Annotated in this window: 57 protein-coding genes, 2 rRNA genes and 1 riboswitch (2 of these 60 running past the window's edge); of the genes, 23 read left to right on the forward strand and 36 right to left on the reverse strand. The window is 37.9% G+C overall.

Going from position 1 to position 57,671, the window contains the following annotated elements:
• The 3 genes from O7776_RS16870 to O7776_RS16880 form a co-directional block, all read right to left on the reverse strand.
• Positions 1 to 1,116: ribosomal RNA gene (locus O7776_RS16870) — 23S ribosomal RNA — on the reverse strand (it extends 1,813 nt beyond the left edge of the window).
• 303 nt (positions 1,117 to 1,419) lie between these two features.
• Positions 1,420 to 2,971: ribosomal RNA gene (locus tag O7776_RS16875) — 16S ribosomal RNA — on the reverse strand.
• The 16S and 23S rRNA genes sit together here, the layout of an rRNA operon.
• Positions 2,972 to 3,311: 340 nt before the next feature.
• Positions 3,312 to 4,205 carry a nucleotidyltransferase-like protein gene (locus tag O7776_RS16880; RefSeq protein WP_241370436.1) on the reverse strand — a complete coding sequence of 298 codons (894 nt, stop codon included), beginning with the start codon at positions 4,203 to 4,205 and terminating at the stop codon, positions 3,312 to 3,314.
• A gap of 305 nt (positions 4,206 to 4,510) precedes the next feature.
• Here O7776_RS16880 and O7776_RS16885 point away from each other — a divergent pair, with 305 nt between their 5' ends.
• The gene (locus O7776_RS16885) at positions 4,511 to 4,852 is read left to right on the forward strand and encodes a YgzB family protein (RefSeq protein WP_241370435.1); all 342 of its coding nucleotides are present in this window, start codon (positions 4,511 to 4,513) and stop codon (positions 4,850 to 4,852) included.
• 88 nt (positions 4,853 to 4,940) lie between these two features.
• On the opposite strand, the gene perR is transcribed toward O7776_RS16885, so the two are convergent.
• From perR to bcp, 3 genes are all read right to left on the reverse strand, one after another.
• Positions 4,941 to 5,387, reverse strand: a complete 447-nt coding sequence (perR, locus tag O7776_RS16890; RefSeq protein WP_241370434.1) for a peroxide-responsive transcriptional repressor PerR — start codon at positions 5,385 to 5,387, stop codon at positions 4,941 to 4,943.
• A 177-nt stretch (positions 5,388 to 5,564) separates the two neighbouring features.
• Positions 5,565 to 6,512: a D-2-hydroxyacid dehydrogenase gene (locus O7776_RS16895; RefSeq protein ID WP_274308103.1), complete on the reverse strand. Its 948-nt coding sequence runs from the start codon at positions 6,510 to 6,512 to the stop codon at positions 5,565 to 5,567.
• 24 nt (positions 6,513 to 6,536) lie between these two features.
• Entirely contained in the window at positions 6,537 to 7,004 is a 468-nt protein-coding gene (gene bcp, locus O7776_RS16900) for a thioredoxin-dependent thiol peroxidase (RefSeq protein ID WP_274308104.1), read from the reverse strand.
• A gap of 133 nt (positions 7,005 to 7,137) precedes the next feature.
• Between bcp and O7776_RS16905 the strand changes: the two genes are divergently transcribed.
• Both O7776_RS16905 and O7776_RS16910 read left to right on the forward strand, forming a co-directional pair.
• On the forward strand, positions 7,138 to 8,424 hold the full coding sequence (locus tag O7776_RS16905) for a glutamate-1-semialdehyde 2,1-aminomutase (RefSeq protein WP_274308105.1): 1,287 nt from the start codon (positions 7,138 to 7,140) through the stop codon (positions 8,422 to 8,424).
• Between the two features lie 217 nt (positions 8,425 to 8,641).
• Positions 8,642 to 9,736, forward strand: a complete 1,095-nt coding sequence (locus tag O7776_RS16910) for an FUSC family protein (protein WP_274308106.1) — start codon at positions 8,642 to 8,644, stop codon at positions 9,734 to 9,736.
• Positions 9,737 to 9,950: 214 nt separating this feature from the next.
• Here the strand turns inward: O7776_RS16910 and O7776_RS16915 are convergent, their stop codons facing one another.
• The 10 genes from O7776_RS16915 to O7776_RS16960 form a co-directional block, all read right to left on the reverse strand.
• Positions 9,951 to 10,844 carry an ABC transporter permease gene (locus O7776_RS16915; RefSeq protein ID WP_274308107.1) on the reverse strand — a complete coding sequence of 298 codons (894 nt, stop codon included), beginning with the start codon at positions 10,842 to 10,844 and terminating at the stop codon, positions 9,951 to 9,953.
• Between the two features lie 16 nt (positions 10,845 to 10,860).
• Positions 10,861 to 11,865 (reverse strand): ABC transporter permease, encoded by a 1,005-nt coding sequence (locus O7776_RS16920; protein WP_274308108.1) that lies wholly within the window; start codon positions 11,863 to 11,865, stop codon positions 10,861 to 10,863.
• 92 nt (positions 11,866 to 11,957) lie between these two features.
• Positions 11,958 to 13,601 carry an ABC transporter substrate-binding protein gene (locus O7776_RS16925; protein WP_274310532.1) on the reverse strand — a complete coding sequence of 548 codons (1,644 nt, stop codon included), beginning with the start codon at positions 13,599 to 13,601 and terminating at the stop codon, positions 11,958 to 11,960.
• Positions 13,602 to 13,645: 44 nt separating this feature from the next.
• Entirely contained in the window at positions 13,646 to 14,617 is a 972-nt protein-coding gene (locus O7776_RS16930; RefSeq protein WP_274308109.1) for an ABC transporter ATP-binding protein, read from the reverse strand.
• Positions 14,592 to 15,608, reverse strand: a complete 1,017-nt coding sequence (locus O7776_RS16935; RefSeq protein ID WP_274308110.1) for an ABC transporter ATP-binding protein — start codon at positions 15,606 to 15,608, stop codon at positions 14,592 to 14,594. The genes O7776_RS16930 and O7776_RS16935 overlap by 26 nt, the downstream gene beginning before the upstream one ends.
• A 195-nt stretch (positions 15,609 to 15,803) precedes the next feature.
• Complete coding sequence (locus O7776_RS16940) at positions 15,804 to 17,528, reverse strand: ABC transporter ATP-binding protein (protein ID WP_274310533.1); 1,725 nt, start codon at positions 17,526 to 17,528, stop codon at positions 15,804 to 15,806.
• Between the two features lie 248 nt (positions 17,529 to 17,776).
• Entirely contained in the window at positions 17,777 to 18,340 is a 564-nt protein-coding gene (gene ntdP, locus O7776_RS16945; protein ID WP_274308111.1) for a nucleoside tri-diphosphate phosphatase, read from the reverse strand.
• A gap of 235 nt (positions 18,341 to 18,575) precedes the next feature.
• On the reverse strand, positions 18,576 to 19,409 hold the full coding sequence (locus tag O7776_RS16950) for a DUF4097 family beta strand repeat-containing protein (protein ID WP_274308112.1): 834 nt from the start codon (positions 19,407 to 19,409) through the stop codon (positions 18,576 to 18,578).
• On the reverse strand, positions 19,406 to 20,008 hold the full coding sequence (locus tag O7776_RS16955) for a DUF1700 domain-containing protein (RefSeq protein WP_274308113.1): 603 nt from the start codon (positions 20,006 to 20,008) through the stop codon (positions 19,406 to 19,408). Before O7776_RS16955 ends, O7776_RS16950 begins: the two co-directional genes overlap by 4 nt.
• Positions 20,001 to 20,321 carry a PadR family transcriptional regulator gene (locus O7776_RS16960; protein ID WP_274308114.1) on the reverse strand — a complete coding sequence of 107 codons (321 nt, stop codon included), beginning with the start codon at positions 20,319 to 20,321 and terminating at the stop codon, positions 20,001 to 20,003. The genes O7776_RS16955 and O7776_RS16960 overlap by 8 nt, the downstream gene beginning before the upstream one ends.
• An 890-nt stretch (positions 20,322 to 21,211) precedes the next feature.
• On the opposite strand from O7776_RS16960, the gene O7776_RS16965 reads away from it, so the two are divergent.
• Positions 21,212 to 21,364 (forward strand): YpzG family protein, encoded by a 153-nt coding sequence (locus O7776_RS16965; RefSeq protein WP_241370421.1) that lies wholly within the window; start codon positions 21,212 to 21,214, stop codon positions 21,362 to 21,364.
• 240 nt (positions 21,365 to 21,604) lie between these two features.
• Here O7776_RS16965 and O7776_RS16970 read toward each other — a convergent pair whose 3' ends face one another.
• A complete protein-coding gene (locus O7776_RS16970) occupies positions 21,605 to 21,790 on the reverse strand; it encodes a hypothetical protein (RefSeq protein ID WP_274308115.1) in 186 nt (61 codons plus the stop codon).
• Between the two features lie 59 nt (positions 21,791 to 21,849).
• The gene (gene mutY, locus O7776_RS16975; protein WP_274308116.1) at positions 21,850 to 22,908 is read right to left on the reverse strand and encodes an A/G-specific adenine glycosylase; all 1,059 of its coding nucleotides are present in this window, start codon (positions 22,906 to 22,908) and stop codon (positions 21,850 to 21,852) included.
• A 116-nt stretch (positions 22,909 to 23,024) separates the two neighbouring features.
• Between mutY and O7776_RS16980 the strand changes: the two genes are divergently transcribed.
• Complete coding sequence (locus O7776_RS16980) at positions 23,025 to 24,014, forward strand: metal-dependent hydrolase (protein ID WP_274308117.1); 990 nt, start codon at positions 23,025 to 23,027, stop codon at positions 24,012 to 24,014.
• A gap of 145 nt (positions 24,015 to 24,159) precedes the next feature.
• Here O7776_RS16980 and O7776_RS16985 read toward each other — a convergent pair whose 3' ends face one another.
• From O7776_RS16985 to recX, 3 genes are read right to left on the reverse strand one after another with little or no spacing between them, the layout of a single operon-like run.
• Positions 24,160 to 24,429: a YfhJ family protein gene (locus tag O7776_RS16985; protein ID WP_274308118.1), complete on the reverse strand. Its 270-nt coding sequence runs from the start codon at positions 24,427 to 24,429 to the stop codon at positions 24,160 to 24,162.
• Position 24,430: 1 nt separating this feature from the next.
• The gene (locus O7776_RS16990) at positions 24,431 to 24,760 is read right to left on the reverse strand and encodes a YfhH family protein (protein ID WP_274308119.1); all 330 of its coding nucleotides are present in this window, start codon (positions 24,758 to 24,760) and stop codon (positions 24,431 to 24,433) included.
• The gene (gene recX, locus O7776_RS16995; protein ID WP_274308120.1) at positions 24,753 to 25,559 is read right to left on the reverse strand and encodes a recombination regulator RecX; all 807 of its coding nucleotides are present in this window, start codon (positions 25,557 to 25,559) and stop codon (positions 24,753 to 24,755) included. The genes O7776_RS16990 and recX overlap by 8 nt, the downstream gene beginning before the upstream one ends.
• Before the next feature lie 109 nt (positions 25,560 to 25,668).
• Between recX and O7776_RS17000 the strand changes: the two genes are divergently transcribed.
• The 7 genes from O7776_RS17000 (at position 25,669) to O7776_RS17030 (ending at position 32,599) form a co-directional block, all read left to right on the forward strand.
• Positions 25,669 to 26,568 (forward strand): TIGR01777 family oxidoreductase, encoded by a 900-nt coding sequence (locus O7776_RS17000; protein ID WP_274308121.1) that lies wholly within the window; start codon positions 25,669 to 25,671, stop codon positions 26,566 to 26,568.
• 85 nt (positions 26,569 to 26,653) lie between these two features.
• Positions 26,654 to 27,418 (forward strand): polysaccharide deacetylase family protein, encoded by a 765-nt coding sequence (locus tag O7776_RS17005; RefSeq protein ID WP_420802189.1) that lies wholly within the window; start codon positions 26,654 to 26,656, stop codon positions 27,416 to 27,418.
• A 134-nt stretch (positions 27,419 to 27,552) separates the two neighbouring features.
• Positions 27,553 to 28,914 (forward strand): 23S rRNA (uracil(1939)-C(5))-methyltransferase RlmD, encoded by a 1,362-nt coding sequence (rlmD, locus tag O7776_RS17010; RefSeq protein WP_274310534.1) that lies wholly within the window; start codon positions 27,553 to 27,555, stop codon positions 28,912 to 28,914.
• 185 nt (positions 28,915 to 29,099) lie between these two features.
• The gene (locus O7776_RS17015; RefSeq protein WP_274308123.1) at positions 29,100 to 29,633 is read left to right on the forward strand and encodes a sigma-70 family RNA polymerase sigma factor; all 534 of its coding nucleotides are present in this window, start codon (positions 29,100 to 29,102) and stop codon (positions 29,631 to 29,633) included.
• Positions 29,634 to 29,638: 5 nt separating this feature from the next.
• Complete coding sequence (locus tag O7776_RS17020) at positions 29,639 to 30,751, forward strand: DUF4179 domain-containing protein (RefSeq protein ID WP_274308124.1); 1,113 nt, start codon at positions 29,639 to 29,641, stop codon at positions 30,749 to 30,751.
• A gap of 295 nt (positions 30,752 to 31,046) precedes the next feature.
• The gene (locus O7776_RS17025; RefSeq protein WP_274308125.1) at positions 31,047 to 32,102 is read left to right on the forward strand and encodes a 2,3-butanediol dehydrogenase; all 1,056 of its coding nucleotides are present in this window, start codon (positions 31,047 to 31,049) and stop codon (positions 32,100 to 32,102) included.
• Between the two features lie 101 nt (positions 32,103 to 32,203).
• The gene (locus O7776_RS17030; RefSeq protein ID WP_274308126.1) at positions 32,204 to 32,599 is read left to right on the forward strand and encodes a VOC family protein; all 396 of its coding nucleotides are present in this window, start codon (positions 32,204 to 32,206) and stop codon (positions 32,597 to 32,599) included.
• Positions 32,600 to 32,644: 45 nt separating this feature from the next.
• Here the strand turns inward: O7776_RS17030 and O7776_RS17035 are convergent, their stop codons facing one another.
• A complete protein-coding gene (locus tag O7776_RS17035) occupies positions 32,645 to 33,331 on the reverse strand; it encodes a zf-HC2 domain-containing protein (protein WP_274308127.1) in 687 nt (228 codons plus the stop codon).
• On the reverse strand, positions 33,331 to 33,807 hold the full coding sequence (locus O7776_RS17040) for an RNA polymerase sigma factor (protein WP_274308128.1): 477 nt from the start codon (positions 33,805 to 33,807) through the stop codon (positions 33,331 to 33,333). The genes O7776_RS17035 and O7776_RS17040 overlap by 1 nt, the downstream gene beginning before the upstream one ends.
• A 129-nt stretch (positions 33,808 to 33,936) precedes the next feature.
• Here O7776_RS17040 and O7776_RS17045 point away from each other — a divergent pair, with 129 nt between their 5' ends.
• Positions 33,937 to 34,164, forward strand: a complete 228-nt coding sequence (locus tag O7776_RS17045) for a carboxypeptidase (protein ID WP_274308129.1) — start codon at positions 33,937 to 33,939, stop codon at positions 34,162 to 34,164.
• 18 nt (positions 34,165 to 34,182) lie between these two features.
• Here O7776_RS17045 and O7776_RS17050 read toward each other — a convergent pair whose 3' ends face one another.
• Entirely contained in the window at positions 34,183 to 35,343 is a 1,161-nt protein-coding gene (locus tag O7776_RS17050) for an MFS transporter (protein ID WP_274308130.1), read from the reverse strand.
• A gap of 459 nt (positions 35,344 to 35,802) precedes the next feature.
• Here O7776_RS17050 and O7776_RS17055 point away from each other — a divergent pair, with 459 nt between their 5' ends.
• From O7776_RS17055 to O7776_RS17065, 3 genes are all read left to right on the forward strand, one after another.
• Entirely contained in the window at positions 35,803 to 35,985 is a 183-nt protein-coding gene (locus O7776_RS17055) for an SE1561 family protein (protein WP_241370404.1), read from the forward strand.
• Positions 35,986 to 36,173: 188 nt separating this feature from the next.
• Positions 36,174 to 37,715, forward strand: coding sequence for a fumarate hydratase (locus O7776_RS17060; RefSeq protein ID WP_274308131.1), 1,542 nt, complete (start codon positions 36,174 to 36,176; stop codon positions 37,713 to 37,715).
• A 114-nt stretch (positions 37,716 to 37,829) separates the two neighbouring features.
• On the forward strand, positions 37,830 to 38,075 hold the full coding sequence (locus O7776_RS17065; protein ID WP_274308132.1) for a hypothetical protein: 246 nt from the start codon (positions 37,830 to 37,832) through the stop codon (positions 38,073 to 38,075).
• 24 nt (positions 38,076 to 38,099) lie between these two features.
• On the opposite strand, the gene O7776_RS17070 is transcribed toward O7776_RS17065, so the two are convergent.
• Positions 38,100 to 39,482 (reverse strand): L-cystine transporter, encoded by a 1,383-nt coding sequence (locus tag O7776_RS17070; RefSeq protein WP_274308133.1) that lies wholly within the window; start codon positions 39,480 to 39,482, stop codon positions 38,100 to 38,102.
• Between the two features lie 209 nt (positions 39,483 to 39,691).
• On the opposite strand from O7776_RS17070, the gene O7776_RS17075 reads away from it, so the two are divergent.
• A complete protein-coding gene (locus O7776_RS17075) occupies positions 39,692 to 41,596 on the forward strand; it encodes a heavy metal translocating P-type ATPase (protein WP_274308134.1) in 1,905 nt (634 codons plus the stop codon).
• A gap of 49 nt (positions 41,597 to 41,645) precedes the next feature.
• Here the strand turns inward: O7776_RS17075 and O7776_RS17080 are convergent, their stop codons facing one another.
• A complete protein-coding gene (locus O7776_RS17080) occupies positions 41,646 to 42,581 on the reverse strand; it encodes a YihY/virulence factor BrkB family protein (RefSeq protein ID WP_274308135.1) in 936 nt (311 codons plus the stop codon).
• 22 nt (positions 42,582 to 42,603) lie between these two features.
• A complete protein-coding gene (locus O7776_RS17085) occupies positions 42,604 to 42,927 on the reverse strand; it encodes a YtxH domain-containing protein (protein ID WP_274308136.1) in 324 nt (107 codons plus the stop codon).
• A 434-nt stretch (positions 42,928 to 43,361) separates the two neighbouring features.
• Between O7776_RS17085 and O7776_RS17090 the strand changes: the two genes are divergently transcribed.
• Positions 43,362 to 43,583, forward strand: coding sequence for a DUF1128 domain-containing protein (locus O7776_RS17090; RefSeq protein ID WP_241370397.1), 222 nt, complete (start codon positions 43,362 to 43,364; stop codon positions 43,581 to 43,583).
• A gap of 63 nt (positions 43,584 to 43,646) precedes the next feature.
• Here the strand turns inward: O7776_RS17090 and O7776_RS17095 are convergent, their stop codons facing one another.
• The 4 genes from O7776_RS17095 to motA all read right to left on the reverse strand — a co-directional run bounded on the left by O7776_RS17095 (position 43,647) and on the right by motA (position 47,444).
• A complete protein-coding gene (locus O7776_RS17095) occupies positions 43,647 to 44,555 on the reverse strand; it encodes a pseudouridine-5'-phosphate glycosidase (protein ID WP_274308137.1) in 909 nt (302 codons plus the stop codon).
• A complete protein-coding gene (locus O7776_RS17100) occupies positions 44,555 to 45,643 on the reverse strand; it encodes a PfkB family carbohydrate kinase (RefSeq protein ID WP_274308138.1) in 1,089 nt (362 codons plus the stop codon). Before O7776_RS17100 ends, O7776_RS17095 begins: the two co-directional genes overlap by 1 nt.
• A gap of 252 nt (positions 45,644 to 45,895) precedes the next feature.
• Positions 45,896 to 46,660: a flagellar motor protein MotB gene (motB, locus tag O7776_RS17105; protein ID WP_274308139.1), complete on the reverse strand. Its 765-nt coding sequence runs from the start codon at positions 46,658 to 46,660 to the stop codon at positions 45,896 to 45,898.
• Positions 46,644 to 47,444, reverse strand: coding sequence for a flagellar motor stator protein MotA (motA, locus tag O7776_RS17110; RefSeq protein ID WP_274308140.1), 801 nt, complete (start codon positions 47,442 to 47,444; stop codon positions 46,644 to 46,646). The genes motB and motA overlap by 17 nt, the downstream gene beginning before the upstream one ends.
• A gap of 199 nt (positions 47,445 to 47,643) precedes the next feature.
• Between motA and O7776_RS17115 the strand changes: the two genes are divergently transcribed.
• The 3 genes from O7776_RS17115 to O7776_RS17125 all read left to right on the forward strand — a co-directional run bounded on the left by O7776_RS17115 (position 47,644) and on the right by O7776_RS17125 (position 49,944).
• A complete protein-coding gene (locus tag O7776_RS17115; protein ID WP_274308141.1) occupies positions 47,644 to 48,879 on the forward strand; it encodes an aminopeptidase in 1,236 nt (411 codons plus the stop codon).
• Between the two features lie 135 nt (positions 48,880 to 49,014).
• Positions 49,015 to 49,218: a hypothetical protein gene (locus O7776_RS17120; protein WP_274308142.1), complete on the forward strand. Its 204-nt coding sequence runs from the start codon at positions 49,015 to 49,017 to the stop codon at positions 49,216 to 49,218.
• A gap of 162 nt (positions 49,219 to 49,380) precedes the next feature.
• Positions 49,381 to 49,944, forward strand: coding sequence for a beta-class carbonic anhydrase (locus tag O7776_RS17125; RefSeq protein WP_274308143.1), 564 nt, complete (start codon positions 49,381 to 49,383; stop codon positions 49,942 to 49,944).
• A 53-nt stretch (positions 49,945 to 49,997) separates the two neighbouring features.
• Here the strand turns inward: O7776_RS17125 and O7776_RS17130 are convergent, their stop codons facing one another.
• From O7776_RS17130 to thiT, 4 genes are all read right to left on the reverse strand, one after another.
• The gene (locus tag O7776_RS17130; RefSeq protein ID WP_274308144.1) at positions 49,998 to 50,570 is read right to left on the reverse strand and encodes a GNAT family N-acetyltransferase; all 573 of its coding nucleotides are present in this window, start codon (positions 50,568 to 50,570) and stop codon (positions 49,998 to 50,000) included.
• A gap of 97 nt (positions 50,571 to 50,667) precedes the next feature.
• Positions 50,668 to 51,522, reverse strand: coding sequence for a polyphosphate kinase 2 family protein (locus tag O7776_RS17135; protein WP_274308145.1), 855 nt, complete (start codon positions 51,520 to 51,522; stop codon positions 50,668 to 50,670).
• A 173-nt stretch (positions 51,523 to 51,695) separates the two neighbouring features.
• Complete coding sequence (gene map, locus O7776_RS17140; RefSeq protein ID WP_274308146.1) at positions 51,696 to 52,448, reverse strand: type I methionyl aminopeptidase; 753 nt, start codon at positions 52,446 to 52,448, stop codon at positions 51,696 to 51,698.
• A 585-nt stretch (positions 52,449 to 53,033) separates the two neighbouring features.
• Positions 53,034 to 53,594, reverse strand: a complete 561-nt coding sequence (gene thiT / locus O7776_RS17145) for an energy-coupled thiamine transporter ThiT (RefSeq protein WP_274308147.1) — start codon at positions 53,592 to 53,594, stop codon at positions 53,034 to 53,036.
• 102 nt (positions 53,595 to 53,696) lie between these two features.
• Positions 53,697 to 53,806, reverse strand: a riboswitch (TPP riboswitch).
• Between the two features lie 117 nt (positions 53,807 to 53,923).
• Here thiT and O7776_RS17150 point away from each other — a divergent pair.
• Positions 53,924 to 54,250 carry a magnetosome magnetite crystal formation protein family gene (locus tag O7776_RS17150; RefSeq protein ID WP_274308148.1) on the forward strand — a complete coding sequence of 109 codons (327 nt, stop codon included), beginning with the start codon at positions 53,924 to 53,926 and terminating at the stop codon, positions 54,248 to 54,250.
• A gap of 68 nt (positions 54,251 to 54,318) precedes the next feature.
• Complete coding sequence (locus O7776_RS17155) at positions 54,319 to 54,447, forward strand: hypothetical protein (RefSeq protein WP_274308149.1); 129 nt, start codon at positions 54,319 to 54,321, stop codon at positions 54,445 to 54,447.
• A 226-nt stretch (positions 54,448 to 54,673) separates the two neighbouring features.
• Here the strand turns inward: O7776_RS17155 and O7776_RS17160 are convergent, their stop codons facing one another.
• A protein-coding gene (locus O7776_RS17160; RefSeq protein ID WP_274308150.1) for an AAA family ATPase crosses the window boundary here: on the reverse strand, positions 54,674 to 57,671 show its 3' portion. It continues 56 nt past the right edge of the window; only the last 2,998 of its 3,054 coding nucleotides appear in the window; its start codon lies beyond the right edge, outside the window; the stop codon is at positions 54,674 to 54,676.

The raw sequence follows: 57,671 nt of genomic DNA on the forward strand, positions 1-57,671 counted from the left end.
CTTCTAAGCCAACATCCTGGTTGTCTAAGCAACGCCACATCCTTTTCCACTTAACGATTACTTTGGGACCTTAGCTGGTGGTCTGGGCTGTTTCCCTTTTGACTACGGATCTTATCACTCGCAGTCTGACTCCCGTGTATAAATATCCGGCATTCGGAGTTTGTCTGAATTCGGTAAAGCGAGATGCCCCCTAGTCCAAACAGTGCTCTACCTCCGGTATTCTCAATCACGAGGCTAGCCCTAAAGCTATTTCGGAGAGAACCAGCTATCTCCAAGTTCGATTGGAATTTCTCCGCTACCCACACCTCATCCCCGCACTTTTCAACGTGCGTGGGTTCGGACCTCCAGTAAGTGTTACCTCACCTTCATCCTGGACATGGGTAGATCACCTGGTTTCGGGTCTACGACCACGTACTAATTCGCCCTATTCAGACTCGCTTTCGCTGCGGCTCCGTCTTATCAACTTAACCTCGCACGTAATCGTAACTCGCCGGTTCATTCTACAAAAGGCACGCTATCACCCATTAACGGGCTCTAACTACTTGTAGGCACACGGTTTCAGGATCTATTTCACTCCCCTTCCGGGGTGCTTTTCACCTTTCCCTCACGGTACTGGTTCACTATCGGTCACTAGGTAGTATTTAGCCTTGGGAGATGGTCCTCCCGGATTCCGACGGAATTTCACGTGTTCCGCCGTACTCAGGATCCACTCTGGAGGGACTGAACTTTTGACTACAGGGCTTTTACCTTGTTTCGCGGACCTTTCCAAGTCGCTTCGTCTAATCCAATCTTTTGTAACTCCGTATAGAGTGTCCTACAACCCCAAAGAGCAAGCTCTTTGGTTTGGGCTCTTCCCGTTTCGCTCGCCGCTACTCAGGGAATCGAATTTTCTTTCTGTTCCTGCAGGTACTTAGATGTTTCAGTTCCCTGCGTCTGTCCTCATCACGTTATGTATTCACGTGTAGATACTATCCGATTAAAGATAGTGGGTTCCCCCATTCGGAAATCCCCGGATCAAAGCTTACTTACAGCTCCCCGAGGCATATCGGTGTTAGTGCCGTCCTTCATCGACTCCTAGTGCCAAGGCATCCACCGTGCGCCCTTATTAACTTAACCAAAAGTTAAACTTACTTAAAAAGTAAGATTTTAAGGATATTGCACGATCAATTACTTGATCTATGTTTGTTTATTACTTATCAATGTCGTTTTATCCAGTTTTCAAAGAACAAGACAGCGAACTTCCATCACATCGTGACTAAGCTTCACTGAATTTGCTTCATGCAGTCTTGCGACGATAGCGCTAGCGGCAGGAGCAAATATTTTTTTGAAGTATTCCATTCAATTAAGAATGAACCTTCAAAACTGAACAGCAACCGTTAATGTTTCATTCCCTAGGAATGAATTCCGAAAAATCCTTAGAAAGGAGGTGATCCAGCCGCACCTTCCGATACGGCTACCTTGTTACGACTTCACCCCAATCATCTATCCCACCTTCGGCGGCTGGCTCCATAAAGGTTACCTCACCGACTTCGGGTGTTACAAACTCTCGTGGTGTGACGGGCGGTGTGTACAAGGCCCGGGAACGTATTCACCGCGGCATGCTGATCCGCGATTACTAGCGATTCCGGCTTCATGTAGGCGAGTTGCAGCCTACAATCCGAACTGAGAACGGTTTTATCGGATTAGCTCCCCCTCACGGGTTGGCAACCGTTTGTACCGTCCATTGTAGCACGTGTGTAGCCCAGGTCATAAGGGGCATGATGATTTGACGTCATCCCCACCTTCCTCCGGTTTATCACCGGCAGTCTCCTTAGAGTGCCCAACTAAATGATGGCAACTAAGAACAAGGGTTGCGCTCGTTGCGGGACTTAACCCAACATCTCACGACACGAGCTGACGACAACCATGCACCACCTGTCACCGTTGTCCCCGAAGGGAAAACTGTATCTCTACAGTGGTCAATGGGATGTCAAGACCTGGTAAGGTTCTTCGCGTTGCTTCGAATTAAACCACATGCTCCACCGCTTGTGCGGGCCCCCGTCAATTCCTTTGAGTTTCAGTCTTGCGACCGTACTCCCCAGGCGGAGTGCTTAATGCGTTAGCTGCAGCACTGAGGGGCGGAAACCCCCAACACTTAGCACTCATCGTTTACGGCGTGGACTACCAGGGTATCTAATCCTGTTTGCTCCCCACGCTTTCGCGCCTCAGTGTCAGTTACAGACCAGAAAGTCGCCTTCGCCACTGGTGTTCCTCCAAATCTCTACGCATTTCACCGCTACACTTGGAATTCCACTTTCCTCTTCTGCACTCAAGTTCCCCAGTTTCCAATGACCCTCCCCGGTTGAGCCGGGGGCTTTCACATCAGACTTAAGGAACCACCTGCGCGCGCTTTACGCCCAATAATTCCGGACAACGCTTGCCACCTACGTATTACCGCGGCTGCTGGCACGTAGTTAGCCGTGGCTTTCTAACAAGGTACCGTCAAGGTAGCGCCAGTTACTACGCTACTTGTTCTTCCCTTGCAACAGAGTTTTACGAACCGAAATCCTTCTTCACTCACGCGGCGTTGCTCCATCAGACTTTCGTCCATTGTGGAAGATTCCCTACTGCTGCCTCCCGTAGGAGTCTGGGCCGTGTCTCAGTCCCAGTGTGGCCGATCACCCTCTCAGGTCGGCTACGCATCGTCGCCTTGGTGAGCCGTTACCTCACCAACTAGCTAATGCGCCGCGGGTCCATCCTATAGTGATAGCCGAAACCATCTTCCAACTTCCAACCATGTGGTTCAAAGTATTATCCGGTATTAGCTCCGGTTTCCCGAAGTTATCCCAGTCTATAGGGTAGGTTACCCACGTGTTACTCACCCGTCCGCCGCTAATGTCATTGGAGCAAGCTCCAAATCCATTCGCTCGACTTGCATGTATTAGGCACGCCGCCAGCGTTCGTCCTGAGCCAGGATCAAACTCTCCATAAAAGTAGTTTGAAAGCTCATTTGCTTTGCTAGCGATTCTAACAATTAAGTTAGAAATCATTTTCGCTTCATTTAAGAAGCTATATTCATTAACGTTGCTTGTTCAGTTTTCAAGGTTCATGTTGTTTCAATGTCGTTTTAGCGACTTCTCTAATTTAACATTTCTATCTTTCACTGTCAATCATTTTTTGTAAAAAGTTTTTCGAGCAGTTTCAAAAGCGATTTTGTTGTTTTTCCGAGTACGTCTTAGCGACATTTAATATACTACAATACTTTCATTCAATACGTCAATACTTTTTTAAAAAAATTTTTCAGAGCGTATTAGACGCTCTGAAAACTATTATTATAAACCATATTCTCTTTCAACAAACTGTGGGTCAACGTAATAATTACGATGGAAGATTGCCTCATTTTTCGCAATTACTTCTTCAACCATAATTAACCCCCGTTCAATTAAATATTCAACAAACACTTCTAAATCCGTTGAGTAGTAGCTTAACTCTGGCTGATCATGTAGCTCTTGAATTGTCCAAGATGGCTGAGTTAGCATCATTTCTAAAATATGCTGTGCACCATCATTCGTTCTTGAATTAATTAAAAATTCACCTGCTAAAAATAGCAGCTCTAAACGTTTTTCTAAGCTTTCATTACTCAAAATTAACTCTTCATATAATTTATAAATAGCTGGATCGTTGCGTTTTACTTGTGCCCATACCGTCACTTCTGGGTAATGACCGCTATCAATAATAGAAAGTCTACCTAAATGATGCAATAATGCTACAACATGATTATAAGCATCTAAATAATGACCATCTTCAAATAGCTCTTCCCCCTCTTGATAACGGCGAATTAGTTTAGCAAATTGAATACCTGTTTTTAACTTACGCCCAAAAAACGGGAACTCTTGCATCTCTGAACGAAGCTTGAACAAAAACTCATTGCGATCAAACATAATTTTACCATGAAATAGCCAGTCTACTAAACGACGGTTCGAACCAATGAAAATCCATTTACGTAAACGTTCTTCTGTAATAATATGCATCACCATTTTTGCATCACCGTATGAATAATGCTTAGAATAAATTGGTGTATCACTTTCTTTTACTATTATAAGAAGAACAGCATCGAATGTATCGGTCATATTTTCAGCGCCTTCACGCTTATTAATCAAAATGACCCCCAAAGTATCAGGCTGACTCGCACGCTCTTGATAAATCGGTCTTAAAATATGTTCCATATCAAATCCCCCTAAAAATTGCGCTACTTCGAAATTGTTTATTAGTTATTGTAAATGCTCTAAGGCAAATTAACTAGTCCATTCCGTCTTATTTTTGTTAATTCAATGAATACCAATATTAAAAAAACATCCATTATGACTTTTGAACTTATTTATTATTGAGTTCGACGTTAATAATTCAAATCCTTTTTTATAATGGTACTCAATAAAAAACGGTGCATCAATGGATTATCCAAATTTTTTCACATCTACAAATTTTAATCCAATATATGTTATAGTATATTTTAGATTAGGAGGCACACGAAATGAAAAAATATAATAGTAAAATTAATAAAATCCGTTCCTTTGCATTATCTCTTGTTTTCATAGGCTTCGTTGTTATGTATGGTGCGATTTTCTTTAAAAACAATCCAATTTTAGTATTAATCTTCATCTCGCTTGGGCTTATTTGTATTATTGGTAGTACGGTTGTTTATCTTTGGATTGGTTTACTATCCACCAAAGCTGTACAAGTTGTGTGTCCTGGATGTGGTAAGTGGACAAAGGTCTTAGGACGCGTTGATATTTGCATGTACTGCAATGAAACGTTGACACTTGACCCTACATTAGAAGGTAAGGAATTCGATCAAGCATACAATAAAAGATAACGACTAAAGTGCATTCCATTTGATGAATGCACTTTTTCCTCACCAAAAAACCCTAGTAACTAACTTAGCTGCTAGGGTTCTGCGTATATTATTCAACTTTCTTTGCACCTGCTGTAAGACAGTCAGGACATGTACCATATACCTCTAAGCGATGCGAATTAACTTCAAAACCTGTTACTTGTGAAGCAAACTGCTCAACTTCATTTAAACCAGGATAGTGAAAATCGACAATTTTACCACAGCATTCACAAATCATATGATAGTGATCACCTGTTACAAAATCAAAACGGCTTGCTGCATCCCCATAGGTAAGTTCTTTTACTAAGCCAACTTCCCGGAAAACACGTAGGTTGTTATATACTGTCGCTACGCTCATATTTGGAAACTTATCACATAGCGCTTTGTAAATATCATCAGCTGTAGGGTGAATCATACTTTGAATTAAATATTCTAAAATCGCATGACGCTGAGGAGTAATTCGTACACCAGTAGTCTTTAACGTGTCTAGCGCATCTTTTAAATGCATTTCAGACATCGTCATGCACCTCTTTTCATACATATTATTAATTTATAATTGTTATAAATAGTGTAGCGAATTTATCAACAGCTTGTCAACAATTGCTTACTCCAATCAGAGTAAAAGTCTATTTTTGATTTAACTAATTGAAAACGACAATCACAAAGCTTTGATTTACGCAGTAGTCATTCTCAATTAGTAGCCTCGTAAAATAACCATTTTGTTTTCTAAATCACGGTCACCAGCTAACCACTTATGTAAACTTGGCTTAAAAATATTTAAGCTACGTTCTACATAGCGTGAAGAATGGCTTGAAAAGTGTGGTGATAATGTAACATTTTCCATCTCCCATAGTGGACTTTCTGCAGGTAACGGTTCGATTTCATAAACATCTAGTACCGCATGGGCAATCAATTTCTCCGTTAGCACCTCAACAAGCGTATCTGTTTTCACTAAATCCCCACGACCGAAATTCATGAACAGCGCTGAATCCTTCATTAATTCAAAATGCTCACGCGTCAATAAATGTTTGGTTTCCGCTGTAGATGGGAGCATTGAAATAACAATATCCGCATTTGGTAGTTGATCCTTTAATACATCTAGTTTATGCGTTTCATTCATGAATGATGCTTGCTCACCCGAACGGTTACAGCCAATTGTATAGACATCAAACGCTTGTAAAATACGCCCTATTTCGCTACCAATAGCACCTGGTCCGATAATAAGTGCAGTACTCCCATTCAACTCCGATAAACGCGCTTTTTTATTCCATTCGTGCTTTTTCTGTTGCTCATAAACGAATGGCAATGCACGTTTGTACGCCAAAATATGCGCTAGGATCGACTCGGTCATTGGTTTTTTATGTATACCGCGCACATTTGATACGAAAATATCTCGTGCTGCAATCGCCTCGGCTGGCATTTTTTCAATTCCTGCTGATGCAACAAAAATCCATTGTAGTTTGTCGGCATTTTGTAAATGCTCGGCCTTTAAATCTTCACCATAAGTAACTAAAATTTCTGCCGCTCTTAGCTTTTCTGTATCTAGCTTCGAATCGAATACAAAATCCACTTGCGGAAATTCTGTGATAAGTGGTTTTCTTAAATCTTCGCGCGGTTCAAATGTAAAATAAACGTTTACCATAATGACTCCCCTTTGTATGCACAATTAATTTGTGCTTGTTTTTAAATAGTTTAACACATCTTCAATATGGTTTTTGACACGTACTTTGCGCCATTCCTTTTCCACAATCCCCAGTTTGTTAATTAAAAATGTCGAACGCTCAATCCCCATATATTCCTTGCCGAAATTTTTCTTCAATGTCCACACACCATACGCTTCCGCTACTTTATGGTCATGGTCTACTAACAATGAAAACGGCAGTCCATGCTTTTCGATAAATCTCGTGTGCTTCGCGGCATTATCCAAGCTCACCCCTAAAATAATCGCATTTAAATCCGAAAAATCCTCATAGCGATCACGGAAATCGCAAGCCTGTGTTGTACAGCCCGGCGTTAAATCTTTCGGGTAAAAGTATAAGATTACGTTTTTACCTTGATAATCTTGTAAGCTTACCTGCTCTCCATTTTCATTTTGTAATGTAAAGTTTGGTGCTTGTAAATTTTCTAACGTCATATGCAATTCCCTCCAAATTTTCTTCTATCGTACAAAACAATGCCCGTTGTTTCAAATTCTTTGGCGTAGAACACTATTACATACTACAATAGAAGAGAATCTTTTAATGTAACCATATTTGGAGGAATAAATGATGAATCATACAAAATCTGAACAACTGCACGAAGAAGCACTACAACATATTGTTGGTGGTGTAAATAGCCCATCACGCTCTTATAAAGCGGTAGGCGGTGGCGCTCCTGTCGTTATGGCACGTGGTAAAGGTGCTTACTTCTGGGACGTAGATGGTAACCGCTATATTGACTATTTAGCAGCATACGGCCCAATCGTAACGGGTCATGGTCACCCACATATTGCAAAAGCAATTGCACACGCGGCTGAAACTGGTGTATTATTCGGTACACCAACGGAGCATGAAATTATATTTGCCAAAATGTTAAAAGAAGCAATTCCTACATTGGATAAAGTACGCTTCAATAACTCTGGTACTGAAGCAGTAATGACTTGTGTACGTGTAGCACGTGCCTTTACGGGTCGCACAAAAATCATGAAATTCGCTGGATGCTATCACGGCCACTTTGACCAAGTATTAGTAGCAGCTGGTTCTGGTCCTGCAACGCTTGGCACACCTGACTCTGCAGGTGTACCTACTTCAGTAGCAACTGAAGTTATAACGGTGCCATTTAACAATGTGGAAGCATTTGACGAAGCCGTAACGGTTTGGGGTGATCAATTAGCTGGAATTTTAATCGAGCCAATCGTTGGAAACTTCGGTATTGTTGAGCCAAATCCTGGTTTCTTAGAGCACGTACATGCAGTAGCAAAAGAAAAAGGCTTCTTAACAATTCATGATGAGGTCATTACAGCATTCCGTTTCCACTACGGTGCCGCACATACAATGCTAGGTTTAACACCAGACTTAGTTGCCATGGGGAAAGTAATCGGTGGCGGTTTACCAATCGGTGCTTATGGTGGTCGCAAAGAAGTTATGGACACGGTTGCGCCACTTGGACCAGCTTACCAAGCAGGTACAATGGCTGGTAACCCTGCAAGTATGCAAGCTGGGATTGCCTGTCTTGAAGTGTTAAAACAACCTGGCATTTACGATGAAATGGATCGATTAGGTGCTTTATTAGAGCAAGGTATATTAGCATCTGCGAAAAAGCATGGTGTGACGATTACTTTAAACCGCCTAAAAGGTGCATTTGCTGTTTACTTCACAGACGAAAAAGTAGAAAACTACGAACAAGCTGAAAATACAGACGGTGAAACATTTGGTCGCTTCTTTAAATTATTGGTTTCTCAAGGTATTAACTTAGCCCCTTCTAAATACGAGGCTTGGTTCTTAACGACAGAACATACCGAAGCAGACGTAGAAGAAACATTAAAAGCCGTTGATTATGCGTTTTCTAAATTATGATCTAAAATCAATTAGACTCCGGTGTAATTGATTCCAGATTACCTGGGTTGCCCCCCCGCTGAATGAATGACTTTCTTGGGCACTATTCCCCCACTTTTAGAAATGGAGGACTTGTGTTGAAGCAAAATAAGTACTTTTAAAATTGTTAAAAGCCGCTATAATGGGATTACCATTTATAGTGGCTTTATTGCATAATTGAGGAGAGGGGGAAACTTTTATGAAACTAGGCGCACGTGTATTAAAAACCGGTGTGGCCATTGTTTTTGCGCTATTTCTAGCTGAGCTTTTAAACGTGCCGTCACCTGTATTCGCAGGCATTGCCGCTGTTTTTGCCATTCAACCTTCCATATACCGCTCTTATCTTACTATTATTGAACAAGTACAGGCGAACTTAATTGGCGCAACGGTTGCTGTTATTTTCGGTTTAATATTTGGTCATCATATTGTTGCTATCGGGATCGCCGCCATTATTGTACTCGGTATTATGATGAAATTAAAGCTCGAAAAATCCATTTCGCTTGCGCTTGTAACAGTAATTGCCATTATGGAAGTGCCAGGTGATGACTTTTTAACATTCGGGTTTATTCGATTTGGTACAGTCATGCTTGGAGTATTTGCAGCATTTATCGTGAACTTATTATTTTTACCACCGAAATATGAGATCAAATTATTCAAAAAAATCAATGTGGTGCAAGATGATATTATTCGTTGGACTCGTCTTGCTGTACGTCAGGCAAGTGAGCATACTTCGACAAAAATAACGATTACAAAATTGCAATCTCGTTTAAATGAACTGGATACGATGTACGATTTTTTCAAAGAGGAACGTAGCTATTTTAAAAATAAAAAATATGTAAAAGCGCGTAAACTTGTTATTTATCGTCAAATGTTAATCACAACTAAGAAAAGCCTAGAGCTCCTTATGCGCCTGCATAAGCATGAAAACGAGCTTGGTAAATTACCAGTACAATTTCAAATTATTATTCAAGAACGTTTGGACTTTCTGTTAACGTACCATGAACAGCTGCTGTTAAAATACACGGGTAAACTTAGACCCGAGCATTCAAAGTGGACTCGTCACGAGGAGTATTTACAGGGCAGCGAATTAATGGAGCAGTTCATTAAGCAAATTGTAACTGCTCAAGAAGAAGCAACAGATGATGAGCAATTTTCAAGCTATCACTTATTGTATATTTTATCGCGGATTTTAGATTACGAGGAAAACTTAGAACATTTAGATACATTAATTGTTTCGTATCGTAGCTATCATAGTGAAGAGAAAAATTTAGATTTAGAATCTGATTTCTATTAATGGAGATAGGGGTGTGCCGAATGTCTAATTGACTTCTAGCATACCCCTTCTTCGTAATATTTTTTAAAGCGCTCTTCTGCGGGGGCGTTAGTAATGAACAGATGCTAATAACGGAACGTCCTGGGAAACGCATTCATGAACAGCTTCGTGCTAGCCTCCATCCTCGGCGCAAAGGAAAAGTCCGAGAATTACTTCTCGGACTTTTCCTTGCTTTCTAACTTTTCATTTTTGGATCGAGTGCATCACGCAATCCGTCACCCATTAAGTTAAAGCCAATTACTGTTAACATAATCGCTAAGCCTGGGAAAATCATTGCCCACGGCGCATTTAATAAAAACATTCGCGCATCTGCCAGCATTTTCCCCCATTCTGGTTGTGGTGCCTCTGCGCCTAATCCTAAAAAGCCTAGTGCTGCCGCTTCAATAATCGCCGTTGCAATTGCCAATGTTCCTTGTACAATTACCGGCGTCATTGAATTTGGTAAAATATGCTTCCATAAGATTCTTGAATTTTTCATGCCAACCGCTCTCGCGGCATGAATATATTCCTCTTCTTTAATACTTAATACGCGTGAACGAATGAGGCGACCAAAGCTCGGAATATTGATAATCGCAATCGCAATAAGTGCATTTTGCAACGAAGGCCCTAAAATCGATACAACTGCAATCGCTAATAATATGCTAGGGAATGCCAACATAATATCAAAAAATCGTGAAATAATTGTATCAACCCAACGACCATAATAACCTGCAATAATCCCTAAAAAGCTCCCCGCAACAGCCGAAATCAGCACAGCTGCTAATCCAACTGTCAATGAAATACGTGCACCATGTAAAATACGAGAAAATACATCGCGTCCTAAGTCATCTGTACCAAACCAAAACTCTGCAGATGGAGGCTGCAAACGAAGACTTAAGTTTTGATCATTAATGCCTTGTGGTGCAAATAACGGCCCAAAAATCGCAATTAGTACAAAGAACAGTACAATTGCACTTCCTACTAACGCCGATTTACTCTTTTTAAAGCTTAACCATGCTTCACGCCAAGGGCCATTTACTTTTTCTTGTGGCTCAATAGCTTGTAGCTGTTTTGAAACAATTTCAGTCATATGTTGCGCCTCCTTCCTAGTTGTATTTAATTCGCGAATCAATCACGGTATAAAGAATATCCACTATTAAATTAATCATGACGAACAAAAAGGCGACAATTAAAATGCCTGATTGAATGACTGGATAATCACGGAATCCAATCGCCTCATAAATATAGCGTCCAATACCTGGCCAACTAAAAATCGTTTCCGTTAATATCGCACCACCTAACAGCATACCGGTTTGTAAACCAACAACCGTCAACACTGGAATCAATGCATTTTTTAATGCGTGCTTATAGACAACGATAAACATTTTTTGCCCTTTTGAACGTGCTGTACGTACGAAATCAGAACGCATGACTTCAAGCATCGAAGCACGTGTCATACGTGCAATAATCGCCGTTGGAATCGTCGCAAGTGCAATGCCCGGTAATAATAAATGCTTTAACACAACGATAAATTGATCAAAGCGACCTTGCAACAACGTATCTATTAAGTAAAAATGCGTAATCGCCGTAATTGGATCCCGTACATTTTCGCGTCCGGATGTTGGCAACCACCCTAAATTAATACTAAAAACCCATTGTTCCATTAAACCTAACCAAAAAATCGGCATCGAAACGCCAATTAACGCAATCACCATTGCTAAATAATCGAACCACGAATTCTGAAACCAAGCAGAAATAATTCCTGCATTTACACCTAAAATAACTGCAATTATAATCGCAAAAAATGCTAATTCAAATGTAGCAGCTAAGTACGGCCACACTTCCGAAATAATAGACTGACGTGTACGTAATGATTCGCCTAAATCCCCCGTAAATACCCCTTTTAAATAATCGAAGTACTGCACATACCAAGCATTGTCTAACCCTAGCTTTTGGCGAAGTGCTGCAATTGCTTCAGCAGTTGCTTGCTGCCCTAAAATTACTTGTGCTGGGTCTCCTGGAATTGCACGAATAATTAAGAACACAATAAAGGTCATCCCTAATAATACAGGAATTAAATGTAGTAGACGTTTGCCAATGTAGTGAAGCATATTCTTCACCCCTTTTGTTGGAATCGTAAGTACTGTTATTAATTGTGTAAAAAGAGAAAAGGAGAGGCAAGTTACCTCCCCTTCACGTTTGACTATTCGATTGACACGTTATCTAATTTATCAGAGCCAGTTGGGTGAGGTAAGAAACCTTTTACACCTGCTTTTGCTGCTAATAATGGTGTTGAGTGCGCTAGAGGTACCCATGGCGCATCTTCATGAATAATTGTTTGTGCTTGCTTGTATAAATCATTTCGTACATTTTCATCTGTTTCTGATTGTGCCTTGATTAATAAATCATGCACTTCATCATTTGAGTAGTACGCATAGTTGTTTGAACCAATATTATCTTTATCTAATAATGTGTAGATAAAGTTATCTGCATCCCCGTTATCACCTGTCCAACCAAGCATGAACGCATCTGCTTCACCGTTTTTCGCTTTTTCTAAATATGTTGCCCATTCAAAAGTAACGATTTTAGATTTGATGCCTACATCTTCTAAATTCTTTTGAATAACTTCAGCAACTTTCGCTCCGTCTGGCATGTATGGACGTGGAACCGGCATTGCCCATAACTCGATTTCCTTACCATCATAGCCTGCTTCCGCTAATAATGATTTTGCCTTTTCAGGATCGTACGGATATGGCTCGATTGCTTCGTTATACCCGCTAATTGATGATGGCATTGGGTTTGCTGCTACTTGTGCACGTCCTTCGAAGAACGCATCTACAATCGCTTGCTTATTAATTGCATAGTTTACTGCTTGACGAACTAACTTGTTGTCAAATGGCGGGCGTGTATTTGTTAAACCTAAATAACCAATGTTCATTGAAGGGCGTTCGATTAATTGTAAATCTGCATTGCCTTCTACAGACTTACCATCAGATGGATTAATACCATCCGCTAAATCGATATCCCCTGCAGTTAATGCATTTAAGCGTGCTGAGTTATCCGGAATTGAACGGAAAATAACTTTGTCTAATTTCGGTAAACCTTCTTGCCAATAGTCTGCATTTTTTTCGATTGTAATCGAGTCATTACGTTTCCACTCTGTAAATTTAAATGGACCTGTACCTACTGGATTGTCACCGAATTTGTCACCCGCTGCTTCAAACGCTGTTGGAGAAGCGATACCAAATGGGCTCATTGCTAAGTTTTTCAGGAACGGTGCCTGTGGACGAGAAAGTGTGAAAACAACTGTATGATCGCCTTCTGCTTTTACGTCTGTAATAATATCTGCACCTTCTGCTTTAAACATTGAGTTGAAGTAGTAAAAGTCTTCTTCCGTTCCAGCTTTCCAACGGTTAATGTTCTTAACTACCGCTTCAGCATTGAAGTCTGTTCCGTCATGGAATTTAACACCCTCCTGTAATTGGAATGTATATGTTAAACCATCGTCCGAAACTTGCCACTCTTTTGCTAAACCAGGGTGGATTGTTGTGTCTTGCTCACCAAAGTTTAGTAATGTTTCAAATAAATTTTGTGTAACTTTAAATGATTCACCGTCTGTTACAATTGCCGGATCTAGTGATACTGAATCGGCACCGCGACCGAATACTAACACTTGAGGTGTTGAAGATGTCGAGTTATCAGTAGTGTTACTATCAGTTGATGGCGTACTAGAATCTGAATTCGAATCCGTTGACGTCGAATCTGAATCACTTGTGTTACACGCTGCTAAAAACACTGTCATCGTTAAAAGCAAAATGAACGCAAGGATATACTTTTTCCCTTTCATCAATAAAATGACCCCCTATATATGCTTGTTAGTTTATATCATTGCTACGCGTCATATAAATGACAGGCAACAGAATGACCTGGCTTTACTTGCTGCAATTTTGGTACTACTGTTTTACAATGCTCCATCGCTTTTGGACAGCGAGTATGGAATGTACAACCAGTAGGCGGATTGGATGGGCTTGGTATATCCCCTTTTAAAATCAATTGCTCACGCTCATATTGTGGATCTGGAATCGGAACAGCCGATAACAGCGCTTGTGAATAGGGATGCAGCGGTTCGTTGTATAAGGATTCACTTTCCGCAAGCTCTACCATTTTCCCTAGGTACATCACACCAACGCGGTCACTAATATGGCGTACTACCCCTAAATCATGGGCAATGAAAATATACGTTAGCTGCAAATCATCTTGTAATTTTTGCATTAAATTTAATACTTGCGCTTGTATCGATACATCTAATGCTGATACCGGTTCATCGGCAATAATGAGCTTAGGATTAGTCATGAGTGCACGTGCAATGCCAATACGCTGACGCTGCCCACCACTAAATTGATGTGGATAACGTTTTGCATGGTAGGCGCTCAATCCAACAATCTCCAAATACTCATGGACTTTCTTTTTGCGTTCTTGTGCATTACCGATTCCATGCACGATAAGCGGTTCTTCTAATATTTTTTCAATTGTATGCCTCGGATTGAGTGAAGCATATGGATCTTGAAACACCATTTGAATATCTCGACGTGCTTTACGCATCGCCTCCTTGTTTAACGCCGTCAGTTCAACATCATCAAATGTAATTGAACCAGCAGTTGGCTCATGCAGTCTCATAATGGCACGACCTGTCGTCGATTTACCACATCCAGACTCACCAACAATCCCCAATGTTTCACCTTCAAATAATTCAAATGACACATCATCGACTGCCTTTACATCACCAATATGACGTGCAAACATTCCATGACGAATCGGGAAATATTTTTTTAAGTTTTCAACTTTCAGCAGCACTTTCGCCATGCAATACGCCTCCTTTTTCGTCTAATAAAAAACATCTCGCCTTATGATAATCGGATGTTTCGTAGAGAATCGGATTTTCTTGCTTGCAACGATCAAAAGCGTATTCACAACGTGCCGCAAATCTGCATCCATTTGCAATCGAACCTGGTTTCGGCACATTTCCAGGAATCGAGTAAAGTGAATCTTTTTTATGACGCATATCTGGTACAGACTGAATTAGGCCTTTTGTATACGGATGTTGTGGATTTTTGAAAATTTCATTAACTGGCGCTTCCTCAACAATTTGCCCTGCATACATAACAATAACGCGCTCACAAGTTTCTGCTACAACACCTAAATCATGTGTAATTAGTAGTACCGCCGTATTCAAACGTTCATTTAAATCGCGCATTAGTTTTAATATTTGCGCTTGAATCGTCACATCTAGAGCCGTAGTAGGTTCATCGGCAATCAGCACCTTTGGATTACAGACAAGCGCCATCGCAATCATCACGCGCTGACGCATCCCGCCTGATAATTGGTGTGGGTATTCTTTAATTAATTGTTCTGCACGAGGTAAACCAACGAGCTTCATCATTTCAATTGCTCGAGCTGTCGCCTGCTTTTTCGACCATTTTGAATTATGTATTAAAATGGCCTCCACAAGCTGATTGCCAATCGTAAATAAAGGATTCAATGACGTCATTGGCTCTTGGAAAATCATTGCAATATCATTGCCTCGAATTTTACGCATCTGCTTATCTGTGTACTTTGAAATCTCCTGCCCATTCAATAAAATCTCACCATTTGTAATTTTTCCTGGTGGACTTGGAACGAGCCCCATAATCGATAACGACGTAACACTTTTACCGCAACCTGATTCGCCTACAATTGCAAGTACCTCACCCTCATGAATAGAAAAGCTAATAAAATCCACTGCCGCTACATTGCCGCTATCAGTAAAAAAGGTTGTTTCAAGCTCTTTTACTTCCAATATGGCCTTCCGATTCATATGACCACCTCAATTTTCAGAAAATTAAAAGTATTTTAACATATGATATTACAACAATTATTAATATTCAATATTATTCTAGAATATACTCAATTTTCATAAAATAGAACAAAACATCATTGTTTACTATATTTATGTGTACAAAAAAACTACCTTCTACCAAAAGACTATGGTAAAAAGTAGTTTTGTTATTTGTTAATCTAATTTTTGAACTTGGAATAAATTATAGTAAGCACCATTCTTGCCCATCAGTTCATCATGTGTTCCTGCTTCTGAAACCTCACCATGTTCAATAACAAAAATTTTATCAGCATGCGTAATCGTTGATAAGCGGTGCGCGATAATAATTGTTGTACGGTCGTGTGCTAAACGGTCCAGTGATTCTTGAATTAACGCTTCACTTTCTAAATCAAGCGCAGAAGTTGCTTCGTCTAATACTAAAATTGGTGGGTTTTTTAGGAATACACGTGCAATGGCAACACGCTGCTTTTGTCCGCCCGATAATTTTACTCCGCGCTCGCCGACTTTAGTGTCATACCCTTCTGGTAAACTCATTATAAAGTCATGTGCATTTGCTGCTTTTGCTGCGGCAATCACTTGATCATCAGTCGCATAAGGGTTACCCATTAAAATATTTTGCTTTACCGAGTCGCTAAACAAAATATTGTCCTGTAATACAATTCCAATTTGCGAACGAAGCGAGTTAAGTGTTACATCTTTTACATCATAATCATCAATTTTCACCGCACCGGCTGATGCATCATAAAAGCGTGGAATTAAGCTGACGACTGTTGACTTACCGCCACCACTCATACCTACGAACGCTACGGTTTGTCCTGGTTCAATCATAAAGTCAACTTCATTTAAAATGGTTTTGCCGTCCACATCATATTGGAATGACACATTTTCAAATTGTAGCTTCCCTTTTGCCTGTGGTAGGTCGATTGCATTTTCTTTATTTTGCACATCATATTTTTCGTCCATAAGTTCAAACATACGATCCATCGAAGCTATTGATTGCGTTAATGTTGTCGATGAACTCACTAGGCGACGTAACGGTCCATATAAACGTTCAATATATGCATAAAACGCGACCATTACCCCGATTGTTAACGCATCATTTAAATATTGATAGCCAGCATAACCAATAACAATAAGCGGAGCCATTTCAGTAATCGTGTTTACAACGGCAAATGATTTAGCATTCCAACGTGAATGGGCAAGCGCTTTGTTTAAAAACTCGCCATTTGTTTCATCGAAAATTTGCTGCTCGTGCTTTTCAAGTGTAAAGCTTTTAATAATGCTCATCCCTGCAACACGTTCATGTAAATAGCTTTGTACACCAGCAAGTGCCTGCGAGCGATCTTTTGTCAAACTACGTAGCTTACCAAAGAAATACTTCACACTAAATGCGTAAAATGGTAGCACAATAAGCGATACGAGTGTAAGCTTCACGTTCATTGAGAGCATAATACCGACCACTATAATAATGGTCACTAGGTCTAGCCACAAATTCATCAGCCCGGTCATGACGAAGTTTTTTGTTTGTTCTACGTCATTAATTACTCGCGAAATGACCTCTCCAGCACGGGTATTCGCGTAATATTTTAAGCTTAGTCTTTGTAAATGACCATACAGTTCTTTACGAATATCAAATAAAATATTGTTACTTAAATTTTGCGCAAAATATTGGCGGTAGTACTCGATGGGTGGTCGTACTACAAAAAATAGTACAAGAGCAATACCAATCCATGTAAATAATAGCTTCGTTTTTTCATCTGTAGAGAGCGTCTCATTTAGTAACACATCATCTAATATCACTTGCAATAGCCACGGTAAAAAAAGTGGAATTGCAAACTTTAAAATCCCAATTATAATTGTTAATACTAATAAAAATTTATATGGCTTCACGAAGCGCATATAACGTTTAATGCTGTCCAATGCAAGCACATCTCCCCTCAGAAATTTTGCAACAGCTAACATCATATCATAAATTTCCACCTTTTTATGAATGAGCGCTTTGTAATGACGAATTTTAGACTAATGCACATAAAGTAATTTACTAAACGTAGCAAAGTGAAACATTTAGTAAAATATACTTTTAACGTGAGTTTCTTTAAAAAAATTATACTTTCTAAGATAAAAAAAGCCTTCGTAAACAAGATTGTTTACTCAGACTCTTCAATACTTTTATTCGCTTGAATTTCGCTTAGTAGCTCATAACGGCTTGTCCATGATTGAATAAAATCCTGAGCAAATGGCCCTCGACGTTGTTCGATCCAGCTAATCAACGTCTTTACATTCCGCTTTAATATTTTATCAATCACTTCAGGATAATTCATTTCCAATTTATGCTGCTCGTATTCGTCTTCGTCCAATAACGCATGACTCATATCTGGAAAAACCTTCACATCTAAATCATAATCAATATACTTTAAGCAGTTATTGTCGAACACAAAGGGAGAACTAATGTTGCAGTAATAATACACACCATCTTCCCGCAACATACAAATAATATTAAACCAATGCTCAGCGTGGAAATAACATATCGATGGTTCACGTGTTAGCCAAGTACGACCATCCGACTCGGTAACTAGCGTCTTTTCGTTTGCACCAATAATTACATTTTTGGTTGCCTTTAATACCATCGTTTCTTGCCAGACACGGTGGATATTACCATTGTGCTTATAACTATGTATTTGGATTGTTTCTCCTTCAACCGGTAATGCCATTTTCAAGCCCACCTTTTCGTCTTAGCTAAAAATTTTAACAGTCTTTATTGTATTATAACAATGCTTTGACAAAACTTGTAGTTAGAATGCTATAATTTTCAATTATTTGCGAAATATTTGCGTATTGCAAGAAAACACACACAAATACTGGTTTTAATTAGACTTGTTATCTATTCAGTTCAGTTATAATAAAAAAGAAGCCACCCATTTTTTTGCGGATAGCCTCCATTTACCATTATTTTAATGTTAACTTAAGGTCACCATGAGAGAGTAAAACTTCTAGTTGATTATCTCCTTCATATAACTCAGCAATTTTGCCATTATATTCTTCACCATTTACTGAAATGTCACCAAAGCTAGTATTCAGTTTATATCCGAAATTTTCCTTGTTGTTTACTAACTTAAGATCTACATCTCCAAAACTAGAAGTGACTTTCGTATTCCCGTTTAATTTACCATCGACTTCAATATCACCATGCTCGCTTTCTACGATTAAACTAGCACTAGTAAATTGTTGTAATGTAATATCCCCAAAGGCGTTTATGATTTCTGTATGTCCCGCTTTAATGTTGTTGAATGAAATATCTCCATGGCGCACATCCAGATTGAGCTGTTCATAATTTAATTGCTGTAAATTTACATCCCCGAAGCTAGATTTTAATGTAATATTTGAGAACAAGGCATCCTTTGGTACATAGATTTTAATTGAAGGCGTTTTAAATGGGCCAACACCAATAGTCATTGCATTGTTTTTTTGGCTGTTAGACTCAACTGTTAATGTATCGCCTTTTACACTATACATCACATCTGTCATTTTATAGGTACTTAATTCTAAAGAATAGCTATCTGACTGTATTATTTCGATATCAGCATGTTTATTTGTAACAATAATATTTTCAAATGCCTCGAGTTCGTATGATTGGGAGATTAAAGATTGTTCGTTTGGTACGTGAAAGCCCGAACTGTCTACTAAAATGAACCATCTTCCGCCAGAGGCAAAACCAATAATGGTAAATACAATGCCGATTGCAATCATACTACCCGCAATCAGTTTAAGACGATTAATCATTGAAGGTCACCCTTTCGTTTTCGTGTAATTTTTCGAAATAATTTAGCTAAATTTTCTACACAAACAACACCTATTTTTTTAATAAGACGTGCTGTTGCAGGGGTAAGCAATATGCCAATGCCCGTAGTAACAAGTCCGAAACCTGTAAATAATAGTGCAGTCGGCCAATGTTCTGTAATAATGAAAAAACCTGAAATTAATGCGACAACGCCACCAAATAAAATACTACCAACGATGGCTATGACCGATATAACAAAGCTGAAAACAATCGCACCCACAGAAATGATGAGTGCCACTGCCACCGCGAGTAGCGGTAAAGAAAGTGGAGCTGATAGTATTGCAAGGATGATGAGCCAAATTGCCGACATATTCTTTTTTGTAGAAGGTGGCGTAGTATCCAAATCTTTTATCGCAAAGTTGGCTAAAATTTGCGCAGCCACTTGCGAGGGAGGGCCTAACTTATCTATAACATCTTGTTCATTTTCTTGTCCTGCTTCATCAAAATATTCTTCATAATAAATAAGTGCGGCATCAATTTCATATGTTGGGAGTCTGTGTAATTTGCTCCTTAGTTTTTTTAAATATCCCGCTTTATCCATCTAATTTCCCTCCTATTAATACACTGTCTACTTTCTGTTTATAAATTTTCCATTCCGTTTGAAGTTCTAATAAGCGCAAGCGTCCTAGTTCTGTAATCTTGTAGTAGCGTCTGTTTCTTCCTTGAAATGGCTGATCGTACGTAATTAAAAAGTCAGCCTTTTGCAAGCGTCGCAATACAGGATAAAGCGTCGATTCCGAAATATCCATGACCGATTGGATCTCCTGTGTCAGAGAATATCCGTAAGCATCTTCCTTTTCTAAAATTGCAAGCACGCACGCATCCAGTAAAGAAGACCCCAGTTGAAACGTCACCGCATTCACCTCACAATCCTATTCCTATAAAAGGTTTTATATTATACGCTGTATAGTATAAGGATATTATATAGTGTATAGTATTGTATTGCAAATAAATTCCAATATATATTTTTATGTAACGAATTTTGGTACATTGAATAGGGAATCAACTGCAGGTTTCTGTACGACAAATTAAAATCGTGGAAATGGCCTTCCAATAAACAAATTATTAATGGATGATGTTTTTTAACACAATCAAAGGGATGTTAATGAATGAACGTTTTACAAAATGTTTGGAGACGATTAAGCAGTATGTAACAGAGGAAGAAACGTCGCATACGGTGGAGCATGATGCTTTAGTACCCTACATAGGCTTTTCACGAGTATAAAATGCGCTAAAAATTGCACAACAGGTGTTTCAAGAAAAGCAGCTAACAGTGCCACAATAATGATTTTGAGTATTTAATGATACTGCTCCAACTGCATGTGCTCCACTAAATTCTTATTTAAAATTGACGAATAGATTCTTATATGCAGTTCATACTTATTTAGGTAACACTTATTAATCTAATTTGATGAGGAGGATGCATCATGAGTAATTCGAATCCAATGGACCAAGAATCTCAGGACAATCCGCCCCAACTGAATAACAAGTAAGCTTCATATATAATAAAAGCATGGTGAAACAGAGATTACTCTGACTAGTTATTGCTTGATTTATGAAGCTGAAGCTAATCAGTTTTGTCAATTGTAGGCAATAAGTGTACTCAGACCCAGAATAATTCTGGGTCTATTTTTTTGTAAAGGAAGAATAAATGGAATTATTAAGAAACGTATAACAATCGCTGAAAAATCCATATTAATAATGATTTCACTTAAGAAATCTATTTTGATGAGGAGGATGCGACATGAGTAGGCCTGAAGAGTTAGACCCAAAATCTCGAAAAATCCGCCGTAACTGGACAAGGATTAAGCACGCGAAATCTCAAGTAAATGGTGAAACAGAAATTACTCTGCATAACCGTATTTTGAGAAGCGAAGCGAAAGCCCGACAGTTTTAGTCAGCTAGAGGCAGTAAGTGTAATCAAGCCCAGAATTTTTTCTGGGCTTTCTTTTTGCATACGCTAATTTATAATGACTTCAAATGCAGTTGAGTGCATTACACAACTCTACATAATGAAAAGCCATTTCGCGCCAAATGATTCTTCTCTTCTAATGTAGATTTAATTGGGAAATTACCTTTAACAATCCACGAACAAAAAGTGTACAGAAAGTTATTAGCTTTCCGTACACTCTTCCATTTAGAAGTTATTGTTCCGTTTTGCAAATTGCGTGTTGCGTTGCTCTTGCTTTTGTTTTTGGCGTTGTTGCTCTACTTTCCCGAAGCTTTCTTCACGCCCAAATTCTTCACGTTTTGCGGGCTCATTGTTTTTTGCTGGATTATTTACGTTTGATTGACGATTGCGATTATTTTCATTACGCTTCATATGTTTGTCACCTCCACGCCCATTATTGTGGACGGATGGTACATAAATTATGCATAGAGCTACTTTATTTTACCCCAAATTTTTAACATTGGGACTGGCATAGGTAATTGCTCAATTTGCTCTTTTGTAAAAAATTTCATATTTTTTGGTAATTGTTCTGGGGCTTTCAAGCAGTCGACTAAATAGCTGTCAATCAGCCACTTTAAATGAGAAAAAACATGCTTAAAGCTGTCAATTGGTACGGCAAGTTTATCGTCTAACACAAGATTATATTGTTGCTGTGCTTGCGCAAATGAGTTTGCATCTTTTACACGTTCAATCATGACAAATTGCCACATATTAGCGAGTAACCCTGTCTCCGCGCGTTTTTCCATTAGAAAACGCCCTGCCGAGTCTCGAATGACCAGTACATCAAAATCGATATTTTTCGTTTTTACTTTTTTAGATTTCACTGGTAGCGTTGTTGGGTCTCCCTCTTGAAACGCTGTGCAGTAATCACGAACTGGACATAACAAGCATTTCGGTGAAGTTGGTGTACAAATGAGCGCTCCAAGTTCCATTAATCCTTGGTTGAATGCCGATGTATTTTCAGGGTCTATTAATTCCATCACCGCATCTTCAAAAATCTTTTTTGTTTTCGGAAGTGCTATATCGGCATCTATGTTTAGCACCCTACTTAACACACGCATCACATTGCCATCGACCGCATGTTCTGGTTTGCCAAAAGCAATACTTAAAATCGCCCCCGCTGTATACGGACCCACTCCTTTTAATTTCGAAATATCATGGCGATTGTCTGGCACTTTACTTCCATATGTTTCAACAACTTCCCTTACACCCGCTTGTAAATTACGTACACGTGAATAATAGCCAAGACCTTCCCACATTTTTAATAGCTCTTCTTCAGCTGCATATGCTAAACTTTCAGAAGTTGGATATTTATCAATAAAGCGATTGTAATAGGGAATTACTGTATCCACCCGCGTTTGCTGTAACATCACCTCTGACACCCAAATTTTATAGGGATTCTTAGTATGACGCCATGGCAAATCACGATGCTCTTTTTTAAACCATTCGACTAATGCCTGCCGAAATTCTGACGTATATTGATAGTTCACATTATCCTCCAAAAATTCGATTTTATTTCACGTAAAAAGGGTATATTATAATGATAAATACTATTGTTAATTAATTCCGTCTATAAACGTTTTTGTCTATGAGAGGATGATTCATTTTGGATTCAGGTACACATTTTGTTATGGGTATTGCTCTTGGTGGTCTTGCGCTTGCTGACCCTGTTGTAGCTAGCCATCCAATGACGTTTGCTGCAGTTATGGCAGGTACAATCATCGGGCAACAGGCACCTGATATTGATACGGTTTTAAAATTGCGCAATAACGCTATTTATATTCGCCATCATCGTGGCATCACGCATTCCATTCCTGCTGTTCTTATATGGCCACTGCTTATTACAGGCGTTTTAGCGCTAGTATTACCTTCCTCAGACATTTTCCATGTTTGGCTTTGGACACAACTTGCTGTGTTTCTACATGTATTTGTCGATATTTTTAATGCTTATGGTACACAGGCTTTACGCCCGTTCTCTAAAAAATGGGTAGCTCTTGCCGTCATCAATACATTCGATCCGTTTATTTTTGGGATTCACTGCCTAGGCATTCTATTATGGATATTTGGTGCAGACCCTGTCGTTACATTTAGTATCATGTACTTTATTATCGTGCTTTACTATATTTTACGCTTTTCTTTACAAAAAGCGGTTAAATCGGCTGTCCACCGTGAAATTAAAGACGAAGAATTTGTTATTGTCGCTCCGACAATGAAATTTTTCCAATGGAAAGTCGCCGCAAAATCAAAAACACATTTCTATGTAGGACGTTCATATCGTCGTACAGTAAATATTTACGATAAATTTAAAATCGAGCCAATTCCTAAAACGGCACTTGTAACAGCTGCATTAAAAGATCCCAATATCGATGCTTTTTTATCATTTTCTCCTATTCATCGTTGGGAAATCGCAGAGATTGAAAATGGATTGTCGGAATTACGATTAATCGATTTGCGTTATCGTAGTAATGACCACTATCCTTTTGTGGCAGTTGCACACTTAGATCAAGATTTAAATATCGTCAACTCATATACTGGCTGGATTTTCAGTGAAGAAAAGTTAATGAAAAAGCTACAAATTGGCGCCGGCAACGAATAGAAATGAGGGTGTGTTAAAAGCCATGAGCTTTTAACACACCCTCTTTTTTCGTGGATAGTTATACATAAGTTCATTAATTACATCCACATAAAAAAAGACACCAACTCGCACTATTTTCATGCTATTTGAGTTTTTCTACTATTATTTAATTTAACGTGTCATCACTGTCATTTAGTAAATCAGCATATTTCGGATTTTTTGCGGCAAATAAATGTAATTTGTCGCCGTAGCTCTCTATTAATTGGCTTACTAATTTCGCTGTATATTCCATTCCACGATAGTCAACACCCGCTTTGGCAGAAGTGGATTCGAAATCACTGCATAATAATTCTACCCACGTACGTGCACGACTTGTTGGTAATTCGGGATTTTTCTCCAATAATTGCTCAGTTAACTTTTGATAGTACGCTTCCATCTTACTTCCCCTCTTTCATCGGACGTAAAAGTGAAACTGGTAATGCTTCTTCAAAACGGTCTGAACCTAAACGGTGCCCCCATGCAAAGCGGCCTTTTAAACGATCTACTTGGAAAAACTCACCTGGTGCACCCGTAAGACGATACATTTCTCCTGGAACAATCGTAGAGAGATCCACTAAATACGCTTCCGCCATTAATGCTTTACGCTCATAAACCGCGTATTCATTGACGATTCCTAACTGCTCAGCTTTACGCGCTTGCTCACGTAAGTTCGCAATTTCTTGACGTAATTCTGCTTCTGACATTTGATTATATGTTAATTCATTCATTTTCTTGCTCCTTTTGTTCGATAAATGCTGTAATGATTTCTGACGGGAAACCTTTTTGATATAATGCCTGCTTCACCTTTTGATGCAGTTCAAAGCCTTCGAATTTATTTGCATATTTGCGCCAAATTTTTTCACCTTGATTTTCAATTAATGTGCTCCATTCGTCTTCTTTCCGCTCTAATGTTAATCGCTCTAACACATCGTTTACTATGCCGTATGAATAGCCTTTACGCAACAGAACATCTTGAATTTTTTGCTTTACTTGAGTGGGTGTTTTATTGTCGTTAGAACGAATCGCCTTTTCTGCTAGTTCCATCGCAAGCTGTAGCTGTTCATCGTGACCATAAGAATTCAATACTTCTTGCTGCAAATCTTTGGCAATCCCTTTTTTCATTAGATCTTGGCGAATCGCAGCTGGTCCTTTTTTGGCCGTACGCTTCCTCGTTTCGAGTAATGCCTTCGAATAGCTTTCATCATTCAAAAAGCCGAGGCGATTTAATTTGTGAATCGCTTCTTGTATTACTGCTTCCCCATGTCCTAATTGCAATAGCTTTTGCTTTACTTCATGCTCACTACGCATTTGGAAACTTAAAAAGCCTATTGCCTTATTAAATGCTTTTGCGATTTCATCTTCATATTGTATTTCATCAATTTCGAATTGCTCAAGTACTTTGCCTTTTTGCAGACCAAATTTAATCAGTGTACCTTCATCGACTGCAAATGCATACTCTTCATTCAAATATATATTGTAACGGTCTTGATTACGCTTTTGGCGACTAATTTTCGTAATAGCTCGCAAAATGTACACCTCGCTTTACTACACATACCTTTTCTTTTAGTATACATCTTTTTACTTTGAGTTTCATTGCACAGTATACTGAATATAAGACATTTAGAGGAGGGATACTATGAAAATTGCAATTGCTGGTGGTACGGGAATGGTTGGTCGAAAATTAACAGAGCTACTTCAAGCCAAAGGACATGAAATTCTAATTTTAACGCGTGGAAATTCTCGAATGGAAAATAATATACGCTATGTACAGTGGCTAACACATAATGCAAAGCCCGAATTACAGCTTGAACATTTAGATGCCTTTATTAATTTGGCTGGAGTGTCATTAAATGAAGGTCGATGGACAGAGCAGCAAAAGCAAAAAATTTATAATAGCCGCATGGATTCAACTACTGAAGCATTGCGTATTATGCAAGCTGTTGTACATAAACCTTCTGTTTACATCAATGCAAGTGCAGTCGGCATTTATCCAGTATCAGAAAATGCTGTTTATACAGAACACTCCTCTGAAAAAGCTGGCGATTTTTTAGGTACAGTTGTGGATCATTGGGAACAAAAAGCTACTCTGGCCGAAAAATTAGGAATCCGTACGTGCTTAACGCGTTTTGGGGTTATTTTAGCAAAAGGTGAAGGTGCATTACCGATGATGGTGTTTCCTTATCAGTTAGGTATTGGTGGAACGATTGGTTCTGGTAGGCAGTGGCTTAGCTGGATTCATATTGATGATGTGGTACGTGCCTTGTTATTCGTTATCGAACATGACAAATTACGTGGGCCAATTAATTTTACGACACCAAATGTTAAACGCATGAAAGCTTTTGGACAAGCAATTAGTAAAGCATTGCATCGCCCACATTGGTTTCCTGTTCCAAGCATTGCACTTAAATTAGCGCTTGGCGAAAAAAGTATCCTCGTATTAAAAGGTCAGCATGTTTTACCTGAAAAATTACTAAATGCAAATTTCACATTTAACTACGCTTCTGTAGAAGATGCGATCCGTGATTTGTATCAGTGAATAAAATTACCGTTTCCACGCAACCTACCTGTAACAAATCTGCCAAAGGAGGTTGCTTTTTTTCGTGAAAAAACATGTTATTGGAATGGCGTTCGTACTCGTCGTCACCCTAATTTCCTATATGACCGTTGCAAAGGCCGAGGAATTCCATTGGGGCTTTAAGCCAAGTCGTAATGCAGAGCCAGTTGAAATTGGCGAACCGTTAGAAAGTTTACTCGATAATTACGGGGCCGTTTACAAAGGGGATGCATCCAAAAAGGTTATTTACTTAACGTTTGATAACGGCTATGAAAACGGCTTTACCGAAAGTATTTTAGACACATTAAAAGCCGAGAAAGCACCAGCGACCTTTTTCTTAACGGGTCATTATTTAACGAGTGCGACCGATTTAGTAAAAAGAATGATTGCGGACGGTCACACAATTGGGAATCACTCAGATGGTCACCCAAATATGGCCAAATTATCAGCTCAGGAAATGAAAGAAGAATGGTTTGGCTTTGATGAAAAGCTCTATGAGTTAACTGGTGTTGATCGTACCTATTATGCCCGACCACCCGAAGGAATATTTAATGAACAAGTATTAAAAGTCGGCAATGAGGTCGGTTATCGTCATATTTTTTGGTCAATTGCCTTTAAAGATTGGCTAAAAGATGAGCGTCGCGGCTATGAATATGCGTATAATGCCCTAATGAATCAGCTACACCCAGGGGCGATTATTTTAATGCATACGGTTGCGCAAGATAATGCCGAAGCGCTGCCAAAATTTATAAAAGAGGCAAAGGCGCAAGGGTATACGTTTGGCTCGCTTGATGATTTAGTGCTCGAATATGAGCAAGTGATGCCATACTAGAACCAAGTGACGTTCCTTTTCTTTCAAGTCGTTGTCCGCTATAATGAAATGATGAAGAAAAACGATTCAACTCGCGCTAACCTTTAGTGCGAGTTGAAGTATTTAAAGGACGTGTAAACTTGAGTGAAGTAAAAATGGAAGTCGGGCAAAAGTTCCCGTTAACGATAAAACGCCTTGGCATTAATGGTGAAGGTGTTGGATTTTATAAACGTAACGTCGTATTCGTAAAAGGTGCGATTCCTGGAGAAGAAGTAACAGTCAAATTAACAAAAGTATCACCTAAATTCGCAGAGGCTGAAATTTTAAACATTCGTAAAGCTAGTGAATTTCGTCAAGAAGCACCATGCTCAGTGTATGCAGATTGCGGTGGCTGTCAATTACAGCATATGACATATGAAGCACAGCTTGCCAATAAACGCGATATCGTCGTACAAGCATTTGAAAAGTACGCAAAAGAAATCGCAGAAACAACGGAAATTCGTCCAACACTTGGTATGGAAAATCCTTGGAACTACCGTAACAAATCACAATTCCAAGTACGAAAAGAAGGCAAACGTGTTTATGCTGGTCTGTTTTCAGAGGGCTCACATCAGCTACTAAACATCAATGATTGCTTAGTTCAGCATCCGTTAACGTCAAAAATTACGGTCGCTGTACGTAAAATTTTACAAAAGTTAAATATTACAATTTATGATGGCAAAACTTTAAACGGATTAGTACGTACAATTGTTGTTCGTACTGGCTTGAAGTCTGGCGAAACACAAGTATGTTTAGTCACTACACGTAACGAATTACCGCATAAAGAAGAATTAATCGAGCGCATTAAAAAGATTGATCCATCGATCGTTTCAATTACACAAAATATCAATCGCGAAAAAACATCATTAATTTTCGGTGAGGAAACAATTGTATTAGATGGGCATGAAGCGATACTTGAAAAACTAGGTGAGTATGCATTTGAATTATCAACACGTGCGTTCTTCCAGCTTAACCCGGGGCAAACAGTTCACTTGTATGATGAAATCAAAAAAGCTGCCGCGCTTACTGGGAAAGAAAATGTTGTCGATGCCTATTGTGGCGTTGGGACAATTGGTATGTGGCTTGCTGATGGTGCTCGTGAAGTGCGCGGCATGGATAATGTCGACGAAGCCATTGCTGATGCAAAAATGAATGCCCGAAATAATGCAAACTTACAACACGTACGCTTTTTCCCGGGTTCAGCTGACAAATGGTTATTCCGCTGGGCACGTGAAGGTTACCGACCAGACGTTATTTCAGTCGACCCTCCACGCACAGGTTTAGAGCCGGGCTTTATTAAAACCGTATTAAAAATTAAACCAAAGCGCGTTGTTTATACATCTTGCAACCCTTCTACATTGGCACGTGATTTAAAAGAGCTTTCAAAAGCCTATCATGTAGAATATATCCAGCCAGTGGATATGTTCCCACAAACAGCTCAAGTTGAATGTGTTGTGAAATTGACGTTAAAGAAATAAATTTAAATTTTCTCATTAAGCATTCCCTTCAATCTGAGCATTTTTCTGCTCTTTTGAAGCGAATGCTTTTATTTTTATTTATTTTAGAAAGTCGATAAAACTATTTTTTTAATTATTGATAGGATTTTAATGGTGGAGCCGTATTAATATTTAGGTACCTAAGTAACTCATAAAGGAGGGCTAAATTGAAGATATCAGATGAAAACGTTGTACGACAAATACAGCTTAAAAACGAAGAAGCACTTGATTATCTCGTGATAACTTATGGTGGCTTACTCAACGGAATTATTCGGAAGTATCTTATTAGTCATAATCAAGACATTGAGGAATGTTTTGCAGATGTGCTAGTTTCTATATGGTTTAACATCAATTCATTTGATCCATCTAAAAATGAGTTTAAACAATGGATAGCTGCAATCGCAAAATACCGCGCAATTGATTATTTCCGAAAGCTCAACCATGTAAAGAAACATATTAGTACTACTGAAATAAATGACCGTCTTCTAAATGAACCTATTAGTATTCACAACTCAGATTTAGCCATTTTGCTAAACGAATTGAACGATACTGAAAAAGCAATATTTAACAAATATTATGTAGAAGGAATCCCTACCGAAGAAATCGCAAATGAATTACAAGTAAAACCTTCATGGATACACAATAAATTATCTAGAGGAAGAAAAAAATTAAAAAACATTTTATTAAAAGGTGAGGTGTAAGGAAGATGTCTATTTTTAATGATTTGAATGATGTTAAATTAGATATAGAGGAGTACGAACAAATTCCCCTTTCAGCTGTTGAACAAAAGCGAATTATTCAGCGTACACAAAAAAGGCTAAAGTCAAAAAAAGCCTTATTCTTTAAAAGAAAAAAACATTTTGTTTCAGCTATTGCTAGTATTTGTGCCATTTCATTCATTACTTTAAATATTGCATTTCCAACCTTTGCAGAAAAACTACCTACTTTCACAAATATTTTTGAGTTTTTCACTGATAATGAACGCAATATTTTTGAAGATTACAGCGAGCATACAACCTATATCGGACAAACTCAAGAAAGTAACGGCATTAGTATTACAGTTACAGATGCAGTTTATGATAAAGAAAATATTACAATTGCCTATACTATTAAGAGTGAGCAGGATTTAGGCGAACGTCCTGTATTATTAGAAGATATCATTGTTGACGAATTTGTGGATCAATATAAGCATTCTGGTTATTCCAAAAATTATCTTGTAAAAAAAATTGATGAACATGAATATGCCGTACTATACGTTTATGAATTAATTACAGGTTCAAAGCCTGAAACAATTAACATTTCCTGGCAAGGCGATAATGTAACGAATTTAAATAATGGAAACCAATTAGTATCAGGACATTGGAATTTCGAATTTTCCTTACAAGCACTTGAAAATAGCGTTACGAGTTTTAAATCTCCTAAGATAAAGTCGTCCGATACAGGTGTTGAAATAACGCTAGTTAAAATAACACAATCACCAATTTCAACAACGATTAAACTCGCCGAAAAAGTTGATGAACGCATCGTCTCTCAAGAACAAGAGGAGCTAAGAACCGTATCAATAGAATATTTAGTATCAGATGATTTGGGAAATGAATATAACATTATTCATTATCGTAATACAGGGCATAGTACAGATTTCAACATAAATCATATTAGCACTCCACGAATTACAATGAATATACCGAATAACAATGCATCTTATATTACTATTACACCTATAGTAACTGCTTATAAGGTAGTAAATAGTGATGGTCTTCTTGAGCAGGTAATCGAACCATATAAAATTGAACCAATTCACGTACCTCTAAATAAATAATGTTTATTTTAAGCTGTCTATAAGTATTGATACAATATTGCTTAGCAGACAGCTTTTTATATGGGACGTTCAGAGTTGAAGAAATTATAAATCCAGCCCAATTTACCCTATATACTTCATTATTGCAAAATGATTTAATATGCCTAAAACGCCTTGTATTTCAAGCAATCCATAATCAAATCTATAAATTATTCACACAAAACTTAACAGTATCTCCATAAAATGCATCAGGAAATTTCGTTATACTAGAGCTAGTACTACTAGTGTAGTAACTATTTTAAATGGAGTGATTATCATGAAAGCAGCACGTTGGTATAAAGCAAAAGATATTCGCGTTGAACAAATTGAAGAACCTCAAGTAACAGCAGGTCGCGTAAAAATTCAAGTTGCATGGACAGGAATTTGCGGTAGTGACCTTCATGAATATATAGCAGGTCCAATTTTCGTTCCAGTTGACGCACCACATGCCGTAAGTAAAGAAGTTGCACCAGTTGTAATGGGTCATGAATTTTCTGGTACAGTCGTTGAAATTGGCGAAGGTGTAACAAGTGTCAGTGTCGGCGATCAAGTTGTCGTAGAACCGATTTTAGCATGTGGTAAATGTCCTGCATGTTTAAAAGGGAAATATAATATTTGTAAACATTTAGGCTTCCATGGATTATCAGGTGGTGGCGGTGGTTTCTCTGAATTCACAGTTGTTGATGAACGTTGGGTACACAAAATGCCTGAAGGATTATCATTAGAGCAAGGTGCTTTAGTTGAACCTGCAGCAGTAGCTCTACACTCCGTTCGTATGAGTAAATTAAAAGCTGGTGACAAAGCCGTTGTTTTCGGTGTAGGTCCAATCGGTTTATTAGTGATTGAAGCATTAAAAGTAGCAGGTGCTGCTGAAATTTATGCCGTGGAATTATCGAAAGAGCGCGGTGCAAAAGCATTAGAACTAGGCGCAACTGCAGTAATAAATCCTGCAGAAGAAGCGGATGTAGTGGCAAAAATTCATGAATTAACAAATGGTGGTGCAGATGTTGCCTATGAAGTAACAGGCGTTCCAGTTGTCTTAAAACAAGCAATCGATTCTACTTCGTTTGAGGGAGAAACAATTATTGTTTCAATATGGGAAAAAGAAGCATCCATTCAACCAAACAATATTGTATTATCAGAGCGTAGCGTAAAAGGAATTATTGCATATCGTGATATTTTCCCTGCAGTTATGCACTTAATGACGCAAGGCTACTTCCCTGCGGATAAATTAGTTACAAAACGCATCACACTTAATGAAGTTGTTACAGAAGGCTTTGAAACATTAGTAAACGACAAAGATCAAATTAAAATTTTAGTTGCTTCGAAATAATTTTCTAGTTTTTCATTACTTCATCACTTTTGTTTAAAGTGGAACATTATTGGGAATGTAGATAATTATGAAATATGAAATATGAAATTGGAGGTTTTCTAATGGGAAGAATGATTCATTTTGAAATTCATGTTGATGATATGGAAAGAGCAAAGAATTTCTATAAAAACGTATTTGATTGGCAATTCGAAGATTATAGTGAATATGCTGGTATGCCTTATTTTGGTGCTATTACTGGTGATGATCAATATCCTGGAATTAACGGTGCACTTATGCAACGTCAATCACCTTCACCTGCTCCCGGTCAAAGTGTAAACTCTGCGGTATGCACGATGGGGATTGCCAATTATGATGAAACAGAAGCTAAAATTTTAGAAAATGGTGGACAAGTTGCGGTAAAAAAATACGCCTTACCCGGTATGGCTTGGCAAGGCTATTACTTAGATACCGAAGGCAATATTTTGGGCATCCACCAACCTGACCAAGAAGCAAAATAATCAATTAAGCGCAGAACCATTCAATTTGATTCTGCGCTTTTTTTATCAGTTTATTTTTAATTGCTTTTTTAGTTCTTCACTTGCTTTTGGCAATTCCATTCCCTCTTTCCATATCAACTGTGCGTTTTCAGGAGAGCCATAATAGAGTGCCTTAATTTTCCCGTCGCGGTCTATCTGTCGACTAGGCAAATTAAAATCCTGATAACCTTCACCTACGACAAAATGAGGTAACGAGCTTTTGCCGATAATTGTTCGTAATGGAATCATATAAAAGTTTCCATCCTCATGAAGCTCATATTTCACACGATAAATATCGATATCATCAAGATAGTCAACATGAAATGCAATGCGACCATCTGCGAGCTGTGCAATCTCTGTAATTACTATATTATCTTGTTTAACTGGCTTAATATCCCACTCGTATAATCCGAAATAGCCTCCATATAAAAGTAACGCCACAAGTGCAGTAATTCCAACCCCTTTTAAAAAGGCCTTTTTCCGAAAACCCTTCCACGAATCAGCCAAAGACATCATCATTTTTTTATCCTGTGCATTTTGCTTTGTTTCCGATTGCTGCACCGGAACGATTGTCGATAGATTTTTCAATTCTATTTGGCACTCTTTACAACTTTGAAGATGCGCCTCCACTAGCTTTTTCGTATCCTGACTGCACACTTCATCATAGTAAAGTGGCAATACATCTTGGACAATATCACATGTAATTTTAGTCATCACTGTTCCTCCTTAGCCATTTGCTGTATTTTCTTTTTTGCTCGATAGAATGTAACCCTTGCCCAGCTTTCCGTTTTTTCAAAGAGCTGGCTAATTTGTAAAAATGAAAGCTCTCCAAATACTCGAAGCGAAAACACCTCTTTATAAGGTTCATCTAATTGATGGACTAATTGATGAAGGTAGAAGGCTTGTTCTTTTTTTAATATCTGTTGTTCGATTTTTAAATCATCTTCTCGGTCCGCTTGTTCTTTTACATAACGCTTTTGCTTTTCTGCATGTGTAAAATAAGTATTTTTTGCAATTTGGCAGAGCCATACCTTCATTTGGCAATTCCCTTTATATTGATCAATATTTTGTAGAGCCTTAAAAAAGGTTTGTTGTGTAATTTCCTCTGCAAGTGTCTCATTGCGACACAATGCGAGCATAAAATGGTAGACGTCTTGAAAATAAAGACGATAGATTTGTTCAAAATTCATCTCCCCCTTCCCTCCTTCCTACATAAGACTAGCGAAATTTAAATTCGTTACAAAAATTATTAATTATTGTTCAACTTTGCCTTATTTTTTTATTTTCATGTAAAATAGAACTTGCTAGGAGGTATAAATATGAAAAACTTTCTTTTTGTAGCAATCACTTTTGCTATTTCTTTTTTCGGCATTTCATGGCTTGGTGGTGTCATTTTTCCAAGCAACGATGAAACTTCTGCAAGCTCTTTACAAGCAGCTGTTACATTTGGCGGAGTTAATTACTTAAATGTCTTTATGTACATAATTTTAGCGTGTATTCTAACTACAATTGTCTTTTTTACAGTAAAAAGCAGACGTTCTCATTAAGAACGCCTGCTTCTTTGCTTAAATGACTACTTTGCTTGTTTTCCCAAATTTCATGACTACAAGGGCGACTAGGAACAAAATCGTAGCTACTAATAGTAAAAAACCTTCATTCGGGAATAACTCTAAATATAAACCTCCTAAAAACGGTCCACTTAAGCTACCTAAACTAAAGAAAATTCCACACAGTAAATTTCCTGTAGGTAAAAGCTCTTTCGGTGTTAAATCAGCCATATAGGTAATGCCTAACGAGAACATAGAACCGACGCTCATCCCTCCTACAAAAAAACTAACTGCGACAAGCATTTGCGAATATTCAACAAAGTTACCAACCAAGAATATACCTGCCCCTAGTAACAATCCTGAAATAATGACTTTACGACGCCCCACTTTATCGCCAAGCGCTCCAAGTGGAAACTGCATTAAAATGGCTCCAACAGAAAAACCAGCAAGCATAATCGAAACAAATGCTAAATCAAATTCTTTACGTAAAGCATAGACCGGGAACAGTGCATTTAATGACGATTCTAAAAAACCATAGACAAATGGCGGTAAAAATGCGACCCAACCATATTTTATTGCTAATTTATATCGTGTAAATCCTGTTTGATTAGCATCTCCAGTTAACGCTTCTGGCTTTTCGTTTTTCACGAAGAACACGAGTGACCATGCTACTAAGCATAAAATAGATGATATGATAAACGGCAACGTCTCTGATATTTCAACAAGTGGCACAAATAATGGACCAACCGCAAAACCTAACCCAAAGGAAATACCGTAAATCGACATGCTTCTTCCTAGTTTATGTGTAGGTGTAGATGACGTAATCCACGTTTGCGTTGAAAAATGAAGTGCATGATCCCCAATGCCAATAAGCATACGTAACGCAAACCAAAACAGCACACTTTTCCACAACGGAAATAAAAATAATGAAACAAATACGAGTGCCCCACCTAAAATAATGATTGGCTTATATCCATATTTACGCAGCGGTTGCTCGATAAATGGTGAAATTAATAATGTACCTATGTATAAACCCGTTGCATTTAGACCATTTATTATTGAAGAAACCCCGTCCCCTTCAAAAATAACGGAAATTAGTGGCAACAGCATCCCTTGTGAAAATCCTGAAATGGATACAATAATGACCAAAATGATAAATCTACGTCGTTCGTAACTCATGTTTCAATCTCCTTTTTCATACGTAACACATCGTATCATAGCTTTCAATCATTTGGGAGAAATTTTACAAACTCAAAAACCCTAGCTAACTTTATCTCTAAAAGTTAACTAGGGTTTTAAATTTCACTTAATTCCATTTGTACTTTACGTAAACAATCTTTGTCGGCAGATTCGCCGAAAAACGTTTAAACGTCCTCCTTTTCTGTGAGTTTGCTAATATATAATTTTTCCAACCATCTCCCTCTTATTTAAGTATGCTTTTACAATATCACAACAAACTAATTATATCAATATTCAAAATACACAGAATTTTAAAATAATTAACAAGTACTATACAATTGGCTATATTTATAAAGTTACTTAATAAAATCCAACTATCTTTGCTATAAGTTGTCCATTAACTTTTATGAAAGAACGTAGTATACTTAACGTAAGCAAACACAAAGGAGAATCTCTCATATGAATCCAATTACAAACAAAGAGCAGCAAGTAACGTATTTAAAAGAACGTTTAGAAATCTTCCTTGAGGTGTTAGATGCTATCGATCCGGAAACAACAGAATTAGAAGATATCGATCGCTTAATTCAAATGATGGACGATTTAGAACAAAAGATGGAACAATTTCAATCACGCGAAGACTAATTTCGAAAAGCAATGCTCTAAATAGGCATTGCTTTTTTCATTGTTTTATTTCATTTTTCTAGCTAAATAACTGATTTTCATAATTTTCATTTACATCGGATGTAAGCGCTCTTTTTTTTCTAGATTAAAAAGGTTATAATGTAAGATGGATTTTAAAACAATACTATTTTTCTGGGGGGAAAAATAAGATGGCATACTTAGAAACTTTAGAAAAAAGTCTTTATTCTTTAGTAACTGAAACATCTACTAACTTACCAAAAGACGTTCGTCGCGCGATTAAAGCTGCCAAAGAAGCTGAAAACGCTGGTACTCGTGCAGCAATGACATTAGACACGATTACAACAAATATCGTAATGGCTGAAGACAATGTATCTCCAATCTGTCAAGATACTGGTCTACCAACATTTAAAGTATATACTCCGGTTGGCGTAAACCAAATTGAAATTAAAAAAGCAATCCAAACTGCAATCGCTGCAGCAACTGGCGATGCAAAATTACGTCCAAACTCAGTTGACTCTTTAACTGGGAAAAACTCAGGTACAAACATTGGGGCTGGTCTTCCAGTTGTGAAGTTTGAACAATGGGAAAACGACTACATCACAGTGAAGTTAATCTTAAAAGGTGGCGGCTGTGAAAACAAAAATATTCAATACTCTTTACCTACAGAATTAGAAGGCTTAGGCCGCGCTGGTCGTGACTTAGACGGTATCCGTAAATGTATTTTACACTCTGTATGGCAAGCACAAGGTCAAGGCTGTTCAGCTGGTTTCATCGGTGTTGGTATCGGTGGTGACCGCTCTTCTGGTTACGATCTTGCAAAAGAGCAATTATTCCGTCACGTTGAAGACGTAAATCCAATCGAAGACTTAGCTAAATTAGAAGACTATATCGTAGAAACTTCTAACACATTTGGCGTTGGTACAATGGGCTTCGGTGGTGAAGCAACATTACTAGGCTGTAAAATTGGCGTAATGGACCGCTTACCAGCATCATTCTTCGTATCAGTAGCGTACAACTGTTGGGCTTACCGTCGTATGGCAATTGATATCGATCCAGCTACTGGAGAAATTACAAACTGGCACTACCAAGAAGGCGAAAAAATCACGTTCAAAGACGAAGAAAAATCAGAAGCTAATGCTAGCAACAAAGTTGTTGAATTAGTTGCTCCAATTTCTGAAGAGCAAATTCGTTCATTAAACGTTGGTGACGTTGTTAAAATCTCTGGTCGTATGTACACTGGCCGTGACGCAATTCACCACCACTTAATCGGTGAAGGCGTTGAAGCTCCAGTAGACTTAGACGGTCAAATCATCTACCACTGTGGTCCAGTAATGGCGAAAGATGAAGCTGACAACTGGGTTGTGAAAGCAGCCGGTCCTACAACTTCTATTCGTGAGGAGCCATACCAAGGCGACATCATGAAAAAATTCGGTATCCGAGCTGTTATGGGTAAAGGCGGCATGGGTCCAAAAACATTAAAAGCTCTTGGCGAACACGGCGGCGTTTACTTAAACGCAATCGGTGGTGCTGCACAGTACTACGCAGACTGCATCAAATCAGTTGATGGCGTTGACTTAATTGAATTCGGTATTCCTGAAGCAATGTGGCACTTATCAGTTCAAGACTTTACAGCAGTAGTAACAATGGACTCTCATGGGAACTCTTTACACGCTGATGTAGAAAAATCTTCATTAGACAAATTAGCAATGCACGGTGAGCGTGTATTCTAATTTAAATAGACAACAGACTCGCTTGCAATTTGCGGCGAGTCTGTTTTTGTATAATGACTTAACACTCCCCTGTCTGCTATACTGAAAAAAATAGTAGTAGACAGGGGGATGTATGTGTTCATATTAAAATTACTAAACCTATTATTTATTGGTACGCAAATTTACTTTAGTTCAAAATACAAGTGGAAACATAGCCTTGCTATTGCACTGTTATTTACGCTTTATGTAACCTTCATTTTCCCTCACGTAACATTTCAATATATTTACCTCTATTTATGCTTATTTTTATGGTTATTGTTTGTTGCTGCGTTTTTTCAACGCGACAAGCTCTATCAATCACCAAAAAGTCGCACAGAATGATTCTGTGCGACTTTTAATTTTCTATTATTGAACTAATGGCGCTTTATCAGCCGATTCATTATAAATCGTTGTATCTAACTCGTTTGTTGCACGGCTTGATACGATACCAGAAACCATTGAACCACTAACGTTAAGCGCTGTACGCCCCATATCGATTAATGGTTCAACCGAAATTAAAATACCTGCTAATGCGATTGGTAAATCCATTGCTGATAAGACGATTATTGCCGCAAATGTCGCACCACCACCAACACCTGCTACACCAAATGAGCTAATGGCAACGATTAATATTAATGTCGTGATAAAGCCCGGTGTTAACGGATCAATCCCAACTGTTGGTGCAATCATCACCGCTAACATTGCAGGATATACTCCAGCACAGCCGTTTTGTCCGATTGATAAACCGAATGAACCTGCAAAGTTTGCAATACCATCCGGAACACCAAACCGTTTTGTTTGCGTTTGAATGTTAAGCGGTAACGCACCTGCACTTGAACGAGAAGTGAAAGCAAATAATAATGTTTCTGCAGATTTTTTTACATACTGTAAAGGACTTAAACCCGTTAATGCGACAATAATTAAGTGAATAATGAACATTGTAATTAACGCTACATATGAAGCTAATACGAACTTCCCTAAGTCCATAATTGCACCTAAGTCACTTGTTGCAACTGTACGTGCCATAATGGCTGCTACCCCGTAAGGAGTTAAACGTAAAATAATTCGAACAACACCCATAATTAAACCGTATAGTGCGTCGATTCCTTTTTTCACGTTATCAGCCGTTTCTTGCTCTTTACGAACAAGTGTTAAATAACTAAATCCTAGGAACGCTGCGAAAATTACAACACCGATTGTTGATGTCGCACGCGCACCAGTTAAATCAGAGAATGGGTTTGCTGGGAACATTGATAAAATTTGATCTGGTAATGTTGTTACTTCCGCAGATTTTTCTACCATCGCTTCACCACGAGCTACTTCTGCATCCCCATGCATTATTTGGTTTGCATCTAAATCAAAGATCACTGTTGAAGCGATACCAATACTGGCTGCCACTGCTGTTGTACCGATTAATACAGATAAAATAATTGCTGCTGATTTACCAAAGTTTTTCCCAATTGTTACTTTCGTAAATGCCGCTAAAATCGAAATAAAAACTAAAGGCATTGAAATCATTTGTAGTAATTTCACATAACCAGAACCAACAATATTGTACCAAGGTATTGTTTCTGTTAGTGTCTCCGATTCAATTCCGTAAGCAAATTGTAAGCCTACACCAAGTAAAACCCCTAAACCTAAAGCGATAAATACACGATTTGAAAATTTAACATGCTTGGTTTTAAGGAAATATAAAAATGCAATGACAATGAGTAACACTGCAACATTAAGTAAAACGAATAAATTCAATTTCTATCCCTCCATTAAGTTTAAATGTACTTCTTATATTAATCTATAATTCCTATAAGTCAAGTATGAATTGTTTTTATTCTTTTTACTTTTTATTTACAAACCCAATTATTTAAATTATAATAATTCTAAATAAAAAATAATTATAAACTAAATGAAATCAATTATCAGTTGTTTTAACAATGATATTCATTATCAAGGAGGTACTTATGGAGAATTCTAATCGAGAAAACTTATCAATAAATGAGAAAATTAATGAACATAAAGAATTAATTGCTGCACTAGTTGCTGGGCTAATCATTTTACTCGCATGGCGAATGGAATCTACTGGTCAAACGACAGCTGCCATTATGGCTTATTTATCTGCCTTTGTCATTGGTGGTTACGCCAAAGCTAAAGAAGGTATTGAAGATACACTTGAAAATAAATCATTGAATGTCGAAATGTTGATGATTTTAGCTGCAATTGGTTCAGCGATTATCGGTTATTGGACAGAAGGAGCTATTTTAATTTTTATTTTTGCCCTTAGTGGTGCACTTGAAACCTATGCCATGAACAAAAGCCATAAAGAAATTTCTTCATTAATGGAATTACAACCTGAAGAGGCTTGGTTAATACGTGGTGGATTTGAACCAATTAAAGTGTCAGTAAAAGAATTAAAAGTAAATGACCATATTTTAGTTAAACCAGGTGAACGTATCCCAGCAGACGGGACGATTTTCAAAGGTATATCTACAGTCGATGAAGCAGCAATTACAGGTGAATCGATGCCCGTTTCAAAAAATATCGGTGATGATGCATTTGCCGGAACAGTAAATTTAAACGGAGTATTAACAATTACTGTAACAAAACCAAATTCAGAAACATTATTCCAAAAAATTATTACGCTTGTGCAATCAGCGCAAAGTGAAAAATCCCCTTCACAGCAATTTATCGAGCGCTTTGAAGGGCTATATGTTAAAGGCGTATTAATTACTGTAGCGTTAATGATGGTACTACCTCACTATTTACTAGATTGGGACTGGACGACAACATTTTACCGTGCCATGGTGTTATTAGTCGTAGCATCTCCATGTGCACTCGTTGCCTCAATTATGCCAGCAACATTATCCGCTATATCTAATGGGGCAAAAAACGGGATTTTAGTAAAAGGTGGCGTGCATTTAGAACATTTAAGTTTACTACGTGTTTTAGCAGTTGATAAAACTGGTACGCTTACACAAGGTACTCCCGCTGTAACGGATTTTATCGTACGTGAAGGGTTACATGAATTAGACACATTAGCATTGTTAGCAGGTATTGAAGCACAATCAAACCATCCACTAGCACGGGCCATTACACAATATGCCAAAAAACAACAGATCGTTATTCCACACAATATCGAAATTGAGGATATTCCTGGTTTTGGATTAAAGGCTGTTTTTGAAGGCAATGCGTATGCAATTGGTAAACCTGAATTTGTTGGGAAAGAGCTGGCGAATAGCTTTCACAACGGGGCATTGCAACAATTAGCTCAAGATGGGAAAACAGTTGTCTTTTTAAAAGATGAACAAGGTATTGCTGCACTAGTCGCACTAAAAGATGTAGTTCGTGAAGAAGCAAAAAAAGCCGTTGCAGCTTTAAAAGAACTTGGCATCGATGTCTTAATGCTAACAGGTGACAATGAAACAACTGCAAAAGCAATCGCAAAAGAAGCTACTGTCACAAGCTATGTAGCCGAATGCCTACCTGAAACAAAAGTAGAGCATATCAAAAAATATAAAGCAGATTTCGAACATGTTGGCATGGTTGGCGACGGAATTAACGACGCTCCTGCTCTAGCAACAGCATCAGTAGGTATTGCAATGGGTGGCGGTACAGATGTTGCCCTTGAAACAGCAGATCTAGTATTAATGAAAAATGACTTATCCAAAATTGCTTATGCGGTAAAGCTTTCACGTAAAATGCAGCGCATCGTTAAGCAAAATATTATCTTCTCACTAGCCGTCATTACCCTACTAATCATCTCAAATTTCTTCCAAGCAATTAGCTTACCATTTGGGGTTATCGGTCATGAAGGAAGTACAATTTTAGTTATTTTAAACGGATTACGCTTATTAAGTAAAAAAGTATAAAGATCAAAAAGAGTGAATTCGATTGAAATTTTCAACCGGATCCACTCTTTTAAAATACTGGAGACTTTACGTCTTCTTTATTCTTTTTGGCAAGTTGGCGTTTTTGAAACGTCGCATTTAGCAGGCCACCAAAAATTAACATCATCCCTGTAAAGTACAGCCACAACATTAAAATAATGACCCCGCCAATACTGCCATAGGTCGCGCTATAGTTACCAAAATTATTAATGTAAAACGAGAATCCGTAAGTGAATACGAGCCATCCTAATGTAGCAAAAAAGGCACCTGGAAATACACTCACAATTGTCAAACGAGGATCCGTATTTGGAACAATCCAATACATAGCCGTTAATAACAAAAAGATTAATGATGGCGGTGTAATCCATCGAATAAATGTCCAAATTGTTTCAAATGATTCCGCAACACCAAAATAACTGAAAATAAGTTTACCAATTTGCTGACCGAATACAGGTAAAATAAGCGCCATTAAAATAACTGCTACTAATGAGATCGTAAAAAATAACGACCAAATTCGATTCATAAAACCTGCTTTACCTTCTACATCATAAGCACGGTTCAATGCCTTCATGAGCGCATCTACACCTTTAGAAGCAGACCATACCGTACCAATAATCCCGATTGAAAGTAATCCACTATTTTGACTGCTTAGTACCTCTATTAATGTCCCCTCAATAAGGCTATACACCTCATCTGGCATAATATCACTTAAAAAATCAAAAACTTGTCCCCGCTCTAAATTTAAATATGGTAAAAGCGTTACCATAAAAATAAGCATTGGAAAAAATGATAATAAGAAAAAGTAAGCTAATTGTGCACCCATTCCCGACATATCACTGTTTTTTGTACGGTGTATTAAATCCTGAAAAAAGCCCTTTGTTGTTAATATATCGATTTGAGTTGGATCAGTTACTACGAAAGATTTAATGAGTGCCAACGTTTCATTTTGTTGTCTTTTGTTTGACATCTAGCCACCACCCTAATGGTTTTTAGCTTAGTTGATCGTCCTTTTTTGAGAACGCACTCATCGTCTCAGAAACCATACTTAGAATTGTTGTCGGCATTTGTTGAAAATCACTTTGTATTAGTGCTTGTACATTGCTATTTACTGCGCCATAAATCGATTGTACCTGTTCTGCTTTTGACTCAACTAATGCTTTAAGTTCTTCATGATTTTCAGCATAATAAGCAACAGTATCCTTTGCTTTTTTTGCTGTTTCTACAGTATGTTCTCGCGTTTGCCTATCTAACATGCTTATTGCTGCTCCAACAACTGCTCCAATCGCGATGAATGGTAACAATTTACTTTTCATTTAAAATCTCTCCTTTATACATGCTGCATACCCCTTACAAATTTCCTGTAAAACTAATTAATTTCATTTTAACGAATGTTACCCAATTTTTAAAGTATTCATGCTACTTTTACTTGATTCAGCGAGGTTTTAAACCTAGCTGAATAGGGGAACACAGGCTAAGAACGCCGCGTCGTGCGGCAACGCCTGAGTGACCAACATCGTGTTGGCCCAAGCCCCCGGCGGATGTCACAGATTTTTTAGATGAAACTTTAAAGAGGAAGTAGCCTAAAGACGTCACATCGTGTGACAACGGCTGACTGACCCACGTCCTGTTGCCCCGAGCTTGAAAAAATCTAGACGCAATTACGCCGAGGCGTAATTGAATAGGTTGACAAGTTGCTCCGTGCATGAAATGATTGTTTGGTATACTTTGAAAGGCAGGGCAACTAATTATGGACTTATCCAATCCAACACAAGAAAACGTCGCTTATATGATCGAACAAATTAAAGACAAGCTTCGTATGGCGAATGGCGATGCAATGCAATCAGAAGCATTCGACGAAAACAAATACGAAGATCTACAATATTTATATGAAATGGTGATGAAACGCGATTCCTTTAGCCCAAGCGAAATGAACGCAATTGTCGCTGAACTAGGTTCACTACGTAAATAATCATCGAAAAAGCTCGTCGAAAAAATTCGACGAGCTTTTATATTATTCCCTAGGAAATAGTAGTTATTTATTTAATTCTACAGCAATTTTCGCGCCAATAACTGCATTGTTTTTCACTAATGCGATATTTGCGTCTAATGATTTACCTTCTGTTAACTCTTTTACCTTACCTAATAAGAAAGGCGTTACATTTTTACCTGCAATACCGTTAGCTTCAGCTTCTTTTAATGCATTTTCGATAATGTTAGTAATAAAGCTTGCTTCTATTGAATCTTCTACTGGAATTGGGTTAGCAATTAATGCACCCCCACGTAAGCCTAAATCCCATTTCGTACGTAAAATTGCCGCTGTTTCTTCTGGTGAATCAGAACGGAAGTTTACATCGAAGTCACTTTCACGTGTGTAGAATGCTGGTAACTTATCAGTGCCATAACCGATTACTGGTACGCCTTTTGTTTCTAAATATTCTAATGTAAGCCCGATATCTAAAATTGATTTTGCCCCAGCACATACAACAGCTACGTTAGTCATTGCTAATTCTTCTAAGTCAGCAGAAATGTCCATTGTTGTTTCTGCACCGCGGTGAACTCCACCAATACCGCCCGTTACGAATAACTCAATTCCTGCTAATTCAGCGCAAATCATTGTAGCTGCTACTGTTGTTGCGCCCATTTTTTTCGTTGCAAGTAAGTATCCGATATCACGACGAGATGCTTTTGCAACACCTTGAGCGTTACCAAACATTTCTAACTCTTCGTCTGATAAACCAATTTTAATTTGGCCATCAATTAATGCGATTGTTGCTGGTACTGCGCCGCCATCACGAATGATTTGCTCTACTTCACGAGCTGTTTTTACGTTTTGTGGGTACGGCATACCATGTGAGATGATTGTTGATTCTAAAGCTACGATTGGTAAGCCTTTCTCTTTTGCTTCTAATACCTCTTGAGAATATGATAAGTACTGTTTCATTATAAATTCCTCCAATTAGTTAAGTTATTTTTAGATAAATCTGTGCGTACAGTTTTGTCGGATTGTAATGTTTTTGATGCATTAATTAATCCTAGCTGAACTGATTCTTCTAATGTTTCATTGTTTAACATGCCATGTAAATATGCACTTACAAATGCATCACCTGCACCAGTTACATCCACAATATCTTCAGTAACAACAGCTTTAAAATGCGTGATGTTATTTGCATGCCCTGCCATTACACCTTGGTCCCCTAATGTAAGCAGCACATACTCTACTCCTTTTTCGAGTAATCCCTGCACTGCTTGCTCGTATTGCTCATATGTCTCTACTTTTTGTTGCAAGTAGGCTTCAGCTTCATCTCGATTACAAATTAGATAATTCACACCTTGCAAATCTTTTGGCATACGTGACATTTTGGGTGATGATACCGGAACAATCGCTAAAATAATATTATGCTGAGTAGCAAAATCTTTTACATATTGCACCGTTTCAAGTGGACAATTCAAATCAATAATGATGCAGCTTGCATTTTGCAAAGTCGCCTCACATTTCTTGAGTACACTTGGTGTTAACTTATCGTAAATAGCCATGTTAGCCATTGCGATAACAAGCTCACCAGTGTGGTCTAAAACTGCTGTATATGAACCAGTAGATTCATCTTTTACCTTTTCCACCAAATCAAAATTAATATAAGCACTACTCGATTGCTCAATTAATAATCCGTCATGGTCTTCACCAAGTGTCGTTAATAGTGATACAAAGTTACCTAGTCGCCCTAAATTTTCTGCAATGTTTCGTGCTACGCCGCCAACACTTTCAGTTACAGATGCTGGATTAGATGTTCCTAACTGTGTGTTGCCTTCAATCGAAAATTTTCGGTCGACATTTGCACCACCAATTGCAATAATTTGATTCTTTTCAGGTAAAACATAAGCACGACCAATTATTTCTCCTCGTTTAATTAACGAGGAAATCGTATTTGCTAGAGCTGGCCTTGACATACCTAATTGCTCTGCCATTTCTTGTTGTGATAAATAAGGATTTTTTTTAATTAGCTGAAACACTAATTTTCCTTTTTCATTCAATAGCCTCACCTCACAATTAAACATTTGTTTGTAATTATAAACTTTTGTTTAAAAGATGTCAAAAAAAAAATTGCACAGAAATTAGTTTCTGTGCAATTTTTTGCGCCGAGTATAGAAGCTACTGATTATAAATGCATTGGCACACATTATTACAGCTCATTCATCTCTCTTCTGACCACTGTCCTTAGCCGATAATTCACACATAAAACAGAAACTGACCAAAAAGTATACACTTTTTGGTCAGTTCTCTCACTATTCAACAATTACTTCTCCAGCTTCGGTTACACGTGGTTGTACGAGTACTTCAACTCGGCGGTTCTTTGCACGCCCTTCTTCTGTGTCATTTGAAGCAATTGGGCTATATTCCCCAAAGCCTTTTACACTGAAGTATTTTGGGTCTAATTCTTTGTTTTCAGCGACAACTTCCTTCATGAAGTTAACCGCACGCATAACAGATAAATCCCAGTTAGAATCAAATTCGTTTGTATTGATTGGTACATTGTCTGTATGCCCTGTAATAACAATATTACGTGGCGGATCGAACATTAATAACTTTGATAATTCATCTGCAATAGAATCGTATTCAGCTTTTACATCTGCTCGACCTGTATCGAACAATACGCTATCACGAATCGTAATTAATAAACCTTCTTCAGTTAATTTTGTTTCGAATTGTTTTTCTAATTCATTAATTGCAATAAACTCATCCACTCGGTTTTGCGATTCTTTTAAACGTTCTTGGTCCTCCATATATTTAGAGGCCCCTGATTGAATATCAGAAGTTGAGCCATTTGGTGTTTGTATAACTGCTGGATTATCCATTACACCTGTGCCACTCGTAAAAATGTCATTGAACACGGCAGACATTTGATTTAACTTATTTTGGTCAACCGTACTCGATGCAAACAGTACGATAAAAAGCGCTAATAGCAGCGTTAAAATATCCGCATAAGGCACTAGCCAGGATTCATCCATGTGCTCCTCATGCTTCTTATGTTTTTTATGCTTCTTTGCCAAGGCCACCCGCCCCGCTTTCCGTAATTTGCTTACGCTCTTCCATTGTTAAGTACGAAGCTAATTTTTGTTCAATTACACGAGGTGCTTCACCTTCAAGTACTGATAAAATTCCTTCAACCATCATATACTTTTGCTTTACCTCAACAGCTGATTTACGCTTTAGTTTGTTTGCAAATGGGTGCCATAGAACGTACCCCGTGAAAATACCGAGTAATGTTGCCACGAACGCTGCTGAAATGGCATGTCCTAGTTTATCAATATCGGACATATCTTTTAAGGCAGCAATAAGGCCAACTACCGCACCTAATACCCCTAGCGTTGGAGCGTATGTACCAGCTTGTGAGAATATCCCCGCCCCTGAAGCATGGCGGTCTTCCATTGCTTCTACTTCTTCTGTTAACACATCGCGAATGTAGTCAGCGTTTTGACCATCGATCGCTAATGTTAAACCATTTTTTAAGAATGGATCTTCAATTTCAGCCGCTTTACTTTCAAGCGCTAATAATCCTTCACGGCGAGCTAAATCTGCCCATTGTGAAAACATTTTAATTAATTCAATATCACTCGCTAATTTTGTTTCTGTAAATAAAATTTTGAAAAGCTTTGGAACTCTTTTTAATTCCTTCATAGGGAATGCGATTGTTACAGCGGCAATTGTACCAAAAATGATGATTAAAATTGCAGCAGGGTTGATTAATACTTCAGGACCTACGCCTTTTAAAAACATCCCTACTAATAGGGCTACAAAGGCAATAATAATCCCAACAAGTGATGAAATATCCATTATGTAGTACCTCCAAATTACTATGTCTTTTCTTATTTCGGTCTATTTAACTTTTTATTAACTTCCTATACACTAGTATAAAGGCAAAAAAATTTTTTTTCGATGCATTATTGGATTTTTCTGTTGTTTTCTGTAATTTTGATTATAATGTATCAAAAAAAACCAATTTTATTATTCAATTATCGGAGGAATGATTCAAATGAACTCAAATTTTGAAAGAAATTTAGCAAATTATGCTGAATTAGCAGTAAAAACAGGCGTTAATATCCAGACGAATCAATATTTATACATTGCTGCTTCTATCGAGGCTGCACCATTTGTTCAAAAAGTTACTAAAATTGCCTATGAAAATGGCGCAAAACAAGTATTTGTCGACTATACAGATGATATTATTGCACGTACTCGTTTTGAACTAGCTCAAGAAGATAGTTTTGATTTCTTCCCTCCTTGGAAAGTTCAGGAACGTGAATGGTTAGCAGAACAAGGTGCAGCATTTATGAGCATTGTTTCTCAAAGCCCTGATTTACTTTCAGGAATTGATTCTAATAAAATTGCAAGCGCTCAAAAAGCGGCTGGTATGGCTTTAAATAAATACCGACAATATGTACAAGCAGATAAAATTAGTTGGACTGTTATCGCAGCACCATCAGAACAATGGGCTAGCAAGGTATTCCCAGATTTACCTAAAGAAGAACAAGTCGATGCACTATGGGATGCGATTTTCAAAGCGACTCGTTCTGACTTAGAAAACCCTGTAAAAGCATGGGCAATTCACAACGATAACTTACACGAAAAAGTAGATTACTTAAACGAAAAAAACTATGCAAAATTACATTACACAGCACCAGGCACAGATTTAACAATTGAGCTTCCTAAAGGTCATTTATGGTGTGGAGCTGGCAGCGTGAATGAAAAAGGTGAAGAATTCATGGCAAATATGCCAACAGAAGAAGTGTTCACAGTACCTCATAAAGACGGTGTAAACGGGTATGTATCAAGCACAAAACCACTTAGCTACGGCGGTAACATTATCGACAATTTCAAAATCACATTTGAAAATGGACGCATTGTAAACGTTGAAGCAGAGCAAGGTGAAGAAGTTCTTAAAAACTTAGTGGCTACTGATGAAGGCTCTCACTACTTGGGCGAAGTTGCATTAGTTCCGTTCCAATCGCCAATTTCGCAATCGAATATTTTATTCTATAACACATTATTCGATGAAAATGCATCAAACCACTTAGCAATCGGTAGCGCTTATGCATTCTGTTTAGAAGGTGGCAAAACGATGTCACGTGAAGATTTATTAGCAAATGGCTTAAATCAAAGTATTACACATGTTGACTTTATGATTGGCTCTGACAAAATGAATATTGATGGTATTACAGCAGCAGGTACGGCTGAACCTGTATTCCGTAACGGGAACTGGGCATTTTAATCGAATTCGAAATTTCAAGATGTCGCCATAATTACAATTTATTCTATATTAAAACCATAAAATCCCCTACAATGTTCCAATTCATTAGGTTATAATTGGATAATGATTCTTATTATATTGCAGAGAGGAGTTTTTATGATGTTTGATCACCGTCATCCATTTTTATCTGATTACTACACGTTAGTATTTGGATTCTCTATCGTTCTTATTGTTTTCCTAATTATGTTCATTCAGTATTTACGTATGGGGTTACAATCTCACGAATCTGTCGTAGTAGATTCAAAAGCAGGTACATTCGCTTCAAACGAAAAATCAAACGATGGACATCACCATCATTAAAATTTTTCACAACCGCTCTTATTATAGGGCGGTTGTTTTTTTGCTTTTTTCGACATAAGTTCGCTTTATTTTCATTAAAATTCTCATTAAATATGTCGATTAATTTGAATTATCTAAATTATATTTTAAAATAAGTAGAAATCGAAAGGGGATTAAAAAATTATGTCAGCTTTACAATCAATTTTAGAATATAACCAACAATTTGTTGATGAAAAACAATATGAAGCGTATGCAACGACAAAATACCCTGATAAAAAAATTGTTATTTTATCGTGTATGGATACGCGTTTAGTAGAATTATTACCTAAAGCAATGAATTTACGTAATGGTGATGTGAAGGTTGTCAAAAGTGCTGGGGCAATTGTCAACCATCCATTCGGTGGGATTATGCGTAGCTTACTTGTTGCCGTATACGAATTAAAAGCAGACGAAATATACATCATCGGGCACTACGATTGCGGAATGAGTGCCGTGGATCCAGACGTAATGGTTGGTCACATGCTAGAACGAGGGGTAAAGCAAGAAACAATCGATATTTTAAATTATTCTGGTGTTAATTTAGACCAGTGGCTACGTGGTTTTGGCGATGTCAAAACAAGTGTACTAAAAAGTGTGGATTTAGTAAGAAGTCACCCTCTAATGCCAGCTGGTGTACCAGTGCACGGCTTAGTTATTGATCCAGAGACAGGCAAGTTAGACTTAGTAACTGACGGCAATAAAGCATAAAAAATCTTTAACTGCTCTATTCATTAAATAACACAAACGCGGCTGAACTATTTTCAGCCGCGTTTTTTTAAATTCATTTTTTTATATTCATCCTGTAAAATAGCATACATATAATGATCAACCCACACCCCGTTAATAAATAGCAATTGTCTAAGTAGCCCCTCGCGAGTGAAGCCTGATTTTTCTAATACCTTAACTGATGCTAAATTTTGCGGCGCCACATACGCTTCAATCCGATGAATATTTAACCTATTAAAGCCAAATTCCAACAATAATCGAACAGCTTCAGTCGTAATTCCACGACCGATATAACGTTCATCCATCGAATAGCCTACAAAGCAGCTTGAGAATGGTAAGCGCTTAATCGAATACAAAGAAATATGCCCAATTAGTCGCTGGCTACCATGATCAAAAATGCCAAATGAAAATTCTCGATTCGCTTGAAGAAGTTGAAGACTTTCTAAAATCTTTTGATATTGAGCCTCTTCTGTATAAAACTCATCGCGATGCAATGGTTCATAAGTAGACCAATAAAATTTATTGTCTGCTAACAGTTGAGCTAATGCTCTTGCATCAGATGGTGTAAACGTACGTAACGAACAGTTTTGACCTGTAAGTTGTACCATTGGACCCTCCTTCTTTTTTAAAAAGTTAAATAGGCTTCCCACATTGATTCACCTTCAATATCACATAAACTTTTTCTCGAGATCATTTTAAATTTTTTCATTTTGACTTTTTCTTTTTGACCTTGTTCTTTTTCACTTGAGCTACCACAGCTTCCCCTGTTGTTGCTACTTCTTCATGCTCTGCTGCTTCTATTTCTTCTTGCTGCCTTTCTAATACATTTGTAATGTGTAAGCCACGACGTGCCACTTCTTTTTCGATATGTGCCATTACTTCTTTTAATACTTGTACGCGTGCATACAGCTTATTATTCCCAGGAATTAAACACCACGGTGCATTTTCTGTATCCGTTTTTGCAAACATTTCGTCTGCGGCTTCGCTATATAAGCTAAATTTTTCACGGTTACGCCAGTCTTCATCTGTTAGTTTCCATGCTTTGTATGGATCATGTGCACGTTCATTGAAACGTTTTAATTGCTCATCTTCATCAATATGAATCCAGAATTTGATCATGATGTAATCTTCATCAGTTAATTGCTTTTCAAAGTCATTAATTTCACCGTAAGCACGTTTCCATTCTTCCTCTGTAGCAAAGCCTTCGATACGTTCTACCAAGACACGTCCATACCAAGAACGGTCAAAAATCGCGATTTGCCCGTGCTGAGGAAGCTTTCTCCAAAAACGGTGCATATAATGATAGCGCTTTTCGTGAGGCTGTGGTGCAGAAATAGGCGTTACAAGTAGTCCACGTGGGTCCACACGCTCTGTTAAACGCTTAATGGCGCCGCCTTTCCCTGCTGCATCCATTCCTTCAAATGCAATGATTAATCCGATTTTGTTATTAAATAAAAACTGCTGTGCATTTAGTATTTCATATTGCAACATTTTAATTTTCTTTTTATACATTTTTTTGTCTAATTCTATTGATAAATCCAAGTCTTTTAATTTCTTCATTTTTTATACCCTCCTAAATATTGCTACTTCCATTTTACTTGAAAGTGTATAGAAATGGTAATCGATAATGTAATGAATTAAAGTGGCAATAAAGATATCTACTTCGGCCCTTTCTATTACAAATAAAAAAACGTGAAAAGCTTGTTAAATAAGCCTTCACGTTTTTCTATATACTAGTCTTCCAAAGAAGTTAAAATAATTGGCTCACCTTTAGTAACGATAATTGAGTGTTCAATTTGAGCTACTAATGATTTATCCGGCGTTACAAATGTCCAGCCGTCCCCTGATTCAACGATATGTTCAGCCTTTGCAGAAATGAACGGTTCTACTGCTAATACCATACCTTCTTTCATTAATTGGCTATCAGATGGGTCATAATAGTTTAATACGTGGTTTGGTGCTTCGTGTAAAGATTTCCCTAAACCATGCCCAGTTAAGTTCATAATCACAGTTAATCCGTTTGCATATGCCTCACGCTCAACAGCTTTACCAATTTGGTTTAACTTTGAACCTGCTTTTACTTTTGTCATTGCACGATCAAAAGCAGCTTTAGCTACTGCACAAAGTCTTTCTTTTTCTTCATACCCTTCACCTACTACAAAAGAAATCCCTGTATCTGCAAAGTAACCATCTAAAGAGCCTGATACGTCGATGTTTACGATATCACCTTCTTGGATCACTTTGCTACCTGGAATCCCGTGTGCAACTTCGTGGTTTACTGAAATACATGTATATCCAGGGAAATCATATTCGCCTTTTGGACCTGAAATAGCCCCCGCCTCTGCAAACATACGACCTGCAATTTCATCTAACTCTTTTGTTGTAACACCTGGTACTGTCGCAGCTTTCATCGCTTCACGAATCTCTGCACAAATGCGTCCGATTTTTTTAAACGCTTGAATTTCTTCTTGAGTTGTAACAATCATGTGTAACTTCCTTCCTCTTAAAACTCTACCCCTAACTATAACATACTTAAAATTCATTATACGAATAAACGCTTCAATAAAACAACTGTTTACGCAGGATAATCTAAGGAATATAAAAGGAGATAATACATGATTAAGGTGGATGCCATGCAACCGATTTATATTTATTTAATAACAGATCTATGCCCCTTTTTCGTGATCATTTTTTTAGCAATTTATGCCCTCGCACACATCATTAGAGCTATCGAAAACCGATGAATTTTTTTATCGCTTGTTAGCATATTAATCATACTCATTCATGCCATTCTTGCAACGTTTATCAAGACGTTATCAGCATCCGATTTCCATCAAAAGTTCATATGGTTCAATCGTGAAAGTTTTCTTAATAATATATGACTTTACGGCGTAGTTGGTTTTATGGCTGTAATTGCATTTTTTTGTCTGCTTGAATAGCTCGTCAAATCATACAACGATGCACGGTACAAAATTATATTTCAGATATGAAAATGTAAGGCGATAAACCCAATAATAAAGTATTGAATGAAAAAAGGTGTAGTTCGCTATTTGAACTACACCTTTTTTTACTTATTTAAATGTTTGTAATAACCTTGGTGCTGTTGTAAATAACAACACAGCAATTACCGCAGTCAAAATTGTTGCCGGTAGCATGTATGAACCATTATAAATAATTGAATAAATCCAAACATTATCATCACCAGCATATTCTTTAAAGAACACCACACCCGCAAGTAAATGCGAAATAAAACGTAATGTTCCTCCTAATAGTGCACCAAGTACAATATAAATTGTCATTTTCTTTTTATCTACGCTTTTTGCTGCCTGTAATAATGGTTTACGGATCACTGCGACCAATCCTACTACTGTAAAGGCAAGACCATAATCTAAAATTGCCTGGAACCAATGTACAATATACCCGCCAAACATTATTTGTAATACGCCAATAATAAGACCTGTCGCAAGCCCAGCAGTTAATCCCCAACGAATCGCCATCAGCATAATTGGTAACATCACAAAGCTAATCGAACCACCTTGTGCCCACAGTTTAAATGAAAATTGATCTAACACAATTCCGATACCTGCAAATATGGCAATTTCAACCAGCATTAATAATTTCTTTTTGTCCATAACAAAGCCCCTTTCTTTTTCCGATGTAACAGAAGTTAAAGAAGGAATAGAAAAGCAAAAAAAAGCAATAATTAGGATAAAATCCTAACCATTGCTTGAACAGTCGGTTTCTATCCACATCCCTACGCAAGTGCTAACTTACAGGTTCAAAGAGTCAGCGCAATATCCGTGCGCAATCTCAGCCGACTTAATCGGCCCCCCTTGTGGTACATCTCGATACTATTGTTTGAACACAATCATTGTAGCCAATAATGTGACAATTTTCAACCTCTTTCTTTGAAACTATTTTTCACCTTATCCGTATGATGAATTAAAAGGAGTGGATTTTTATGAATCAATCAAAGGGATTAAGTGCACTTGGCTATTTAAGCTTCTATTTTGCGCCGTTTATTTTACCACTTATCGTTTTTTTCGTGACAAAGGATGATTTTGTCAAACATCATAACAAACGGGCTTTTATTTCACAGCTATTTCCGATTGTTTTAGGTATTATTTACTTTATTTCATTTATTGTATTTGTAGTTACAGATAGTAATTTTTACGGACCGGGTAACTTATTTGAAGGTTGGATTTTTATTGGTTTCATCATTTTGGCAGTCATTTCATTTGCGATTGCGATTTGGAATCTTGTGCAAGCCATTAAAGTATTACGCTAATGTTTAATATGGCCCAATTATTGGGTATATTTTTAATACAATTTCCGTTTCATTAAGGAGTGTCATTCATGAAGTTAAATAAAGTTATTAAAACAGCCATCAAATACGGACCGATCGTTTACCCAATTATAAAAAAAGTTCTCGATAATCGTTCAACACCAAAACAACCAAACATTCCACGGACTCCTAAAAAATAAAGAAACTAAAGAACTGTCCTAAAAGTGTTAACTTTTTGGACAGTGCTCCACTCATGTGTTAATTATCCGCTGTAGGTTGTTTTTCTCGGTGTTCGCAAGTAAAGAACGAATGCTAAAAACATCAGGTCCTGTGACAACGCATTCACGACTAGCTTTTTGCTAGTCTCCATCCTTAGTGCAAAGGGCTTGTCCAGAAATTACTTTCCGGACAAGCCCTTCGTTTCTTTTACTTCACAATAATTTCAGTTGTACTATGACCTTCTTTTAACTTTTTCACTTGTAAAATCGCTGGCATTGCTGCTTTTAATTCGGCGACATGCGAAATAATACCGATAAGTCGTCCTGTTTGCTGAAGGTCAATTAAAATATCAATCGCACGGCGTAACGCCTCCTCATCGAGCGTACCAAAACCTTCATCGATAAACATCGTATCTATATGCACACTTCCTTGTACACTTTGAATAACATCCGCCATCCCAAGTGCCAAGGATAATGAAGCATTGAATTTTTCGCCACCAGACAACGTTTTAACATCACGTGTTTGCCCTGTATTGCTATCATAAACATCAATACTTAAACCACTTTGCGCATTACCCTCTTTACGCCCAGTAGATTTCAGGAAATATTGACCATTTGATAAAATCCGTAAGCGTTCATTTGCGGCATGCGTTACCTTTTCTAAATAGCCAATTTGTGCAAAGCGTTCAAAGCTGATTTTCGCATCATTTTGACCACGCACAAGATCATATACATGCTCCATTTGCTGTAATTTTACTTTATAGCTTTCAATCTGGTCTGCAGATTGTTCAAGCTTCTGTAATGTTGTTAGGCATTGTGTTCCATAGGATTCCGTTTGCTTCATCGCTGCATAACGCTCATCTTGTTCGTTATTTAATGTTGTTAGGTGTTGTTGAAGCTCAGTTAAATCCGCAAGCTGCTTTCCTTCAAGCTGCTCCTGGTCTTCAGTAATTTGCGCCGTTAATGTATGCAGCTGTTGCTTGTACGCTTCAAGCATCTGACGAATTTCATGCTGTGCTTGCTCTGCTAATAATGCTTGTTGATAGCTTTCTAATGAGAAGTGTTCGTTTTGCAATGACGTTGCAAATGCAATATGTGCTAATTCATGCTCATGCTGCTTATCCGATAAATGATTCACCTCATGTAGCTGATTGACCTCACTTGAATTTTGCTGTAATTGTGCCTGTTGCAATGCATCGAAAGCTCGCTTTAACTCGTTCTTTAATGATTGATGCTGCTGAAGTTGATTGGATAAAGCAATTTGAACTTCAGCAACTGTAGTAAATTGTGGTAACAATGATAGCTCACTTTGCTCAAGTTTGCCCTTTTCCTGTGCTAGCTGCGTCTGAATTTCTTGAACGTATGCCTGTCCTTTTTCAAGACGCCCTTGAATTACTTCACGCTTTTCGTTGAATTGTTCTAGCTGTGTGCGTTCAGTTGTTAATTGCTGTTGCTTTACTCGCAAATCTGCTAGATGTGAAGCTAATGTTTGTAGCTGTTCCTCATACTGTGCTAATGCCTCTAGCTGTAATTGCTGGCGTTGTATTTGGTTATGCTTTTCAGTATTTGTTTGTTGCTCAATTTCAAGTTTTGATTGTACTTGATAATAGCTTTGGCGAGCTGCATCTGATTGTTGTCGCAATTGCTCTATTTGCGTGTCATCCACTTGAAGCATTTCACTATTATGAATAGCTGGATGTTCTGTACTACCACATACCGGGCAAGCATCCCCATTGTGCAATGAGGCAGCTAAAAAGGCGGCCTGATTGCTACGAATTTGTTGCTCTACCGCATGTAAGGCTTGCTCAGCTTTTGTTGCTTGTTGCTCCTTAGACAACGCATCAGCCTTTAATAGCTCTATGTTCATTTGCAGTTTTGCTGTCTCTTTTACAAGCTCAACATTGCGTGTTGCTGTGGCATGAGCTTCAAATGTTTGTTCATACTGTGCTACAGCCTGTTCAAGCACTGTTACAACATTTTGTTGGTTTTGTTGCTGTAGCTTTAATTCAACCAATTCCCCCTGTAAATTATCATATAAGGTTTGTGCTTTAAGCTGCTGAGCCTTTAGCTGATCGACATGATTGCGCTGAATATCAATTGTTTCATAAATAGGAATTATTTGTTCAAGCTGCGAAATATTTTTTGTATACGTTTCTAATAATGCTTCATCCTTCTGCACGTTTTCATAGGCTAGTGTTGCCGTAATAAGTTGCTGCTTGGCTTGTTCGGATTCTAATTTAGCCTTTTCTACTGCCGTCGTTGCTGACTGAAGCTGTGATTTTAGCTTGGTTAATTCGCGCTCCAGTGGCTCAATTTGATGAGCTTTTTGTGCAAGCAGTAATCGTTCTTCCTGCGCTGCCATTTCATTTTGTTGTTGCTGTAAACGTGAAAGCTCGGTTTGACGTTGCATAAAGCGTTCAATACGTTCATTAATAAGCTTTTGCTCACTAAACTGTATATTTAACTTTGTTGCAAGTCCTTTTACTTGTTCATATTGTTGTGAAAGCTCGGTTGATTGTTGCTCATAAAAGCCTTGTTCTTCTATAAGCCCCTGTTTTATTTGATACATATTAATCGCATCATAGTTAATTGCGACAAATAATGCCGATTCACGTTCTGGTAAACGCGATTTTATTTCTTGAATGGTATGGTCCTGCTGCATTTGTGCATGCTCGTACAATTTATCTGCTTGTTTCTTTTTATCACGCAGTAGCTCTACCATTTTTGTAAAGCGCTCGGTTTTGAAAATTTTACGGAAAATCTCTTCCTTATGCTTAGACTCTGATGTTAAGAGCTTTTGGAATTCACCTTGTGGTAGCATCACAATTTGGTTAAATTGTGATTGCGTTAAACCAATCAATTCCTCAACCTTTGCTTGTACGAGCTTTACTTGGAATTTTTCAACAGCAGGTATTATCTGACCGCCTGTAATATCATAAAACTCACGCTTTGCACGGTCTCCGTCATGACCAAACTTTCGCCAAATACGGTATATACGTCCGCGTACCTCAAATTCAAGTTCTACCTCTGTATCCACTGTGATATCAGCAAAATCACTTCTTAAAAATAAGGATTTATCGCGGTCTTCACCGCTCCCTGCATCATATAAGGCAAATGTAATCGCATCAAAAATCGTCGTTTTTCCTGCACCTGTTGAACCCGAAACGACGAAAATACCATGTTCATGCAACTGTGTAAAATCAATT

The organism is Solibacillus daqui (genome assembly GCF_028747805.1).
GTDB classification, from domain to species: domain Bacteria; phylum Bacillota; class Bacilli; order Bacillales_A; family Planococcaceae; genus Solibacillus; species Solibacillus daqui.

Coding starts and splice junctions, on each gene's coding strand:
- O7776_RS16880 (WP_241370436.1), bottom strand. CDS start 4,205: ATGGAACATATTTTAAGACCGATTTATCAAGAGCGTGCGAGTCAGCCT.
- O7776_RS16885 (WP_241370435.1), top strand. CDS start 4,511: ATGAAAAAATATAATAGTAAAATTAATAAAATCCGTTCCTTTGCATTA.
- perR (WP_241370434.1), bottom strand. CDS start 5,387: ATGTCTGAAATGCATTTAAAAGATGCGCTAGACACGTTAAAGACTACT.
- O7776_RS16895 (WP_274308103.1), bottom strand. CDS start 6,512: ATGGTAAACGTTTATTTTACATTTGAACCGCGCGAAGATTTAAGAAAA.
- bcp (WP_274308104.1), bottom strand. CDS start 7,004: ATGACGTTAGAAAATTTACAAGCACCAAACTTTACATTACAAAATGAA.
- O7776_RS16905 (WP_274308105.1), top strand. CDS start 7,138: ATGAATCATACAAAATCTGAACAACTGCACGAAGAAGCACTACAACAT.
- O7776_RS16910 (WP_274308106.1), top strand. CDS start 8,642: ATGAAACTAGGCGCACGTGTATTAAAAACCGGTGTGGCCATTGTTTTT.
- O7776_RS16915 (WP_274308107.1), bottom strand. CDS start 10,844: ATGACTGAAATTGTTTCAAAACAGCTACAAGCTATTGAGCCACAAGAA.
- O7776_RS16920 (WP_274308108.1), bottom strand. CDS start 11,865: ATGCTTCACTACATTGGCAAACGTCTACTACATTTAATTCCTGTATTA.
- O7776_RS16925 (WP_274310532.1), bottom strand. CDS start 13,601: ATGAAAGGGAAAAAGTATATCCTTGCGTTCATTTTGCTTTTAACGATG.
- O7776_RS16930 (WP_274308109.1), bottom strand. CDS start 14,617: ATGGCGAAAGTGCTGCTGAAAGTTGAAAACTTAAAAAAATATTTCCCG.
- O7776_RS16935 (WP_274308110.1), bottom strand. CDS start 15,608: ATGAATCGGAAGGCCATATTGGAAGTAAAAGAGCTTGAAACAACCTTT.
- O7776_RS16940 (WP_274310533.1), bottom strand. CDS start 17,528: ATGCGCTTCGTGAAGCCATATAAATTTTTATTAGTATTAACAATTATA.
- ntdP (WP_274308111.1), bottom strand. CDS start 18,340: ATGGCATTACCGGTTGAAGGAGAAACAATCCAAATACATAGTTATAAG.
- O7776_RS16950 (WP_274308112.1), bottom strand. CDS start 19,409: ATGATTAATCGTCTTAAACTGATTGCGGGTAGTATGATTGCAATCGGC.
- O7776_RS16955 (WP_274308113.1), bottom strand. CDS start 20,008: ATGGATAAAGCGGGATATTTAAAAAAACTAAGGAGCAAATTACACAGA.
- O7776_RS16965 (WP_241370421.1), top strand. CDS start 21,212: ATGAGTAGGCCTGAAGAGTTAGACCCAAAATCTCGAAAAATCCGCCGT.
- O7776_RS16970 (WP_274308115.1), bottom strand. CDS start 21,790: ATGAAGCGTAATGAAAATAATCGCAATCGTCAATCAAACGTAAATAAT.
- O7776_RS16985 (WP_274308118.1), bottom strand. CDS start 24,429: ATGGAAGCGTACTATCAAAAGTTAACTGAGCAATTATTGGAGAAAAAT.
- O7776_RS16990 (WP_274308119.1), bottom strand. CDS start 24,760: ATGAATGAATTAACATATAATCAAATGTCAGAAGCAGAATTACGTCAA.
- O7776_RS17000 (WP_274308121.1), top strand. CDS start 25,669: ATGAAAATTGCAATTGCTGGTGGTACGGGAATGGTTGGTCGAAAATTA.
- O7776_RS17005 (WP_420802189.1), top strand. CDS start 26,654: ATGGCGTTCGTACTCGTCGTCACCCTAATTTCCTATATGACCGTTGCA.
- rlmD (WP_274310534.1), top strand. CDS start 27,553: ATGGAAGTCGGGCAAAAGTTCCCGTTAACGATAAAACGCCTTGGCATT.
- O7776_RS17020 (WP_274308124.1), top strand. CDS start 29,639: ATGTCTATTTTTAATGATTTGAATGATGTTAAATTAGATATAGAGGAG.
- O7776_RS17025 (WP_274308125.1), top strand. CDS start 31,047: ATGAAAGCAGCACGTTGGTATAAAGCAAAAGATATTCGCGTTGAACAA.
- O7776_RS17030 (WP_274308126.1), top strand. CDS start 32,204: ATGGGAAGAATGATTCATTTTGAAATTCATGTTGATGATATGGAAAGA.
- O7776_RS17035 (WP_274308127.1), bottom strand. CDS start 33,331: ATGACTAAAATTACATGTGATATTGTCCAAGATGTATTGCCACTTTAC.
- O7776_RS17040 (WP_274308128.1), bottom strand. CDS start 33,807: ATGAATTTTGAACAAATCTATCGTCTTTATTTTCAAGACGTCTACCAT.
- O7776_RS17045 (WP_274308129.1), top strand. CDS start 33,937: ATGAAAAACTTTCTTTTTGTAGCAATCACTTTTGCTATTTCTTTTTTC.
- O7776_RS17050 (WP_274308130.1), bottom strand. CDS start 35,343: ATGAGTTACGAACGACGTAGATTTATCATTTTGGTCATTATTGTATCC.
- O7776_RS17055 (WP_241370404.1), top strand. CDS start 35,803: ATGAATCCAATTACAAACAAAGAGCAGCAAGTAACGTATTTAAAAGAA.
- O7776_RS17060 (WP_274308131.1), top strand. CDS start 36,174: ATGGCATACTTAGAAACTTTAGAAAAAAGTCTTTATTCTTTAGTAACT.
- O7776_RS17075 (WP_274308134.1), top strand. CDS start 39,692: ATGGAGAATTCTAATCGAGAAAACTTATCAATAAATGAGAAAATTAAT.
- O7776_RS17080 (WP_274308135.1), bottom strand. CDS start 42,581: ATGTCAAACAAAAGACAACAAAATGAAACGTTGGCACTCATTAAATCT.
- O7776_RS17085 (WP_274308136.1), bottom strand. CDS start 42,927: ATGAAAAGTAAATTGTTACCATTCATCGCGATTGGAGCAGTTGTTGGA.
- O7776_RS17090 (WP_241370397.1), top strand. CDS start 43,362: ATGGACTTATCCAATCCAACACAAGAAAACGTCGCTTATATGATCGAA.
- O7776_RS17095 (WP_274308137.1), bottom strand. CDS start 44,555: ATGAAACAGTACTTATCATATTCTCAAGAGGTATTAGAAGCAAAAGAG.
- motA (WP_274308140.1), bottom strand. CDS start 47,444: ATGGATATTTCATCACTTGTTGGGATTATTATTGCCTTTGTAGCCCTA.
- O7776_RS17115 (WP_274308141.1), top strand. CDS start 47,644: ATGAACTCAAATTTTGAAAGAAATTTAGCAAATTATGCTGAATTAGCA.
- O7776_RS17120 (WP_274308142.1), top strand. CDS start 49,015: ATGATGTTTGATCACCGTCATCCATTTTTATCTGATTACTACACGTTA.
- O7776_RS17125 (WP_274308143.1), top strand. CDS start 49,381: ATGTCAGCTTTACAATCAATTTTAGAATATAACCAACAATTTGTTGAT.
- O7776_RS17130 (WP_274308144.1), bottom strand. CDS start 50,570: ATGGTACAACTTACAGGTCAAAACTGTTCGTTACGTACGTTTACACCA.
- O7776_RS17135 (WP_274308145.1), bottom strand. CDS start 51,522: ATGAAGAAATTAAAAGACTTGGATTTATCAATAGAATTAGACAAAAAA.
- map (WP_274308146.1), bottom strand. CDS start 52,448: ATGATTGTTACAACTCAAGAAGAAATTCAAGCGTTTAAAAAAATCGGA.
- thiT (WP_274308147.1), bottom strand. CDS start 53,594: ATGGACAAAAAGAAATTATTAATGCTGGTTGAAATTGCCATATTTGCA.
- O7776_RS17150 (WP_274308148.1), top strand. CDS start 53,924: ATGAATCAATCAAAGGGATTAAGTGCACTTGGCTATTTAAGCTTCTAT.
- O7776_RS17155 (WP_274308149.1), top strand. CDS start 54,319: ATGAAGTTAAATAAAGTTATTAAAACAGCCATCAAATACGGACCGATC.